Source organism: Colwellia sp. SU-HH01217, assembly GCF_057543495.1.
Genome location: NZ_BAAJLX010000017.1, coordinates 1 through 57,671, shown reverse-complemented (window position 1 = coordinate 57,671; position 57,671 = coordinate 1). Strand labels below are relative to the sequence as shown.

Genomic DNA, 57,671 nt, shown 5'->3' with positions numbered 1-57,671 from the left:
ACTCCAATGTTGACCAACATCGAGGGAGTTTAATAAGTTCTGATAAAAAGACTGTCGGTCGGCTCCAACCCCTAAGAAAGTTTGAGAAAAATCAAAGACTTCATTGGCCCAACCAAACACTTCCCGCATAGAACGATTAACTGTTACTCGACTAATTTTTTCATTAACAATTAATACCCAATCTTTGGTCTGTTTAAATGCATCGCCGTAGTATTGCGCACGCTCTTCATTCGCTTTAGATTCGGTCACATTGGTATATGAACCCGTTACCCTGATAGGTTTTCCAGACTCATCAACCTCAACAATCTTACCTAAATCTTTGTACCATAGCCATTGTCCATCTGCGGCTTTCAAGCGATAAGTGCAGGTGAAACTTTCATCTAAATTAACTTCGGTAATAAATAATTGCCAGAGTGCTAAAAAATTACTTTTATCGTCGGGATGGATTAAGGCTACATGCTCTTCAAAATGATAAAACAACACTGAGTTTTGATATCCAAGCTCCATAGAAATACGTTTGCCAAACATTAAGTCGTCTTCAGCTTGCCAATCCCAAACCTCTGAATTACTGCCTGTTAGCGCAAGCTGCAAACGTTTTTCACGAAACTTAACTTGTTCATGCACGTTAAGTAATAATTGTTGTTGCTCCTTTCGATACCGGTACCAAAACAAAAATAATACAATAACGCACAAAACATAAGCACTGTAAGCATAAGGTGAACGCCACGGTGCATAACTCACATTAAAATGCAGCGATACAGGCGAAGAAAAATCCCCCGAGTATGGTGACTTAGCGCGTATTTCTAAAGTGTGACGTCCTGAAGATAAGCTTGGGAAGGTAATATGACTTTCTGATGTTTGTGGGTAAATTAGTTGGTTTTCACCTAACAATTTAAAATCAAACACATCATCTTTATTAGCGTTGTATAACAAAGTTGAGAAATCTACTCGAACCCCAACATCATCATAATTTAAATCGATTACAGTATTATCTTCAAAAATAAAGGGTAAGTTTAACTCTCGAGAAAGCACAGTTACATCAGTAACATGAACCTTGAAGTTTTTATCATTGGTTACTTTTTTAAGTTTTAACGGGTCAAAAATGCTAATGCCTTCCATCGAACCATAAACCAGATTCTGATTAAGTTTAGCGTAAGAGCGATAGTTATATTCTGTGGCAACTAAGCCATCGCTAACAGTAAAGTGTCGAATATGCTTGGTGTTACTATTGAGCATATAAATGCCATTGTGCGATGAAAACCAAATATCGCCTTCTGCATCTGACATAACACCATAAACATTATTATCAATAATGGAATTAGCTTTATGATAAAAATACTTTTGCTCGAAAGTATCTAAAGAAAATCCTAATAGGCCTTTTTTAGGATAAGCCACCCATAAAACATTATGTTTATCGATTGCCCAACCACCAAAATAAACCCATTCGTCGGGCAAAATATTAGGGTGTGTGTATAACGAATTTAAAGTATTTTTCTCTACATCTACCTGCCATAAGGTATCGTTACTCGCAAGTAACAAAGTAGTACTTCCAGGTAAGTAATCTAAAAATCTCAGTCGCGCATATTTAGAAAATTTATCATTAATAATTGCAATGTTATCAATCGCATTAGTTTGTAAATTTACTCGAAAAACACCGTCAGCATTCGCTAACCATAAGAAATTATCAGTTTTAAAAATATCAAATTGCTTCTTTCCCAGTAATTCGTTAACACTGTCACTGAAAGGTAAAGCTTGATATTGTCCTTTGCCAATATCAAATAGTTGTACGCCTTGAGCAGTAGAAAGCAGAAGTTGCTCTGCATTTAGCTCATCCACTGAGTAGATATAACTAGAGGTAAAAATACTTTTCGCATTTTTTTGCGTCACAAATCGCTGAACAGTATGATTGTTTTTATCTATTAAATTTAGTCCATTAGATGTGCCAACCCAAAGCAAGTTATCGTTAAATTTACTCGCTAGCATTCCCCAAATTTCGTTATAACTTAAGCTGTTTGGGGCATTTTTTTTAAAACGATAGTTCTGAATTAATTCTCGATTAGGGTTCCATTGGTAAGCGCCGTTGGCGTTTGATCCTAACCAAAAACTTCCTGAAGAATCTTTTAGTAAAGATAAAATACTATTGTTATTAATATCATCTAAATAATCGCTAAAACCGAATAGAAACTCCGCAGAATTACTGCCTATAGCAACAGTAAATAAACCTTTATTAGTGGCAAAATATAACTTATCACCATCTAACAGGGCTTGTTCTGCAGCAACATTCTCAATTAATGTTTGGTACTTTGGCAATCCAGCATTTCGATGAATAAACGCTTTTATGTTGCCAACATCGAGCATAAACAAACCATCAGCAGAGCCTATATAAAGATTATTTTGGTGGGTGTACACTGTATAGACTATTTGAGCTCTTTTGGGATCATATACAGTACTCAGCGCTGTTTCATGATTAATTTTTGGTAGTTTCCGCCATTGACTGCTAGTAATATCAACAGCAAAAACCCCCATTCTTGAGCTTAAGAATAAAACGCCTTCTTGCAATGACAACTGGGTAAACCAAGTGGTGCCAACAAGTTCGCTATTAAAGTCGACTATTTGCTGATATTCACCAGTTATTTTATCAACTCGACCTAATGACTTGGCTAACAAAACCCAAATATCGTTATCATTTCCTTCAATAAAATCGATAGCCGATTGGCTTTGTGTTCCATCAATAGTAGTAGAAATTATTTGATAATCATTGGTTTGAGGGTTATAGCTAAATAGTTTTCCGTTCGCACTTATCCATATCTTCCCTTCATTGTCTTGAAATAAATGGTCAATGCTCGCATCAACAAAAGCATTATTGGGACCAGCTAACATTCGAAAGGTATGGCCATCGTAAATATTAACGCCATTTTCAGTACCAAACCACATAAAGCCAGCATTGTCTTGCATCATGCTAAACACAGTACCTTGAGACATTCCTTCTTTAACAGAAAGCTTAGTTAGCACCAAATTATTTATTTCGGCATAAACCTTCGAAAAGGTAAAAATACTGAGTATAAAACTCACTATTAATACTTGAAATAAAGATAATTTTTTTGGCATAAAACTAATTAAACGTCCGTGAATATCAATAAAAAAATTTACAAGAAAATATCATGACTTTATGAAGACTTAGTTTAATCTACTAGTAATATGCGGTTTATGTAAATAAAAATTGAATAAAACTGAGCTGTTTGTATTTTAAACACTCTTTAGATACAAATTTTTAGCAACTTGCACATTAAATTAACAATACAAAACAACTGGCTTATATAGCACACCAAATAATATGCCATTACATTGATACTTACCCTTGAATATCGACCCAATTGCTATTACATCTATACTACAATTTATTATTTAATTATTGCTTATGACTCATTCACCCGTTAAAAATTCAGCTCAGGTATTACCGCAATTCTCCAAAATATTACCTAAAGAGATCAAGCCTTCCATCGAGGAAGCTATTAATTGCTGTAAAACCGTGATTAACGAAGTACTAGAAAGCCATTCTGTATTTACATGGCAAAATTTAGTGCTACCTATTGATGAGGTAGATGATGCATTAGCTAAATTATGGTCGCCCGTATCACACATGAACTCAGTCGTGAGCAGTGATGAGTTGCGCGAAGCTTACGAGTCTTGCCTGCCATTATTATCTGAATACAGTACTTTCGTTGGTCAGCACCAAGGCCTTTATCAAGCTTACCAGCAATTAAAAGACGGTTTAGAGTATACAACCCTATCTACCGCACAAAAAAAAGTTGTTGATAACGCGCTTCGCGATTTTAAATTATCAGGTATAGCATTAAACGATAACGATAAAAAACGTTATGGTGAAATAGTAACCCGCTTATCAGAGCTTAGCTCTAGTTTTGGTAATAACGTGTTAGATGCCACCCAAGCATATACCGTTACTATTGAAACGGAAGATCAGCTTAGCGGCTTACCGCAAAGTGCTAAAGATGCGGGTTTTGCTTTAGCCAAAGCGAAAAATAAACCTGAAGGTAGCTATTTATTTACTCTTGATATGCCAAGTTATTTGCCGGTTTTAATGTATTGCGATAATCAACAATTACGTGAATCACTCTATCGCGGTTTTGTAACACGCGCTTCTGATCAAGGCCCTAACGCTAAAGAATTCGATAACAGCGCGATTATGGACGAATTACTTGCGCTGCGTCACGAGTTAGCGCAACTGTTAGGTTTTGACAACTTCGCAGTTAAATCACTAGCAACCAAAATGGCATCAACCACAGCTGAGGTGTTAGGATTTTTAGAGAATTTAGCCATAAAATCTGCACACCAAGGCGAGCAAGACTTTAAAGAATTAACCGATTTCGCCCTAAGCGAATTTAATCAAGACAACTTGCAAGCTTGGGATTTAGCGTATTACAGCGAAAAGCTCAAGCAAAGCCGATATGCGATTTCTGATGAAGAACTACGCCCTTATTTTCCTGAAGACAAAGTTGTTGCAGGTTTATTTGAAGTAGTTAATCGATTATTTGGTTTAACAATAAAACAGCGCGACAATATCGATGTTTGGCACCCAGATGTTAAGTTTTACGATGTATTCGACGCCAATAACATTCAACGCGGTAGCTTTTATTTTGACTTATATGCCCGCGATAAAAAGCGTGGTGGCGCATGGATGGACGATTGTGTGGGTCGCCGCCAATTAAGCTCTGACGAAATACAACTACCGGTTGCTTACCTAACCTGCAACTTTAATGGTCCTGTTGGTAATAATCCGGCATTATTTACCCATAACGAAGTAGTGACTTTGTTCCATGAATTTGGTCATGGTATTCACCACATGCTAACGCAAATAAACGTTGGTGGGGTTTCAGGCATAAACGGCGTTCCTTGGGATGCTGTAGAATTACCTAGCCAATTTCTTGAAAATTGGTGTTGGCAGCCAGAAGCTCTAGCCTTTATATCGGGTCACTTCGAAACAGGCGAAGCGCTACCTCAAGTGATGTTAGATAAAATGCTCGCAGCAAAAAATTTCCAATCAGCCATGCAAATGTTACGTCAAATAGAGTTCAGTATTTTTGATTTTAAAATGCATGCCAGTTATAACCCAAATAATACCGATAACAGCCAACATGTTCAGTCGGTCTTAAACGATGTTCGCCAGCAGTATGCTGTTGTAAAAGCACCAGAATTTAATCGTTTTCAACACGGGTTTGGTCATATTTTTGCTGGCGGTTATGCCGCAGGTTATTACAGCTACAAATGGGCTGAAGTATTATCTGCAGATGCTTTTTCAAAATTTGAAGAACAAGGGATTTTCAATAAAAATGTCGGTCAGCAATTTTTAACCAACATATTGGAAAAAGGTGGCAGTGAAGAACCAAGCGTATTATTTGAAAAATTTAGAGGAAGAAAGCCTGAAATTGATGCATTATTGCGTCATAGTGGCATTAATGCTTAAATTCATCTTGAACTATTAATACTAATTTTCAGAGCAAAGGATAGGTATGCGCCATTTTATTGTTTTATCATTAATCACTTATTTAATGTTAACGAGTCACCTAACTTTTGCTACTGAAAGTATTACATCAGAAAAAGATCCTAATGACCCAACTAAAGTCATTACTCGCATCGGTTTAGGTTATACCGAAGACTTAACTATTTCAGGTTCTTTGGCCATTGATCCCGCCCGTAAAATTAACGCTAAAACAAATATTGACGCCAGCGAGTGGCGTTTAGGCGGCTCTTGGCTTTTTGATTTTGGTATTGTTAATTTTAATATCAGCCGCTCTGAATACGACGAGGGAGGCTATAAAAATAATTATTCCCTAGGTACTTTTTTACCGTTAACAGCATTAGGTGTCGATACTGGAAAATGGATGGTCTTCCCTATGGCGGGTGTTAATCATACCACTGGAGAAACTTTTGCCCCTACCGAAAGTAACACCTTACAAGATAATATTGTCATGCAGCAAAATACCAGCAATGGCGGTTATCTCGGCGTTTTTGCAATACGACCAATTAATAAGCATTGGACGGCTTTAGCATTCACTGGTGGTGGTATCGGCTCTAACGATTACAGTAATGTATGGGGCGGTGGTGGCGTAAGTTATAAACTCAATGCCCATAACTCTATTAATCTTTTTGCATTTATATCCGATGATAATTTTGGTCAAGTAAAAAAGTTAGGATTTAGTTACACCTATGAATTTAAATAAACTAGAAAAATTCAACACAATTTTTGCACGCGCAGCCCAAAGAAAAGGTGGCGTACAGTCACTTGAGTATTTACTAAACGGTGATGATGTTGGCGTTCAGGTACATCAACTTGAAGACGATCGAATACTTTCAGCCTTTACCAAGAAAATTTTTCAATCGGGCTTTGTTTGGCGAGTGGTTGAAAATAAATGGGCTAATTTCGAAGACAGTTTTTTTAATTTTGACATCACCAAAGTATTAATGATGCCAGAAGAAATGATGGAACGAAAAGCATCAGATCCTAAAATTATTAGAAACTACAACAAAGTAAAAACCATTAAAGCCAACGCCCAAATGATGTTTGACGAGCAACAAAATGGCCACAGCTTTAGTCAATTTATTGCACAGTGGCCTAGCGAAGATATGATTGGTTTATGGGCGTACTTAAAAAAGCATGGTCAACGCCTTGGTGGTAATACGGGCCCTTATGCATTAAGAGCCTTAGGCAAAGATACTTTTTTGTTAACGCGCGACGTAGAAGCGTATTTTAGAGCCCATCAGATTATTGATGGCGGCATTCAAAGTAAAAAAAGTTTAATGGCAATTCAAGCTGCTTTTAACCAATGGCAACAAGAAAGCGGTCTAACCCTTAGCCAATTAAGTCAATTAGTTGCCTTTGCTACTGGCGATAACTATATACACGTTCAAGAAGCCAGTTAGCCCTGCTTACGTAGCGATTCACCGTTAGCCGAAAAAATTGGTGTAATCGTTGCTTGAGGTTTTTTCTGCTCAAGTGTTTGCTGCTTTATTAATTTTGCCTTAGCAACCGCTGCTTTAAATAAATCGGCTTCGTTATCAACAACAGACTTTGTTGGTTGTTTTAATGCTTGAGACAAGGTTAATCGTGCTTTTGCCACGGTACTGCTTTTTGATTCTATTAAGTGGCTCACCAGATTAGCGGGAAGACTATTCGCTGTGCGCTCAGTTAAGCTCTCTTGTCTACTATCCTCGTTTATGGCAACGCTATGACGAGACTCTTGCGTTAAAAACGGCAGTAAACTAATCCATACTCTTCTTAACTCAATATATTCAGCCAACGAGAATTGCTCGACAGCAAGTGCTAACTTTTCTTTATTCAAAAAAAGGGCTGACAAAGTACGCTTTGATGCACTAAAACCTTGTAAGTTTGTATCAATCTCGCCTGCTGTCCAAGTACCTTCGCATTTCATTTGCTCAACAGATACTTGTGAAGGCAAGTCAAGCGATGCCAAAATTGATAAAATATCAGCCCTGACTTGTGCAGCTTCAGTCGTGTTATATTTCTGAAATACAGAAATTAATTTAACTTCATTAACCAAACTGACAAACATAGAATTCTCCCAAAAACAGTTACAATAACCAAACTTCTACTCGTCTATTTCGCTCGCGCCCCGCAGCCGTTTCATTGCTCGCAATAGGTAGCGCTTCACCAAAACCTTCCACCGACATAACGGGTATGCCTCTGGCAATTAATTCACGCTCAACAGACATAGCACGCATAAGTGACAGTTTTTGGTTTTTCACTTTTTTACCAATACTGTCCGAGAATCCCATTAAGACTAAACGTCTATTGCTGTTGTTTTCCATGTATTTCACTAAGCGCTGTAAATCTCTTTTTCCCTTATTATCAAGTTCATTAGCACCGTAATTAAAACGGTAATTAAGGGATAAACGTTGACCTTTTTTAACAAATTCATTGTATTTTTTAGGCGCACCATACAAAGGATAAACTTTTTCACTTTTAATGTTTTGAGAGATCAACCCTGTTTCTTCTACAATTTCTTGACCTTGCTCGGCAATGGCAAATTGAGCAAAGTCTTTCACCATATTTGACGCGTTAGTCGGTGTATAAAAATATAAACGACGAGATAGCGCATAATCTTCAGTACCTATGGTAAAACGCGTTGGAAATATCGCTTTCGTGCCTACACCTTCAGAAACAGCCAATGCTTTGTTATGCGAAATATAGTTTAAGCCGATAAAGCCAATGGCAAATTCATCTTGAGACACTTTGGTTGATAATTCTGAACTTGACTCAAAGCGTTGTGCGCTGGTGGCTAACTCTCGCTGAAACTTTTTAAGCACTAAGTTTTTAAAGGTATCCCATGTCCCTGAATTAGTGTCTCTGGCGAATAAATTAATCGCTTTATCTTCGCCACCTACTTGCGACCAACGGGTTATTTCACCTGAAAAAATACGCGAGAGTGTTTTAGTTGAAAGCTGTTTGATCGGATTATTTTGATTAACAATAACCGCCAAGCCATCAAGGCCAACGATATGCTCGTTACCTACTTTATCTAATTGTCCAAAATTAGCTTTTAGTGTTGATATTTCTGTTGGTTTTATGCGGCGAGAAGCCATGCCCATATTCGCTGCACCTTTTTCTAAGTCTTTAAATGCAGTACTCGAACCATGGGCGTGTAATTCAATGGCATAAGCCTTATTATCTTTAATGTACTGTAGTGTTTTCTCAACCTTACTGCTGCCTTGCAGCCAATAAAAGTCGTTAACTCCTTGCGTTTGTAGATACCCTTTTAATAAGGCAGGTGCTAGCTTTTCACCTATGGTATTTGAGCCATGCAGTTTAAAAACGAGTTCTGCTGATTTATTAGGTAAAGTTATCGGTAACACTTTTTTAGGTAAACTGGCTTTAGCAAGTGCAGGACTTATTGTTTGAGTGCTCTGCTGAGGACTCACAACTTGCGAGGGCTGTGTTTGAGCTTGCATTAAAAAGTAATACGCATTAAATGCGATTAAGCCCATCAGGCCAATTGATAAAGCGAGTAAATATAGCTTGGGATTTTTTCGGTGATGTACTGCGGCAATATGTTGACTCGCTTGTTGTTTTTCTATGGTATTTTTTTGTTGATACTCAGCTTTTATTTGCTCAATAACAGACACAATAGCGTTATCGCCTAGTTGATATAATTCTTCTAAAACTAGCGTGCGATATTCGCTTTCTTGAAGGAATTTATTAATCGCAATATCAATACCAAAAGTTTGCTTGGCTAATAAGGCCAGCTGCTTAACTGATTGATTAATTTTATTATTTAAGCTCTTAAGGCTAGCATTTTCTTTACTATTTACTGTCATAATACTTCCATTAATACGACCGATATTTCTTGCGGCCAATTCTAATCGGCAAAAATGAAACTAATATGACAATTGATAATTTTCTGTCATTGGCGTTGAAATAGGTAGAGACGCATTCAAGCTCTCTGTTATCATCTACCAATAGATAACGCACTAGACACTACAATGCTTCAACAAACGCCTTCAAATATTGCCGTTGCTTATGTTCATTCATCAGATGCTTCACATGCAAAAAGAGTCGCCAATAAGTGGCACCTTCCTTACTTAGGCGATCGACAAGCAGCCAGTAAAAATAAAGAGCTCATTTTTTTGTTGCAAGTTAACGATCAGTGTTTAGAGCTATGCAAACTAGATGAACCCAAATTAGGGGCTATAAAAGTTGATTTTGTTGACGGAGCTGTTGCCCATCGACGTAAATTTGGTGGTGGTAGAGGCCAAGATATCGCCAAAGCAATTGGATTAAAGCACGGGTTTACTCCGCACGTACTCGATGCGACGGCAGGCCTAGGCCGAGATGGATTTTTACTTGCAGGTTTAGGTTGTAAAGTTACCTTGATGGAACGTATGCCAATCGTGGCAGCCTTGCTTGATGACGGTATTGAACGCGGTAAACTCAATAGCGAAATAGGCGAATTAATTACCAACAATTTAACATTAATTAATGCTTCATTAATTAAGCAAGCCGACTTAGCCATTCAACCTGACGTTATTTATCTTGATCCTATGTACCCACATCGTGAAAAGTCTGCTTTGGTAAAAAAAGAGATGCGTGTTTTTCAAACCCTTGTTGGTGAAGACCTTGATGCCGATGAACTACTAGCGCCTGCACTAGCTTTGGCTAAATACAGAGTGGTAGTAAAAAGACCAAGCTATGCACCACCACTGGCTGATAAAAAGCCTTCAACCAGTATAAAAATGAAGAAAAATCGTTTTGACGTTTATGTGAATCAAGCGATCCCTAAGGATAATAACTAAACCACTAAGCTCAACATTAAGTGCATTATTTATACGACTCACTGCGACAATTTACCACATTTTATTTTAATTAATTCTCTTTATAATTTCTTTCCAACTTACATCAAAAAAGGGAAGATAAGTTGAAAAAAACATTAAAAACAAGCTTGTTAATAAGTTCTTGTTTCACCATAGCAGCTGTTCAGGCGCATGTTGACATAGTTTCTGGCCCACACTTTGTTAATAAAACCAGTATTGTTGAATTGAGTATTCCTCATGGGTGCACTGATGAAATATCAGGTTCTGAAGATACTGTTCGTATAGTCGCTAAAGTACCATCAAGCATTACGTCAGTTCATGCTATTGATGCTGTATTCGGACAAGCATCAGCTGTGAGTGTTGAAGGTGAGCATGGCTATAACGAAGTTACTTGGGTGAAAACATCCGGCACTGAGCGAGATAGCGACACTCAATATTATACGGTTAGTTTTAGAGGTAAATTACCTGATGCAGCATTTAGCACAGTATTTATTCCAGTAACACAATACTGTATCAACGATAGTGACCAAGAAATTTCTGTTAGCTGGGATGTAGAAACCAGTGGTCATGATCATAGTAGTAGTGGAGAAGGTAATCCTGCCCCATCATTAATGGTCATGCCAGCGCGTGCACCAGGTTGGAATCAATATACAACAGATACAGATCAGCATTTGCATGATATGTCCATATTTAATGATGCAGAAATTGTATGGTGGAATAACGAAGCATACAGTAGCAACTCTGTAACTCAAGAGATGATTGAAGCAGAAGGCAAGTCAGTGTTAAGCGAAATTCACGATAATGCTAATTTCTGGGTGAAATATTAAGGAGCAATAATGAAAAATATTTTGCTTGTTATAGCTGTATTTACGCTAGCAGCTTGTAATTCTGATAGTAGCACTAGCTCAAACCCTAAAGCACCGGAGCAACCTGAAACAGTGCCAGAAGAACAGCCAGCAACTCAGCTAGAAACAGCTGGATTAATGCCCGAAAGTAGTTCACTAACGTTGACAGCGCCGAATACAGACAAGCTACCTAAAGCATTATTTGTACCTCAGTTAAATTAAGCGGCATTTAAACAGAAATAAAATGGCTATTCGCTTTATTGAAGTAGCCATTTTATCTATACCGTTAATGAAAATTTAGGCTGTAGCGACACTTAACCTTAAAGTAAATTAGTTAACGCAATACCGATACCAATACGCTGTTGTTTATGGTTGTAGTCTATTAAGCTCTCACCATAACCATTAAAGTATTGAGCATAACCTTGAAGTTTCCCCCACAATGGAAAAGTGACCCCTAATTCAATCGCTCCATGATGCTTGGCAAAATTATCGCGCACCTGCACAGAAAGCTCATACTTATTATTTAACTTATAAATTACGCTCAACTCAAAGTTCCCCATGTAATCATCAATATCAGGGTTGTCATTCGCAGACTCATTCACACTACTCTCTTTGTCGCCTTCAGGAACACGCCACCACGGTTTGAACGATATTGCTAAATTTTCTTTTTCAAAAAGAAAATTAGCGTAAACACGGTTCCAACTTCGAGATAATAATGCTGAACGGCCATTCGATTGATGTTCAAAGCCGACAACAAAACCCGTGTTTCCATCTAATGGATGCCAATCGAGTGGTGCCATATAAAAGCCTTCTGGCTGATAATTAGTTTCTCTAAAGGGCCTCGAAATATCATCATTATAAACTTGCCACCAAGACTCTAGTGTAAAACCAAAATACAATTTATCACCACCAATTAGTATATCCCGATGATTTAATGGGACTTTAATACTAATTTGAAACTTAGCTTCTACTGAATCTAAATTCCCTCCCCAATTTGAATAATCTTGATAGGGCTCATTATTAACATTATTTGTGTAAGTGATCGGCAAAATGTAGTTCATTTTATGAGGCGTTAAAACATAAGGATTTTCTTGTGTTTTTTGCTCTTTAATAATACGTTTTGAAATAACGCCGAGCTCTATATCACCTACTTTATCAGTGACTAATTTTTTTTCACAAAACGTTTCGAGCTCTTCTAATGTTTTCGTTTTCCCAGAAATGTTTATCTCTTCATATAAACATTCGTTGAATGGGTTCACTTCTTCTGAAAAGCTAGCCAATGGTGTAACACTAAAAATGCAGAAAACAGTAACAAGCAATTTTTTGCTTTGGTTATTTTTCATTGTATAAAAGGCACCCTACTTGAATGGTAAATCATAAATAAACCAAAATTAAACAACCAATTAATAGCCTATATGATTAAAAGCGCATTAGTTAGTTTAGCTAATTGATTGTACATAACTTTTACTTAGTTATTAAAATAAATTGCTAAATAACAACTAATCTATTTGATAATCATTATCATTTAGTTTATTATTTGTTCGTTCTTTTCTATTAGGTATTATTTTATGTACGTTTGTCTTTGCCACGGTGTTACCGATACTGCCATTGAAGCAGCCATTGATGATGGTGCGGTTAGTATGAAACAAATAACTCAGGAGCTAAATGTTGGCTCTCAATGTGGAAAATGTTGTTCATGCGCGAAACAAGTATTAAATAATAAGCTAATGCAAATTGCAGAAGCGCAGCCGGCAGTCGCGTAAATAATTAATAACAAACTCCACCTGAATTTATTATTATCCGCTAATTTTTAATTTTCTTCTTTAGTATCATTCGCTTACTTACCTATTTTTATTACAGCTTGTTCCTGCCTAAGCCATAGATAAGAATCGTTTTTATTTGCATTCTTTGTCGCTTATTTTAAAGTTATCTATCAATAAGTTAGATAGATTTATTCGTTCTTGATTGCTATTACCGCACCCTATATATTAATGCAATTATTACGCTATCCATGGAGAATAAAATGAAGGGTAACGCTATTGTATTAAGTAGCTTAAATCAAATACTCACCTTTGAGCTCACCTCAATTAACCAATACTTTCTACACGCACGTATTTATAAAAACTGGGGCTTAACGGCACTAGATAAAAAAGGCTACAAAAAATCTATTAAAGACATGAAACAAGCGGATCAATTAATTGAGCGCATTTTGTTTCTTGAAGGCTTACCTAATTTACAACAGCTAGGCAAATTACACATTGGCGAACACACCGCAGAAATGCTGCAGTGCGACCTAACCTTTGAAGCTGAACAAATTACCGCACTGAAAAAAGCTATCGCGTTATGCGAAACTGAACAAGATTACGTTAGCCGCGAAATATTAGAAGATATTTTAGCGTATGAAGAAGACCACACCGATTGGATTGAAACTCAACAACAATTAATCAGTAATGTTGGTATCGAAAACTACTTACAATCTATGATGGAGGAATAACATGCAAGGTAACCAACGGATAATCGACTTACTCAATAAGCAGCTTACCTTAGAGCTAACCTCTATGGATCAATACCTAGCCCATGCAGAACTTTATGAAGACTGGGGGATTAAAAAGCTACATGAACAACTTACCCACGAACATGAAGAAGAATTAGGCCACGCAAAATTACTAATAGAGCGTATTTTGTTTCTAGAAGGTAAAGCAGACACGGCTTCTCGCGAGCCTATTAAAGTAGGTAGCAACGTAAAAGAAATGCTTGAGTTTGACCTTGCCGCCGAGCATATAGTGGCAAAAAGCTTACGAGAAATAATTACTGTTTGCGAACAAGAGAAAGACTACGTTACTCGCGGCATATTAGAAGAATTATTAGTAGATACAGAAACCGACCACATTTATTGGCTTGAACAACATCTTGGTTTAATTGATAAAGTCGGCTTACAAAATTATATTCAATCACAAATGTAAGTAACATTAATGTTAGGCGTTAAATTTTAACGCCTTCATCAACTTGCCAATTAAACGTCATAACTTTAGCGAAACTTGATACAGCAACTTAACCTAAAATCAATGCAATTGTTGTGAAATTAGGTTAAATTGAATCGAAATGGCGATAAGTCGTGCTATAAATTGCCAACAGCCATTCTAATTTATTCTATACTTTTACCAATTTCATTCATTAAGTGATCTGTTTATACGCAGTAATTGGTTATCTTAACCACTAAAAATAATCACATAATTAATGAGAGTGAAATTGGTATTATTGTTAAGTATTCTTTGAGTTGATACGTTATGCTGCCTTATCGCTACTACTATTTTTATTATGTACTGCTTTTGTTAACTGCCCCACTAAGCAGTGCTACGGCTAAAAAGCCAGTGAATATGACCAATATTCACAGTGTATGTATTAAATCACCCACTGAATGCTTATCAGACGTTGACCAAGCACTATTAGCAACGACAGTTCGCAGTCGTGTTTGGTTTGATTTAATGCAATACAAACTTGATTCTCTCTTTTCTTTACAAAAAATAACGGAATTACACACCGCGGTTAAGCCTTGGGTGAATGACGAATCCTTGCCTACTCCATTTAAAATTACTTTATATATTTATTATGCAAAAAGTTTAAGTGCCGCCAACATCAGTGACAAATCATCGCTTACTGAACAGCGTAAAATTTACATCAAAAAGGCAGAAGAACAGCTAGCATTAATGCATAGTGCCTACCCTAACCTCATGCTATTACTTCAACTGGCTAATTTAAAAATGTATGTTGGCGAAGATAACAAAGAAAACTACCAGTCCTTACAAAAATTGGCCGTAAAATATGAACGCCTCCAAGACCCTGTATTTAAGTTAGAACTGTACGGCAACTTAGCCCATTTAGCGGTTCGATTAGGCTACAAACAACAAGCAATTAATTATTGGCTTGAAACTATAACTTGGGCTAAAAAATATGGTAATTATCAACAAATCGCGACGGTGTATTATAATTTAGCCCGTAACCAAGTGATCGCAAATCAACTTGACTCAGCTAAAAAACATTATTTACTTGCTTTAGAATATACAGCACTAGCCAACGATCAAGTGTTAAAAGAGCTCATTCAATATTACTTTGCTAAGTTGTTATTCAAACAAGGTTTGCATGAGCAAGCCAAAGAGATAGTACGAACTATCAACACATCAAGATATACACCAGAACTCATTACAGCATTGGATCAACTTAAGAGTCTCTTAGCTCAAGAACCAAGCAACTTACCTTAAACACTTGAAAATAACACCCTAACAAGGCAAAATTCGCCTGTAATAAATGTACTTCCCCCCTATTCACTCACGAGGCTTCTCATGCTTAAAGCAGAAATGGTTATTGAACTTAACCAACAAATAAATTTAGAATTTTACTCTTCAAACTTATACCTTCAAATGAGCGCTTGGTGTGAAGAAAAAGGCTTCGAAGGCGCAGCTGAATTTATGCGTAAACATGCGGCTGAAGAAATGGATCACATGACACGTTTATTTACTTACGTGAGTGAAACTGGCGCTTTACCAGTGTTAGGTTCAATTGATGCTCCTCCACACGAGTTTAAATCGTTGGCTGACGTTTTTGAGAAAACCTATGAGCATGAATGCTTGATCACAGAAAAAATTAACTCATTAGCGCATCGCGCATTTAGCAACCAAGACTACTCAACCTTCAACTTTTTACAGTGGTATGTTGCTGAGCAGCACGAAGAAGAAACATTGTTTAAAAGTGTTCTAGATAAAATTAACCTTGTAGGCCATGACGGCCATGCACTATTTTTTGTCGATAAAGATCTAGCAGAAATGGCAAGAAAAGGCACAACTAGCATAATGACAGAGCCAAACGCATAACTCGTGACTATTGAAACTTCAGACGTATTAATTATTGGCGCCGGCGCTGCAGGGTTAATGTGTGCCGCCAGCGCAGGCTATCGTGGCCGTAATGTTACGGTAATCGATATGGGCAAAAAGCCCGGACGAAAAATACTAATTAGTGGTGGTGGTCGTTGTAATTTCACTAACGAAAATGCTGAACCCGACAATTATCTTTGCCAGAACCCTCACTTTGTTAAATCGGCACTAAGTCGTTATAGCTCGCAAGACTTTATCGACTTAGTTGATCGCCACGGCCTTGCTTATCATCACAAAACCTTAGGGCAATTATTTTGTGACAACAGCGCACAAGACATCGTTGACATATTGATGACCGAGTGCGAATGGGCAGGTGTCACGGTAAAATTAAGAAATGAAGTTGTTAGCATCACAAAAAATGAAACGGGTTACTTAGTAAACACCACCGAAACAAGTTATCAATGCAGCTCGTTGGTTGTCGCCTCTGGCGGTTTAACCATGCCAAAGTTGGGTGCTAGCCCCATTGGCTATAAAATTGCTGAGCAACTAGGTTTAAACGTATTGCCAACTACAGCAGCACTTGTACCTTTTACCTTACATGATCATGACAAAACTCGATTTGAGGGTTTATCAGGCATCAGCATAGCCACAGAAGTCAGCAGCGAAAACGGCACACGCTTTAAAGAAAACATCCTTTTTACCCATCGCGGTTTATCAGGCCCTGCCATTTTACAAATATCTTCATTTTGGCGTGCAGGACAGGCAGTAACCATTAACCTACTGCCTGAAGAAAATCTAACAGAGCTCATTGCTACGTGGCGTGAAAGCCATGGTCAAAAGTCATTAAAAAACCAATTGTCCACCGTACTGCCTAAACGCTTTATTGAAGCCTTGATTAAAAGTGGCGATATTCCAGATAAAAACCTCAACCAACTCAGCCATGCAGAAATAGAAACACTGCATAACTATATTCACCAATGGCAAATAAAACCAAACGGAACAGAGGGTTACAGAACGGCCGAAGTAACACTTGGCGGCGTTGATACCGACGAATTATCGTCAAAAACTTTTGAAGCTAAAAAAGCCAAAGGCTTGTATTTTATCGGTGAAGTAATCGATGTTACCGGCTGGTTGGGAGGCTATAATTTTCAATTTTCTTGGGCCAGCGGCTGGGCTTGTGGGCAAGATGTTTAGTAATATAAATTAAATAAAGCGAATATAGAGTTACCTTTATATTCGCTTCAATTTACATTCAAAATCTGCTTGCACAATCTTTATTACACGCTCTTATCTAACAGTATATTTACTGCTGATTTGTTACGTCAATACTCATACCACTTGCTTCTTGTACATCAACAGTCATATATAACCAACCACCAGTTGGTGTTTCTATAATAATACTTTCATTATTACTATTAAAATTTGTTGAATGTTGATCAAGTGAGTCCGCATTAAGCCAAGTACTACCAGTATATATACTTAAATCACCCGTACCATGCGCTGTGCTAACAGTAATACTTTGTATTCCTTCATCAATATACTTAGGCATTGTGCAACACAAACACTTTCACCTACTTCAGGATCCGCTTCTCCAAAAGCACTATCGGGTGTACGAATACCGCCTGACGGTAATTTTTCAACGCGAGAATCCCAAAAAAGTCCTTGTGTCCAAACCCAAGCATTTAAGACTGATGGTGTATTAAGCGGATTATTAAAAATATGATAAATCAACGTTATTAAAGTTAATGCTAGGGTTGAGAGATCCAACAAAGGTTGAGATTTTAATTGATAATATTCCATTAATACAATTTGGTGTTTCTAACTTTAGAGATCAGGTCGGTGTAATCATGCAAGAAGATCAAGTGTTTAGTGGTACAATTTCTGATAATATTGCTTTATTTGATTTCAATAAATCTGAGGAAAGAGTTATTGAGGTCGCTAAACTTATTCAAAAAAAATACTAAAGGGATTTTAATGTTTAATATATTTAAACAAAGTACTGTGCTGCTTGCTATTTTACTTATAACAAACGCATTCATGATAACAAGCACCATCGCCAATGATGAAGTAATCAAAAGTCAGTACGATGATAAAAACTACCTCCCATTCACTTTAGCCAATCAGTTAGAAGTGTTAGTTATTTCAGAACCCAACAGCGATGTTGCAGCCGCTTCTTTAGTGGTTTCTGTAGGATATCGTAATGCGCCAGAGAATTACCTTGGCTTACCGCACTTACTAGAGCATGCCGTTTTTTTAGGTAGTAAAAATTTTCCTGAGATCAACGAGTTTGATGCTTTTATAAAAAGCCATCGTGGCTGGTCAAATGGATCAACATCAAGTGATGGTACGCGTTATCATTTTCAAATAGCTGCTCAAGCTCTTAACGAAGGTTTACAACGTCTCGCTGACTTTATTACCTCTCCTTTACTTGAAGAGCAGATAATTGCTAAGTCACGCACAGCCGTTGATAACGAGTTTACAGGCAGAGTTAGCGACTGGCTAAAAATTTCTGCAATCCTACAACAAGAAAGTAATCCAGCACATCCGTCGACTAAGTTTGGTATTGGCAATGCTACGACACTTGGCGGTGATTTAACTGAAGTTAAAAGCGCTTTAAATAACTTTCATCAGCAATATTATGGCGCACAAAACATGACTTTGGTTGTCTATGGTACCGCCCCTGTAGCAGATCTTAAAAGCATGGTAACTCAGCATTTTAACCAAATACCCATAAGTAATCTGTCTGATAAAAAATCAACCCAGCCGCTACACTTACCTGAACAATTAGCCCGTCAAATTGAGCTTAGCACCCAATCGGGTATCACTAGCTTAGACATCCGTTTTGAAGTGCCTGCTAGTAATAATAACTTTCCTGAAAACACACAATTACTAGTGACTGATTTACTTAGCCATGAAGCGGAAGGTTCATTATATGCTTACCTAAAGGAGCAGGGGTTAATTAGTCGATTACAGGCCAGTATAGATGGGAACCGTTATTACGGAATATTAGCGCTGTATATTCAACTAACAGAAAAAGGCTTAGCCAATACCGACAAAGTTATTGAAAGTATATTTGCCTATATTAACTTGTTAAAAACTCAACCTTTACCTAGCTGGATTAGACAAGACAGCCAAATTGAAGCGCAAAGAGAGTTTGACTTCCCAACAGAACAAGAGCCTGGCGATTGGATAAGCGACATTAGTTTTGATATGCCCCTTTACCCAAAAGCCAACTGGCTTAATCACAATACTTTACTTGCAGCTAATAATTTTTCTGACTATTTAACCTCATTAACCCCTGAAAATATGCAGCTTGTAATTAACCGAAATAATATAAAGGCGAATAAATTAGAAACTTTATACAACACCCCATACCGTGTCACTGCCTTTAGCAAAGCACAGTTATCGCTGTGGAAACAAGCTAAAGCCGACAAAACCATGCATTACCCAGTAAAAAACCCATACTTTGTCGCAATACAAGGCAACTTTAATAACAACATATCCCCCGTGTTACCTGCTAATTCAGCAAGAAAATTGTTAATCCAGCAACCTAAGTTAGTTATAAATAAAAAAGGCATTAGCCTATGGTCACAATACAAAACAGACATTAGTGATAATAAAATCAGTACCAAACTGCGTATTTATGATCAACTAAATAAAACGGACGCACTGATAAGAAAAGTGCGCAGTAAAGTTTTACAAGATCACCTATCAAACACAAATTACTTCGCTTATTTAGCAGGCTTTACTTTCAATATTGACAGTTTTTCGTCTGGTTATACTATTGAAATAAATGGCTATAGCCAAAACTACTTTGAATTTATGCAGCAAGTGACAGATCTGTTTTTTCAATTTGAAACTTCTGAACCAGCCTTTAATTTAGCCAAAAACGAACTACTAATGGATATAGATTTTAGAAAGAGTGATTATCCTCACTGGCAAGTAGAGCGCGCTATATACCAAGAACTCGTTGATGAAGAATATGATAGTGCTGTCGCAAAAAAATTAAGAGAATTAACTTATCAAGATTATCTATCGAGAATATCATCTGATAACAAAGTTCAACTCACAGGACTTATAGTTGGTGATATTTTTAATGACCAACTATTAGCCTTTATTGATAAATTACGTTCGAAGCATAAAAAGCGACTTAGCGTTGGCTTAACGCAACGCCCTAAAATAAAACAATTACCAATTCCTCAACAGGTAAAAAAACTGTACATAGACCACAGTGATGCCAGTATAGCTTTTGCCATTCAAGCTCATGATGAAAGTATTGATAATCAGGCAAAATTCTTTTTAGCCAATACCATATTACAGCGAAAATACTTTCATAGTATACGTACAGACCAATCCCTCGCCTACTTTGTACATATGAGCCAACTTCCTACATACAATAGCGCTAATATCGTTATGGTAGCCCAATCTGGCAATAGTTCTGTTGAACAATTAAACCAAGCGAGTAATGATTTTTTAACGGAATATGCCAAAACGCTTAACGCCATGTCTAAGGTAGAGTTTCAACAACAAATCAACTTAGCCATTAGCACGCTGAATGATCCTTCTTTCCGCCTGAATAGTTATACGAATGATCTAGAGCAAGAATTATATGCCGCTAAACTTCCTACAATTGATTTAAAAGAGAAATCTGCTCTAGAAAGCATAACGCCGTTTAATAAAAAACCACAGCTTATAAACGCACTTAACTCACTAACAAAAATTAATTTTGAACGTTTCTATCACCAGCAAATTATTGGTGAAAATAGTAAACGTTTATTATTGTATTCTTCTAGAGAAAAGTAATTTGAAACAAGAATACCTAAGTTATAATAACGTTATTAATGATACAAACCATTGAATGTAAACTTAAAAAGATACAATTAGCTCAATGGTGTGGCAACAATACAAAGATTAGGGAATGAGCAACTGTAGTGAATTACCTATCAAAAAATTGGACTAGATTTCAAGACTGACTTCAACCTTGCAAAAGTATTCATCTGCTCGTTAGCCAACATATCTGGATAATCTGGGTTATTGGCTACAAGCGAGTATTGTCCGTTGGCTGTTTTTTTCACTACACGCAATAAATATTGATCATCACCCGTTAAATCTTGTGTCTCAATCGCTATTGTTAAACCAGAAATAGAGCCTGCATTGTTAGCCGTTATTTTTTCCAGCAACAGTAAATCGCCATCTTCTATCGCGTTTTTGCCACCGTTCATAGAATTACCCGATGCCGTGGCGATAAAGTGTATTTCAGGGTTCAGGGTTCCGAAACTGTGCGAACTGTCAGGCACAAAAATATTTTCAACTTCATCGTGCTGGCTTGTTTTAAAATGACCACAAGCTATTTTAAGACTTGAATAAAATGGTAAATCAAGTCCTGATTCTTCTAGTTGATTATTAACAGCAGTTGCTCGACTGGCTGCAATATCTGAAATGTTATTATTCTCGTGTTGGCCAGTTAATACATTAAAGTTTTTACGCGTTAATTCCAGATTACACTTTTGAAAATATTGAATACCATCATCAATCATTTGTTCGGTGATCTTAACTAAATCAGTATTATCTAGCTTTTCCCAAAGAACTGAATCAAAGGAAATAACATTTAAGTCTTTGCATTGATAAAAGAAACGCTTACGTTCAAATTTTTCAAATGGGTTTTCTCTAATACTCTTTTTTAAATAATTAACATTATTGAGGTTTTTTTTACTATTTAATGGATTGTTGGTTTTTTCTACTGAACCGAATTGTTTTAATAATGCTAAGTAAAAATTTTGATACTGTTCAGCTAGATCATCAAGTGATAGTTCACCTCGATCATTACAATGATTAACCATGGCTAATAAAAATATAATTTTATAGGAAAATGTATAATCTCTTTTGTCTAAAAACTCATAAAAATCTAATTTTCGACTATCTTCTGTTCTGTCTTTTATTTGATGATTTTTTTTAATTATTTCAACTTGTTGCTCGGTGAAGTAATTAAGCGTTTTATTGCCAAAAGGTAACGTTTTATGTGCGGTGATACTTCCTTTTTTTAACCAAGACTTGATAGTACTTGTCGACAAGAAAAGCTCTCTAGCAAGTTGTTCTTCATTTAACAAATCTCCAAATTCTTGCTCAAAGTTGAAAATATTTATCGGCTCTAAACGCCGTTCAGTTTCCCATAAACCATCGAGTACAATCAGCTCTTTGTTAGGGGTGCCCTCTACATCATTCACTAAATCTGCAAAGGGTTGATACATACCAAAATTAAATAAACTATGTACTGACCAAGGCTGCAAAGCAGCGCTGTAGCTGTCGACAACATCAATAACATAAAGCGCTTCTTTGTCAGGGTGGTTTCGCGTTCCTCTTCCAAGCTGTTGTGTGTATAACACCTTAGACATTGTTGGTCTTGCCATGACAATGACAGAAGTTTGTGGCGCATCCCAACCTTCATTCAATAAATCACAGGCGCATAAAAATTGAATAGCGCCAGATTGATACTGTGCTAAACCTGCTCTATCTGTGCCATGAACAGCGGCAGCTTTAACACCATGTTTATTTAATAATGCTGACATTCGCTTAGCATGTTTGATATCAACACAAAAAATTACCCCTTGCTTGTTTACAATAAGGTTATTAGGCGAAGTGGTACTATTATTTTTTGTGAAGTATTTTACTAATAAATCAACCACTAGCTGATCCCGAGAAGGAACTTGTACTGTTTTTTGTAAATCGCTTTTAACAAACTCTTTACCGTTAAACCGAACATTTGAAAGATCAATATTGGAAAGTAAGCGAAAAGCTCTAATTTGTGGGATTAATTTCTTCTTGATCGCCTCTTCCAAAGACAGATTAATTTGATAACTACCAAAAATATCTTCTAACTTTTGCTGATCTAGACGCTGATCGGTAGCGGTTAAACCAAGTAAGCTTTGTGGATTGAAATATTCAAGGACATTCCTCAATCCATGCGCTGCGGCACGATGCGCTTCATCTATTAAAATATAATGAAAATACTCAGAAGTTAGATTTCTAAAATGACGCAAAACATAAGCACTTGTTTGAACAATAAGATCTAAAGACTGATCATAAAAATTGTCACCAACACGAATATCGGGCAATTGTGACGTTACCCGTTGAATCAATTGCTTCTTCAACTCTGTGCTCGGTACTATCGACAGGGCCCTTTCAATATTACCTTTAGCAAACTCTACTCTAAAGTCTTCAATAAAAACTTCTGTTTTGCCCATACCTGTAGGTAATACAATTAAAAAGGTGTGTTCACCTTTCGCTCTTTTTTCTTGCAGCGAAGCTATAGCTTTTTCTTGATGTTCATAAAGTGAAAAATCAATATTACGGCTAGCACGATATAACGGTGCTGATCTGAAATGTTGGTTATCACCAAAATATTCTTTAATTTGATCTTCAAATTTAAACTCGTCTTGCATCCCCCGATTTGACCAACGAAAAACGCGATAGCCATCATTTACTAAAGAATTTTGTTTAAATAATTGTGAACGGTACTTTTTTTCAGACACTCTTGCAGAAAGAGGATGGTGATATTGCTCACCATTTAATTCAATTGCAATAGGTTGTAAATTTCGATGAAGTACATAATCGATATATCGCCTGTGGCCTTGGCGATCAACATAAGGCGCTTCAGCTTGTAAAGCATGAAGATTTTTTGCGCCAAAAACTTGTTCAAAGATAAGAGCAAAATTATACTCAGGTGGGGTTGGGTCAATATGCGAATTACTTCGATCAGCTCCATAAATTTTCAGATCAAGTTCTTCAACACTGTTTGAAATAAATAAATCAAGCTCGGCTTTTAACAACATAATATCCGTTGCTAAAAAGCGATAAACCCCATTAAATTGATACATGAGTTTATTTTGATAGCTCGTATAATCAACATACTGAAAGTGTTCAATCGATAAATTGTAAAGAGACGAATCAATTAAAATGGCCGGTTTGTCTTTACACATATAAAGCCGACCTACAGAAACTATGCTTATTAATGAATAGTTATAAGTTGCTAATAATCTATCAATTTTATCAAAAGTCATGTGTAGGCTATAATTTACGCAAAATAGCATTAAACCACTGCTCATTCTGACGTTCGGGTCGAACATCGCCAGTAATCCAGGTGGAATCAATCACCAAACCTGTATTTGCAATAAATACTTTTAAACGCGCTTCATCTGCATTAGTGAAGTTACGCCCATTTCTTCTTGTGTCATTACTGCCGAGCTTAAAAGAACAATAAAAAACACCCTCTTTTTTTAGTTGTGCTGATAGGTTAACGAACGACATTTTTATTTCACTGCTTGGTACATGAAGTAATGAAGCACAAGCCCAAATTGCATCAAATAAGAAATATGGTTTTTCATTTTGAAAAGTTTCAAAGGTAGATACCGTTACATCAATTCCAGTATACTCTCTTGCTTTTAAAACAAGCGCTTCACTGGCATCAAAGGCCGTAACCTGAAAACCGTGTTTGAGGAAAAAGTAAGTATCACGACCAGATCCACACCCCGCATCAAGTATATGCCCACAGTTTTTAAGTAATGGTAAAAACTTTTGATAAATATATGACATATCTGCATTTACAGTATCGTTAAAGAAACCATCAGCGTTTTCATTATAAAAATTACAAGTCATTAAAATATCTGCTTATTTTGAAACAGTTTACATAGGTTTATAAGATAGTTTTCTATTATCAAGCAACCATTAAATTAAATAAATGATTAATTACTTCAAATTTCTACTACAAAATATTCACCTTATCGTCTTTACTATTTGAAAACCTCAAAAGCTAAACAAGTAATTGAGGTTCAATCAAGCTACTAGCTTACGTCTTTTTTATCGAAGCCGAGCGCCATAAATAAAACAATGTGGGCAGCACAAGCAACGTTAAAATAACCGCACTTAACATGCCGCCAACCATAGGTGCAGCAATTCTGCTCATTACTTCTGAGCCTGTGCCTGTGCCGTATAAAATAGGTAGTAAGCCAACAATCACCGTTCCTGCTGTCATCATTACCGGGCGAACTCGCATTCCGGCACCATGCAGAACCGCCTGAATTAGATCGGCTTTGGTGGTAGGCGTATTTTTTACTTGATGCTCACTTAGCATGGCTTGGTAAGACTGGTTTAAATACACCAGCATAATGACACCAATTTCTACGGCAACGCCTGCTAAAGCGATAAATCCTACGCCAACGGCTATCGAGAAATTAAAGCCTTGAAGATACATTAACCAAACACTGCCCACCATGGCTAACGGTAAGGTGCCCATGATCATTGCTACTTCAATTACATTTCTAAAATTAAAATAAAGCAAAACAATGATGATAAATAAGGTTAACGGTACAACATAAGCCAATTTCGCTTTTGCGCGTTGCATATATTCGTACTGGCCAGCCCATGTAATAGAGTAACCAGCGGGCAGCTGTAAATTGTCTGCCACAACTTTTTGTGCAGCAACAACATAACTGCCAACATCAACACCGTCAATATCGACAAATGCCCAACCATTCAAGCGCGCATTTTCAGATTTAATACCCGAAGGACCATCTTCTACGATAATATTAGCGACATCACCCAAGGATATTCGCTGGCCGTTGGGCGTTACTACAGGTAGTAACGATAATTGCTCAGGAGAATCTCGATAGTCTTGTGGATAGCGCAAGCTCACAGGATAGCGCTCTAATCCTTCAACAGTTTGAGTAACATTCATACCGCCAATAGCTGTAGCTACTACTTGTTGAATTTCAGCGATATTTAATCCATATCGAGCGGCTTTGGCTCGTTGAATATCAACTTTAATATACCGACCTCCTGCTACACGCTCTGAATACACTGATGCAGTACCGGGGACATCTTTTAAAATGCTTTCAAGTTGTTTACCAATATCTTGTATAACCGAAAGCTTAGGTCCAGCAACTTTTATTCCTACAGGCGTTTTTATCCCAGTCGCTAACATGTCTATTCGGGTTTTAATTGGCATTACCCAAGCGTTAGTTACCCCAGGTAATTTTACTAACGCGTCTAACTCTTTTTTCAAACTTTCTGTGGTTACGCCTTCACGCCATTGGTCGTGTGGTTTTAATTGAATAAAGGTTTCGATCATGGTGAGCGGCGCAGGATCGGTAGCTGTTTCTGCACGACCTACTTTACCGAACACCGTAGCGACTTCAGGAACGCTTTTAATCAGTTTGTCTGTTTGCTGTAGCAATTGCCGAGCTTGACCAATGGAGATACCTGGGTAAGTGGTTGGCATATACATTAAGTCGCCTTCATCAAGCGGCGGAATAAATTCGCTGCCAATTTTATCCAACGGATAAATACCAATCGCCAAAACAGCTAAGGCTGCTATTAAGGTTATTCTAGGAAAACGTAAGGCGATTTTTAATGATGGTAAATACACAAAAGTTAATAGCCTATTAACGGGATTTTTATGCTCGGGTAATACTTTGCCTCGAATGAAAAAACCCATTAAGACAGGCACTAGAGTTATCGCCAATGCCGCCGAAGCCGCCATTGCATAAGTTTTGGTAAAAGCTAATGGCGCAAACATACGTCCTTCTTGAGCTTCTAAGGTAAATACAGGGATAAAGCTGACAGTAATAATTAATAAACTAAAAAATAATGCGGGCCCTACTTCACTGGCAGATTCTGCAACTATTTGCCAACGATTTTCTTTAGTGAGTGGCGTTTTTTCCATATGTTTGTGCATGTTTTCGATCATGACAATCGCGCCATCAATCATGGCACCGATGGCAATAGCGATACCACCTAGCGACATAATATTCGCGTTCAAACCTTGCATATGCATAATAATAAAGGCGGTTAAAATTCCTACAGGTAAGCTAATAATGGCAACTAAAGAAGACCGCACATGGAATAAGAAAACAATACATACTAGAGCGACCACTGCTAATTCTTCTAATAGCTTATCTGTTAGGTTATCCACCGCTCGTTCAATCAAAGTAGATCGATCGTAAACAGGTACTATTTCAACGCCTGCGGGTAGCCCTTTTTTAAGCTGATCGAGCTTGGCTTTTACGCTTTTTATTACCTGCTGTGCATTTTCGCCAAAGCGCATAACGACTATGCCACCTACCGTTTCACCTTCACCATTGAGCTCTGCGATACCGCGCCTCATTTGTGGACCTGTACCAATATCGGCAACATCTTTTAATAACAATGGCGTACCGTTTTCATTCACACCCAAGGGAATATTTTCTAGATCTTCAACGCTTTTAATGTAACCGGTAGCCCTGACCATATATTCAGCTTCGGCCATTTCAACAACTGACGCGCCAATTTCCTGATTACTCTGTTTAATTGCTGTTTGAATAAGGGATAGCGGAAGGCCAAAGGCGCGTAATTTATCGGGATCAATTCGCACTTGATATTGCTTAACCATACCGCCAAGTGCAGACACCTCTGAGACGCCCGGCACCGTTTGTAATTCATATTTTAAAAACCAATCTTGTAAACTGCGTAATTGGCTTAAGTCGTGCTGTCCTGTTGGATCGGTTAGCGCATACAAATAAACCCAACCCACACCTGTAGCATCTGGGCCTAGCTGAGGTTTGGCATCGTTAGGTAAGTTCGGCGCAACTTGGCTTAAATACTCAAGCACTCTTGAACGTGCCCAGTAAAGATCGGTGTCTTCGTCAAAAATAACGTAAACATACGAGTCACCAAAAAATGAATAGCCCCGCACAGTTACCGCTCCCGGCACAGACAACATTGCGGTGGTAATAGGATAGGTAACCTGATCTTCAACCACTTGTGGTGCTTGCCCTGGATAACTTGTTTTGATAATTACTTGCACATCAGACAAATCTGGCAGTGCATCAATAGGTGTTTTACTTACTGAATAAAGCCCTGCGCTAACCAGTAACAATGTCGCCAGCAGTACAAAAAAACGATTACTGACAGACCAACGAATAATAGCGGTGATCATTATTATTCTCCTTTAGGCGAAGGCATTGCCATTGCACTAACAATGATAAAATTGCCTTCTCTAATTTCAAAGGTGAACATGACATAAGCATTCGGTGAGAATAAGGTCATATCAACCCTATCTTCAACAATAAAATCAACTCTGTCGGCTTCTCGTCCCCATTTTTCAATCGCTTCTCGGTCGATGGTCACCATTCGGTGATTAGCCATTGCTGATACAACTGTGCCGTTTACTGTGGCTGAAGAAACAGTGTTGGTCGTTGTATGATCATGATGGTTTGCACCACCCATGTTCATTTCGGCGTTGTCATTTTCATCAGCCTCATAATGCATACGTTTAAAATCGGATGATTTACTTGATTCAGAGTCCAGTAAAAACTGTGCCGAACTAACAACGGCTTCTCCTGCACTAAGCCCTTTAAGTATTTCAACATGTTCGCTGTCATAGCGCCCAACAGACACTTCAACCGACTTGAAACTTCCTTCGCCAAGTGCCAAAACGACTCGGTCTTGATTACCTGTTCTGATCAATGCTTCTTTTGGAATAAGCAATGCTTGATCATCGCCTGTGGTATGAATAGCAATTTGCGCAAACATATTCGGTTTAAAATCACCTTCGTCATTTTTAAAACGTAGTCTAACTTTAACCGTACGTGTTTTAGCATCGAGCGTAGGATAGATATAATTGACCTGACCTTGCCAAGTTTTTCCGGGTAAGTAATCTAATGTCATCGTTACTGGAGTCCCTGATTTAACTTGGCCTGCTTGTCTTTCAAACACTTCAGCTTCTACCCACACTTCTGATAAATCGCCAATCGACATTAAAGTTGACCCGGGTTTTACAAAAAAGCCTTCGCGTATTTTAAGATTTTCAACAACCCCATTTTGCGGTGCATAAAAAGTAATTTTTTGCTGTACTTTTCTGTTCTTTTTAAGCTGAGCAATCGCTGAGTGCGGTAACTGTAATGCCGATAATCGGTTTTCTGCCGCAGTAATTAATCGGTTGTTTTTTCGATCTAACGCTAATAATAATTCTTCTTGGGCATTAACTAGCTCAGGTGAGTATATATCGTACAAGGCTTGACCTTTTTTTACCGGGTCGCCAATCGCTTTTACATATAACTTTTCAATCCAACCTTGCACCCTAGGATGAATATGAACCAGTAAGTCCTCATTGTAAGTTACATACCCTACCGTGCTAATTTGGGTGTGCAATGCTTGATATTTTGCTTTTGTAACGCGTACGCCTAAGTTATTAACTACATCTGGAGAAATACGAATTGTGCCGGGACCTTCATCAGGACCTTTGCCGTCGTCGCCATATACCGGCACTAAATCCATGCCCATGGGAGATTTTCCAGGTTTGTCGCGCCTATAGTTGGCATCCATGGGGGCAACCCAATACATCGGCTGCTTTTCTTCTTTGTCACTATCAATAATTTGTTCGCTTGTCGATGGTGCTAATAAATCAATCGCGCCGAATGTGATAATTGCACCAAGGCTAATGCCAACAAAGAATAGTGAAACTGGCGACTTCATGAAATTATGACTCATTATTTTTCTCCAAAACTAGCAAAGTTATTCCCGAGAGACGCTAAATTTAGCTGATTGTTTTCTGTAGTATTTTCAATAGTGCCAATAAATAGATAGTTCAGTTCGAGTCGTATTTTTTGTTCGTCAACATTCAAATTTAACTCGTCAATTTCGGCATTTAAAACGGCAATGCGTGCACGTACCACTTCTGAAAAATCACCATCATCATTGGTATAAGCAGTTAATGAGGCTTCTGCTTGATCGTGAATTTGTGGCAATAATTTTAATCGATATAACTTTTGTCTTTCTTTGAGACGCAGCAATCGACCTTTCGCGCTTGAGTAGTTACCAAGTAATTGTTTAAGTAATAAGAGCTTTTCTGTTTTTACCGCTTCTGTTTGGTGTATCGCAGATTGCACTTCGTTATCTTGTCGTTTTTCGGTAAATAGTGGCAAATCAAAGGTTACGCCAACAGAGAGTAAGTCCGCTCGACTTCTCCCCATAGGATCGTCAGCACGATAACCATAACTTGCATTAACGCCCCACTCAGGCTGATACTTTTGTTTAGCCAGTGCAATACCCGTTTTGGTGGCACTCACTTTCTTTTCAATGGCAAGAACAGCAGGATGTGTTGAAAAGTATTGCACTAATGCAGCTTGTGAGAGCCAACGGCCCTTAGTCATCACCGCTTGATTGATTAACACTATTTGCGGCAATTCAGCATTCAAAAAAACATTGGTTGGCCTGTCATTATTTTCAGAAAAACTGTATTGAGAAAACTCGCTGTTAAAGTATGCCTCTTCTTCTGAGCGACTTAACTCAGAGGGTTGTTCAATATCCAGTTGAGTTAACCACTGTGCAAGCATGCCTTGGTATCGATGTTTTTGCTGTTCATATTGACTGAGTCTATCCTCTAAGCGTGTTAATTCTAATTGAGCACGAACAATGTCTTGTTGGCGTGTTTTACCTATTGCTGACGAATAACTTGCTTCAGAAACATCAACTAGCTGTTCAAAAAGAGAACGGTTCTTCTCAATTAGCGCAATACTTTGCTGCACACGATAAGCCTCTAACCACAAACTACCCACTGTAACCGCGACTTTTGATTCTCTATCTTTTCTTTGAAAAGGATATGCTTGGCTTTGTATTTTTAGTTGTCGCCCCTTAATTTCTACTGTATCTCCCCGAGGAAACATTTGTGAAATACCGACTTTGGCTTGAGTCATGTTTTCTTGGGAAAAATCAAAACCGTCGGTTGGTAAATTGGCTAAGCCAATTGATACTTTGGGATCGGGCAATGTACTTACGGCATTGCTCATTGCTTCTATCGCACGCTGTTTATTTACATTACCAGTTAACCAAGGGTCGTTAATTTGCGCTGTCTTAATCGCTTTATTGAAAGACAAAGGCTTTGAATTATGAGTGATTGGTGTGTTTTCTGCTTTAACAGAAAAAATTGCACACGCTACAATCGCGGCACTGTACTTCATACAGTTTCTACCGCGCTGGATGAATTTGTTCATTAAAATTGTTCCTATAAAGTTGAAGCTTATAATCAACTTCTATTTCCACCCTTTTAAAATGAGGCTAGAAAATAATTGTAAGATATTCCTTCAGGCTATCTTTGGTGAATAAACAATATTGTTAAGTTTCGAGATCAAAAAGTCGCAGTCAAAGTGTTATTTGGCCTAAACGAACCAAATTTTAGACACACTTAGGCTGTATTTAACTCGATATAGGTGGACGGTATAATGATTTAGATTGTTGACTTAATGCCAAACTAGAGGAGAAAAGTATTTTCGCGGATAAATCTATCGTGGGTTGATGGCTAATAATATTTTTAAGTAGCGCAGCAACATTTGAACAACTGCCAGTGTAACAATCACAGGCCGAAGCGCAGCAATCTTGTGTAGACTGTTCAGTAGTTTCACTGTTCATTTTATGATGACTGTGATCCATCATTGCCATATTTTGAGCTTGCGCTTGCTCGTTCATTTCCATCATACTTATCATTTGATAAGGCATAACAACAGACGCCATAGCCTGACCAATAAAGGCCATGCATATTAGCGATATCATTAATGCTTTAGAGAAATTAGTAGCCACAGGCAACCTAAAATATTTAATACTGAGTTTAAATGGTGGCATAAGCTAGTGTGTTTTTCAATGATAAAGGGCTTTACTTTCGTGAGAGCGCATTGGTTTTAACCATATAAAGTGCACTCGTACCTTCTATATTTTCAGCACTTTAGGGCGATATAACGCCCCTAAAACGCCACCAAATAAATGCCGATACATCGCCCCGATTTCTGCTTTATTTATTTCTCCGTTTAGGATCAACATTTCAAGCCTTTCTTCTGGCTCTTTAACAATATAACCAGAAGAAGTGAAACCGTTTTTTTCATAAAAAGCTTTTCGTTTTACTCTTTGTGGGTAGTTTTTTTGTTGTTCGTCGAGCTCTTCAATATTTAACACTATTCTTTTATCAGTATACAGTTCTCTTATTGCGCTGATTACTTTGCTGCCGTAGCCTTGCGAACGACTAGGCTTTGATATAGCAAAAAAATGCACGAATATAAGATCTTTATACTCTGTAACATAAAGTAAGCCAATCCAGACATTGTTATCGTAAAGCACACTAAAGCCAGGCTTTCCTTTTCTCATCATAAAACGAAGTAGCCATGACGGAACACGGCGTACAGTGGTGAAGGCTTCTTTATAAAGTTCGATAACATTGGAAAAGTTATTGTCTTCTCGGGATAACGGAGTGAATTTTATGCTCATGTATAATACTCTCTAGCCTCTCGATATAAGTTAAAGTAAATTGATCATAACGTAATTAGAAAGTGCGATACTACAAAACATGTTGTTAAATCTTACATACATTATAAATAAGCTACACTTATGAGCACTATTCTGTGTTTTGGTGATTCAAATACTTGGGGCACTATGCCACAAACGCCTGCACACCCCAATGGTCGTTACGATAGTCATCAACGTTGGCCAATGCTATTACAAAAAGCGTTGGGCAGTAGTTATCATATTATTGAAGAAGGACAACCTAGCCGAACCGTTGTACATAATGCGCCATTTGATATTAACAAAAGCGGCCTGCGCAGCTTGCATCAAGCTTTAGTGCAATATTCGCCAGCGTTAGTATTGATTTTGCTAGGCACTAACGATTTAAAAGCAAAGTTTCAATTAACCGCCCAAGATATTGGCAATGGTATTGAAAAACTCATCAAGCAAACCCTCGAATTTACTTTACCTGCCAACCATAGCACCACAAAAGTATTGCTGTTATCACCCCCTTTCATTAAGGAAGTGGGGCTATATGCGAACATCTATTTAGGCGGAGCTAAAAAATCTCAACAATTACCTGATATTTATCAGCAGTGTGCACGTCAATTATCTTGTGATTACTTTGATGTAAGTGCTATTGTTCAATCAAGCCAAGAAGATGGCATCCATTGGCACCTTAAGCAACATCAATTACTCGCTAATGCCTTATTGCCTAAAGTAAAATCAATATTAAGCGACAAGTAAAATAACTCGTAAAGGAAAGCAGATGTTAAATAAAATTAAATGGTTTTTCATTATTGTCATCACCCTACTCGTACTCATTTTCATCTTAAGATTCGTTTTTAAAGATGAAGTCGGTAATGTCAGTTTAGGCATGTTTACCACCAACGACATAAAACTGAATATGATGGTCGATCCCATTATTACCGGAGTAACTTGCCATGTCGCCAGTATTGAGGCCGACTTAAGTTTTTCAGACCCTTCCGATTCTGCGATATCTTGTCGACAAACGGGAGAAATAACCCCTGACATGCTGAGTAAAATTGATAAGTCGAAATCAGGAGAAGTGGTATTTAAAAAATCTAAAAGTATATTTTTCAAAAATATGAAAATACGTAGAATTTTTGACGCTGAGAATCAAACACTTATGTATATTTCTTATTCTACCAAAGAAACTTCCGGCAGTTATAAACACAGCTTGTCTACCGTACCGCTTTGGGGTTCAAAAGCTTACCAAAACAGATCTGTACCAGTTAGCACTCATTAAAAGGAATACAATCTCATGTTATTAAAACCAATAGGTTTAGCCGTTACTTTATTCAGCTTGCTCTTACCAAGCTTGTATTTATCGGCAGAAAATATTGATAACCAAACCTCAACATCGTTACCAGCTCAACAAGGAGAATTAATTTGGGCTGATTTATACAGTGCTGATATAAGTTCGTCGATCGATTTTTATACTAAAACCTTTAACTGGACTGTAAAAAAGTTAGGAAAGCCGTCTAGTGCTTACCATATTTTTTATCAAAACGACCAAGCTGTCGCAGGATTACTAGAGCGCTCAGCTAAACGGAATAAAACCGACAAAGCCGTTTGGATTGGTAGTATTTATACCCAAAATGTTGAAAAAGTGGTTAATGATGCACAAAAGAAAGGCGCAACCATTATTTTAAAACCACATGAGTTTGATTTATTTGGTACACGCGCAGTAATGGCAGATCCACAAGGTGGTATTGTCGCCATGCTTGATGTTGAAAGCAAAAATAAACCACGTAAAAAGCAAAGTGCTAATCATTGGAGTTGGGCGCAACTGTTCAGTGTAAATACCCAAGAGGCTGCTAATTTTTACGCTAAAGCCTTTGACTATACCATTGAAGATATTACAGGTAGAGAACATGCCTATTATTTATCTACGCAAGGCCAAGTACAGGCAAGCGTTATAAAAATGCCGAGCGACTTTCCACAACGCGACCGCTGGGTTAACTTTTTTGAAGTGGTAGGTGTTGAAGGGCATGTTGCTAAAGCCGTTAAAAATGGCGCTCAAGTAATATATGCCTCTACAGAACAACAGCTTGCCATTATTGCCGATCCTAATGGTGCTTTTATTGGCTTAACCGAACAACCAGATGCGTTAGCTTTGGAGAATAAATAATGAGATTAGTTAAAATATTTTTAAGCGCGTTGTGTATTCTTGTTACCGGTTTAATTACCACCTCTTGCGCTAATTCTCATGTCAGTGGCTCTGTTAGTTATTCTATGGGTGTTGGTTATGGCTACCCAATGTATTATGGCGCAAGGCCATATTACCGAAGTAATGTTGTGGTGGTAAGACCGCCTCACCAACGCCCAAGACCTGTGCGCAGAAGATAGTTATTCTGATTAAATAAAACTCGCTTCTACACCTTTAAAAATGGCTAATTAATTATCAATTATTAGCCATTTTTTGTAATTACTGTTGTAGCACCTCATTGTTATTGACCATTTTTTGATACCAAAACGAAGCCGCTAAAATAAACACACCAATGCCCATAAACAACACCACCTTTTGCCACAGCAAAGCGTTTGCTGCATCGATTAACGCCAGCTTAATAATGCCTAACAAAATTAATGCGAAGCTATATTTAACAGTGGTCAATCGCTTGTCTTTAAGAAATAAAATTAGCGCTCCATGTACAGCTAATGCCGGAGCAATGAGTAAGTCTAAGCGATAATAAGTTAATGACATGAATAATAATGTATAAGTAATTGCACCAAAGCTGTGTAGTAATAGATCACTGTTAGCGCCTATTTTTTTCGCTAAAATGCCTTGCTTAAATCGCTGATCTTTTTGGTAAATAGCGGCCAATAAAATTAAACACGGCATAACAGCATAATTGGCACTCTCAAGCGTCATTAACCAACCCACGACTAACAAGCTCAAATTAGTTATCGTAATAAAAAGCTCATTGTTTTTAAAGTGACGTGATAGCTCAATGGTATTAAATAATATAGCCCAATATAAAGTCATCAAGCCTACTATTATAAAAATACTATTCGCTTCTACGCCAATATAAATAGGTAGTGCAAACCCTGTTGCAATTAACCCCCAACTACAAACAAACGTGTAAATACTGTTTGTTCCTATTATTTTATCTTGAAAGTAAGCGACTAGGTATAACGCTAAAAAGCCCACTATTGCACTTATTGCAATAGCTAAACTGAGCTGACTAATGACACCAATAAAGCACAAACTTGCTAAAACTGTCAGTAGCTTTGCTTCTTTACGTAACAATGGATGCTGTTTTTTTTGTGCTAAAAAGAGTGCTATCGCAGGTGATAACCAAAGAATCATTAAAGCGTTTTCATCAAATCGACGAATAACAGAAGATAGCCAAAATATCGGCAGTAGCATATAAAAGGCTATTCTTACGTACTCGGCAATATATTTAACCGACGAATCGGGTTGATATCGCCGGTAAAATTGTGACCACAACCAAAGCTGTATAAATGCAGAAGCTATTGCTATTTTTGCATAAGAAGGCAACATCATAAATCGAAAACTTCCCACTGATTCTGCGCCCAAATACACATAAAATAACGGTACACTAATCAGTAATGCAGCAAGTATTTCAATACTTACTTGCTGACAGTATCTTGCTCTAAATAGTAACGCGAATTGCCAAAGTATAATGACTGCACCTGTCCAACTGCCAAGCCAAATGGTGGCACTAGCAATTAAAAGTATTGATAACCATAGACACTCTATTAATTGTAATAGTGGTTTAATTTTATTTATTGTTAACTTATCAAATGCTTGTGTTGTATTTATCAGTCTTTGCCACAAAGCAATAACCCCGACAACCACTAAAGATAATAACCAACCATCAACAGACTTGAGTGCCGGTAACGGAAAATAAAGCATCAGTGCCGACCAAGAATAAAGCACAGCGATACCCGTTAATACTTGTCCTTGATATATAACCGAAGGGATAAGATAAGTACGACCAATATACAGTAAAAGCAAGCCTTCAACGGCCCATGCAATCCCCCAGTAAGCACTGCTTATCGCACTAACAATAGCTAATACTGTCCATATCGCTGTTAGCAACACTACAATGTAAGTAAACTGATGTTTAACCTTATAAAAAAGTACACTAGCAACGCCAGCAAGTACCGCATTAAAGACAAAACTAGTACTCATTTGTCCTGAAAATAAGTCACTGGCCTGAAAAAACAGTAAAACAGTGGAACCAATAACAGCGCTTAACAATAGTAATGTATTCTTATTATCCTCTCGCTCATTAAACAGGGTAAAAACAAGGTAGACAAAAAACAGTAAATAAAACAGATCGACTATCCAAGCAGAAATAGCAACGCCATTAATATTGATGACCCATTCAATGGCAATTATCACGAAAGCTAAACAAATACTCGCTAACCATTGCCCAAGGTGACGATAAGCTAATATCAATGTACTTATGCTAACAAATGCCAACGATAACAAGTAAGACAATGCGTCGATACTGACAGTATTCGACAATATAGGCATGGTAGCAATGCCAACAATACCGAGAGCAGCCACCACCTTAGTATCTAACTTTAATGCTAGCGCATGGCACATTAATGAAATAAATAAATAGCCAAACAACACCGCACTATTAGGGATTAGGCCATAAATACTTCCTGTGAAATACACCGTACTGTAAGCCAATAAAATGCCTAAGGTAACTATCGCTGTAGCAAACTCACTAAAGCGAGTTTTTATTTTCAGGGTAATTCCTCCACCAATAACCAATATTGCAGCAACGGTCATTAATAACGATTTAGCCCCTGCTGCCATTTGATCAATAAGCAACTGCATTAAATAGCCAAAACCAGCCAGAGTTAACGCAATTCCGATAATCGTCAACGTAAAAATCCCTAGCATCCCTCGTTCTTTGTACGATTGATAAATTTTGGTCACTGGTGAAAACCAGTCAAATAGTGAAGATAAAATCGATTGAATTAATATGAAAATAAAAGATGATTTTACTTGTTGAATTGTTTTATTGCGTGCTGTTAATGCCGAGTGCTGAGGGGTTGTAATAGACGGTTCTGTTGTTAAATTGGCATGTTGTGCTTTTTCATTAGGTGCCGTTTTATCAGCAGTATTGGTCAAATCAAGATCATGTAAAGCAATGTATTCACTGCTAGGATCAACGTCGCAATTAGCTTGATGTTGCGCAGTTATTTCATCAGAAGAAGTTAATGCTGTTAAACGCTCTTCAACCTCTCTAACACGCTCACTAAACTGCAACTTAACAAGTGCAAGTTCGGATTTTAGTGCGTTAATTTCTTTATTCATTCTGCTGTCCTAACGAGCAAAAACCAAGCGCATGCGTGAGTTACTGCTTTTAAATACAATCCCTGATAATGTTTTGAATTACAGCACAATATAACTACCTGTTCAATCTAATAAAAAGTATCTCATTCGATACACAGTATTTATCAAGCCTCAATGTTATCACTTGGCTGATATCCAATTATTTATTCATAATAACCATTTTAAACTACCATTAGCATTTAAATGGAAACAATATTTATCCATTTACCTAATTAATCATCAATAACGTTTCTATTAAACTGAACTTCTCGTTACAAGGAGCCCTCAATGAAAAATACACAAAGTAATTACGGATGGCTAACGATTATCCTACATTGGTTAGCTGCTGTCTTAATATTAGGGCTGTTCAGTTTAGGTTATTGGATGGTGGAATTGGGGTATTACGATCCTTGGTACAAACAAGGACCGGAGCTTCATAAAAGTTTTGGTTTTATTTTATTTGCGCTTATGGTCGTTAGATTATGGTGGAAATTAAAACAAACGCAGCCGCTGCCACTTAATAGCCATACCAAGTTTGAACGCACAGCAAGTGCAATAACACATAAGGCTTTATATTTTTTAGTTTTCCTAATTATTTTTAGCGGTTATTTAATATCTACCGCAGACGGTCGAGCAATTGAAGTATTTCAATTATTCAATATTGCCAGTATGGGAGAGCTATTTACTAACCAAGAAGACACTGCCGGACTTATTCATCAATATGGCGCGTATACACTAATAGCATTGGTCATCGTTCATGCATTAGCGGCAATTAAACATCATGTTATTGATAAAGATTCAACCCTAATAAGAATGTTAGGTAAACATAAATAAACCAAGCTAACCACTATAAGGAACACGTACATTATGAAATTTAACAAGTCATTACTAGCAACAGCATTTGCTGCAACTCTATTAACACCATTTGCTAATGCAGCAGACTATATAGTTGATCACAAAGGTGCACATGCTTCAATAAATTTTAAAATTAAACACTTAGGCTATAGTTGGTTAACAGGCCGATTTGATAACTTTTCGGGTAATTTTAACTACGATGCTAAAGATATAGCTGCCTCTAAAATATCGATTAAAATTGATACTGGGAGTATTAACTCAAACCACGGAGAGCGCGATAAGCATTTACGCAGTGGTGACTTTCTTGATGTGAGCAAGTTTACTGAAGCAACATTTGTTAGCTCTTCAATAAATGATTTAGGTAACGATAAGCTTGAAGTAAAAGGATTATTTACATTTCATGGTGTAAGTAAGGAAATCGTCATTGACGCTACAAAAATAGGAGAAGGTAGTGATCCATGGGGCGGATATCGCGCTGGTTTTAGTGGTACAACTAAAATAGGTTTAAAAGAATTTGGTATTAAAACAGATTTAGGTCCAGCATCAACTCATGTTGAATTAGAACTACATATTGAAGGTGTTAGACAATAACCACATAAGGCGGAAATAGCTTGTTAATTTTCCGCCTCTTTTCAATTATCTGTATTACTGTTTATCGCAGACATATAACCGAATGACACAAGCCGAAACCATTAGTGCTGTTCCTGCCTGTAAGAGCGTTATCGCTTCATAATTAAACACATGAAACAATCCCATTAATCGAGCCCCACCTGCTAGTGCGCATAAAACAAAGCCCAAAATGGCAAATATTGCACCTAGTTTTACCACTAAACTTTTCATGGTATTACCTTTTTCTCTTTTATATGACTCAATAACATTAAAGCTTAGTACAGACTGAATAATTTACATGTTAATTCTTGGTAAAAATCAGTACAATGCTGCAAAAATAGTCACATTGAGTGGTGACTATAGAGAGAAACTTACAAGGTGTAAAAATATGAAAGGCTGGTTTGCTAAACTTATTGTCGTGCTAAGTATACTTTTAATTGGTGTATATAGCTTAATTTGGATCTTCACTCCTACAGCAACTCGCTTCTACTCCAGTGAATTACTCAAATTAACTTTAAATCAAAACCACCTTGTTTTATCTGACGCTTCTTCGATTAGATACAACCCTTTTTTATCACATTTAACAATTTCTGACTTAACGTTAACCAAAGAAACTCCTTCAGGTGAAGCGGTTTTATCTATTGAAGAGCTCAGTTTAAAAGTCAGTTTATATAAGCTTATTATTGATGAGTTTGAAATAACCGAGTTTGAAATTGACGGATTATTTTTAAATATTGATATTAACGGTGATCAAATAGAAGTTGCTGGCATACCGCTTAGTAATGAAGCGTCTACTTCACAAGAGATTCAAAACTCTCAAGAATTACAAGATGAAGCCTCTGCACTAATAGTAAAAATGGCACAATTTCACCTGTACGATGCAAAAATCAACATCAACCTTGATGGTGTAAAGCATAATGTTGAAGTCTCTTCTTTGGGCATTGAGCGTGTTCATGCTTCACAAAAAGATCAACGTGTTGGAGTAATTGCTGATGCAACCGTTGACGGCGCACCGTTAACAATGAGTTTAACCGCACAGTTATTTGACGGTGAAGGCACTATTACCTCTTATGTTACGTTATCTGAGCTAGAACTATCACATTTTGATGCATTTTTACCTGAAACTATCAGCTCGCTAGACGGCCAAGTAAGCTTTAAAAGTGAACAAACTGTCACTATCGCTAATGAATCTACTACGGTAAATATGAGACAAGTTGAATTTAAAGTTGAGCAATTAGACCTTAATCAAGAAGATATTCACGTTAAATTTGACAAACATATTGTGACCAGTGATGACATTCAAGTTAGCTTGTCGAAAAATAACGCTCCGGTAATCATAGCTAAAACAGCCATGCAAATGGACGATTTTTCAATGAATTACCTAAATGAAGAGCAAGTTCTAGCCCAATTTAAAAAGTTAGCAATTGCCGATATGGTGTTTAATGCTGAAAACCATCAACACACCTTAAACGTTGACAACATCGATATATTTAATGCGCTATTTAGTGATAACACCAGTGATAGCACATTACCTTTAATGCAATTTAATCAATTTGCTATTAACAAGCTCAATGCCTCTGATCACGGTTTAGCCATTGAAAAGGCAACATTAGCAGGCTTTTCTGTCGATGCTCAACTTGATGAAAACAAAGCCTTAAAAAACTTAATTGCCTTACCTCAAACGGAACAAAATCAAGCCGAATTACCTCCTATCGTCAATGATGAGCCAACACAAACTCCTGCACCTACACCTGATGAGGTTGCCGAGTATGCTATAAATATTGGCGAATTTAGTTTTAGTGATCATGGTCATATTAACTTTACTGATCATAGCGTTTTACCTATTTATGAGCGCCATTTAGCGATTACTAAATTCGTTGTTGGCCCTATTGATAACCAAGAACTTGAAACTAAAACTGAATTTGAAATTGCAGGGGAAAGTGAAGATTACATCAATTTTGATTTTTCAGGTTACAGCCAACCTTTTTCATCGGTACCGGTTCATCATATTGAAGGTGCTTTTAAAGAAATTAGCTTACCGGCTGTTTCAACTTACATGAAAGAAGCACTGCAATATGTTTTTGATTCTGGACAGCTCGACTTAACAATTAATACCACAGTGACGGGTGAAGAAATTGACGGAAACGTGGCTATATTAATGCGTGGTTTAGAGTTAACAGCAGCCGAAGACGATGAAATTAATACCCTTAATGATCATAGCGCCATCCCCTTTTCAGTTGCTTTAGGTATGTTAAAAGATCGCGATGGTAATGTTGAATTAGATATTCCATTGTCAGGGAGTACTAACGATCCATCATTTGGCTTTAGCGGATTTGTTACCTTGCTTATTAAGCGAGCAACGATGAGCGCTGCTCAAGACTACTTACTCACCACATTTGTTCCTTATGCTAATGTGGTGAGTGTTGCCATGACAGCAGGAGACTTTTTACTGAAAATCCGCTTTAACGATTTAGAATTTCCTGCCACGCAAACAGCGCTTCAACCTAGTCACAAAGGGTTTATCTCAGAGTTTACAGCGTTATTAGAAGATAAGCCTGATGAGCACATTACTTTATGTGCCATTGGTACCGCCGCAGATATTAATAAGCCTGCAGGAAGTGCCTTAAATAAAGAAGATATTGCTAAGCTTAAGATCATTTCAATGGCGCGCATGAAAGCCTTTAAAACACATATGGTTAATGTTCAAAATTTAGCTTCATCAAGATTATTAATGTGTACACCTCAAGTGGATACAGACTTAGCAGCTAAACCTAGAATTACCTTTACCAATTAAATAATCTTTTAGGACTACACATTTTGTCTAATGCAAATAGCCTTGTTATTCTCGATTTCGAAACAACAGGGCTATCTCCTAATCAAGGGGATCGAGCAATAGAAATTGGCGCTATTCGCCTTGAAAACGGGGTAGTCACCGAACAATTTCAGCAGTTAATGAATCCTGGACGTCGAGTAAGCAATTTTATTGAAAATTATACTGGCATTACCAACAGCATGCTTGAAGATGCAGCACCATGTGCTGAAGTAATGGATAAATTCGTCGATTTTATTGGTAGCGATAACCTTATTGCTCATAACGCCTCATTCGACCAACGATTTTTAGATGCTGAACTGACTCATATCGCCAAACGTTATACTGGGAGCTTTAGTTGCTCGGTATTGTTATCCCGTCGAATTTTTCAGGATGCACCTAGTTACAGCCTTGGAAATTTAAGTCGTTATCTTGGTATCAGAACTGATGGAGGCTTTCACAGAGCCTTATTTGATGCCGAGGTTACTGGTAAACTTTGGTGCTTACTCATTGATGAAATTCAACAGCAAACACAAATAGAAGTTGTACCTTTTACCCTCATTCAAAAAATAGTAAAAACCCCTAAAAAGTTAGTACCTGCATTATTGGCGAGTTATTCAAATTAAATAGATTTGACATTACACTGTTAAGTAACAAATACAGAGTGTAAGTTAACGGCCTCTTCTTACATGTTTATTGTTTGAGTTTCTTTTATTTTTACTGGTGCTCTTATTTCCTAATGCTTTATTTCTCGCTCTTTTTTTATTTTCGCTTTTACGAGCATTTTTCGGTTGTTTAGTTAAATCAGGTTCATAACCTGGCACCCATTGTTGCAATAGCTTGTTGCCTAGCACTTCTTCAACGGCTTCTAAAAGCCACTCTTCCCCTGCGCTCAATAAAGAGACAGCTAAGCCTTTGTTGCCTGCCCGACCTGTACGACCAATTCGGTGAATGTAGTCTTCAGCAATATAGGGTAATTCGTAATTAATGACATATTGTAAGTCAATAATGTCAATGCCTCTTGCTGCTACATCTGTTGCAACTAAAGCGCGTGTTTTACCTTCTTTAAACTCTGCTAATGCTTTATCGCGTGCACCTTGTGATTTATCACCATGTATCGACTGAGTTTTAATACCATCTTTGCACATCTCTTTTGCTAGGGCGTCTGCACCTTGCTTTGTTCGCGTAAAAATAAGGACTTGACGCCAATTTTTTGCACCAATTAAATGTGACGTTAACTCTCGTTTTCGGTCTTCGTCTAAAGTGTACACAATTTGTTCAACTTCTGCGGCAGCTGTATTACGCTCACTTACTTCTATTAATTCAGGGTTATTAAGTAACGTTTTACTTAGCGTAAAAATAGATGCATCAAAGGTTGCTGAAAATAACAAAGTTTGACGGTTCGGCGGCACGCGTTTAAGAATGTTATCAATTTCATCTTTAAAACCCATATCAAGCATTCTGTCAGCTTCGTCAAATACTAAAATTTGTAAAGATTCTAGTGTAATAGAGCCATTAATTAGATGATCTAACAATCGTCCTGGCGTTGCCACTAAAATATCAACGCCTGCTTTTATAGCTTCAATTTGTGGGTTAATGCTAACGCCGCCATAAACCAAGGTTGAATTGATGTCACTATTTTGTGCGTAACTTTCTATGCTTTTATGTACTTGCTGTGCTAATTCTCGTGTAGGAGTTAATACAAGTGCTTTAATCCCTTTACTTGGATTAGGTGCTGTACTAAGTAGTTGTAGAATAGGTAAGGTAAAGGCCGCTGTTTTGCCTGTCCCTGTTTGTGCGCCAGCCATTACGTCTTTTTGCGCTAAAATGGCAGGAATAGCTTGTTGTTGAATAGGTGTCGGGGTTTCGTATCCCTGTTCACTAATTGATTTCAGTAAATTTTTATTTAACGCTAAAGAAGAAAAGTCCATTAAAACACCTAATTACTTACCCTAAAACAGCGGTAACTCTATTGTATCGGCGCATTTTAACAGACTTTTATCGACTTGCTTATTTTTTAAAAGGTAACATTCGCGTTAGCGTATTATCTTTTTGAATATAATGATGAAATAACGCAGCCATTGCATGTAAACCTATCAGATAATATCCTAACTCTCCAATACTTTTATGAAGATCTTCTAGTTCATGGGCTAAATCCTTATCTGTTGCGATAAGTTGAGGCACTTCAAGCCCAAAGAATAAAATGTCTTTGCCTGCAGCACTTACTGTTAGCCACCCTAGAATAGGTAATATAATCATTAACGCATAAAGTGCAATATGCATCCCTTTTGCTAACCATTCCTGTATTGGCGAGAGAGCAGGAGTAATGTTAGGTGTGATTTGAACAAACCTGAATCCTAATCGAATCCATACTAAAATAAAGACTAATAAACCTAACATGAAGTGTAATGCTTTTATTGATTCTCTTGCCTCAGTACCTTTAGGGTACATACTACGTAATTCAATAGATGCAAAAACAGCAATCAATAATATCAACATCAGCCAATGAAAGGCCATCGATAGTTTCCCGTAATGGCTTGCACTATTTTTCCACGTCATAGCTTCCTCACTTTCTTCAATTTGTTAAACCGCTAATTACGTATATAATTATACCTTAAACTATAATTAATTCTGTAATTTAGTGCGAGCTAGCTCGATTAACCTTATAAAGAAATGGATTTTTATGGCCTTTGTCAATTATAGCGACAAGCGCTTTTTGATTGTTGATAATATTAAGCCTTCAAGAGACGCACTTAAGCAATTTTCGCTTAGCTTAAATGCCAATAAAATAGACTCTACTCTGTATCCAACAGATGTGGTTACTATGTGCCAAAATGTTGATTACGATGTGATTTTCTTAGGGTACGATCTTGGTGAAAAACAAAAAAATGGCCAGCAACTACTCGAAGAACTTAGAACACATAATGCCATTTCTCGACAATGTATTGTTATCATTATTACCGCAGAAAGCTCTCAAGAAATGGTACTGGCAGCATTAGAACACGAACCAGATGATTATCTTACTAAACCTTATACTGTAAATGAATTAACTAAACGCTTGGATAGGTGCATACAAAAAAAGTCGGCATTTAAAGAAATCTATACCGCTTTAGATAATAACAATCATAAAAAAGTTATTCGACTGTGCAATGACGCATTAACTCAAAATACTCCCTATCGACTGGAATGTTTAGGCATAATTTCACGTCAGTACTTTGAATTAGAACAATATAAATTAGCCGAAAAAATATATTTGAGTAACCAAGATAAACCTAATTGTCCTTGGGCGAATCTTGGCTTAGGTAAAATTGCATTATCAGAAAATAAAATCCCGTCTGCTATCAACTTATTTAATCAAGTAAAGCAACATTATCCCTGCTATCTCGATACTTACGATTGGCTATCAGAAGCATATCTTGCACTAGAAGAGTTTCAAAAGGCGGAAGATATTCTTGAGCAAGCTTTATTTATATCGCCAAGATCTGTCGCTCGATTAAAATGTTATGCTGAGTTATGTTTAACTAACGAACATTATGAAAAAGCCACAGAAGCTTTTAAACAAACCAACGATTTAGCCTATAACTCGATCCATCATCACCCAGATAATGCTTTAAAATTTGCTCGCTCGTTGGCTGAGTACTCTCATGAGATATCCGTTCACCTAGCTAAAAGACTCAATAATAAAGCGTTTAAAGCATTAGCATCGATGACCAAAGAGTTTAATCAAGTAGAATTTAAAATACAGTCCAATTTGCTTTCTGCGTGTTTATTTAAAAATATTAATGAATCAAGATCTGCAAGTGAAATGTTCGCTAATGCCAAGACTCTTTTAGATAAATCTCAAGATTCACTCTCTCCTGCGAGTTTAATTGAAGTGTATAAAAGTTTAATCAAACTAGGAGAGCTTCAAGCGGCGCAACAATTAGTCACCTCATTGATTGAAAGGTGCAGTGATGATCTTGAAATAATGACTCAGGTGGATAAGTTGTCTGACAGTTCGTTAGATGAAACCGATAAATTAAAAGCACAGCAAGCACTTAATGGTGCAGCAAGTTTATATAAAAATAGAGACTATTTAACCGCTATTGAAAAACTTCGCAAAGCATTATCACTTTACCCTCAACACTTGGGAATAAAGCTTAATCTTATTCAAGCTTTATTGGTCGCCTATGAAGCCGCCCCAAACGATACGCACAATTTACGGCAAGCTAGTTTAATCATCTCAGCTCTCGCTCCTTGCGCTAGAACGAAGAATATCGATTTAAGATATAACAAATTAAAAGACAAGTTCACACAACTTAAAGCCGGTTAAAGCACATTAACAAACCTTGAATAAATGATGCAGACTTTCAATTAGTTGAAAAGTTCGCATCTCCCACGAAACTTTAATTCGTTGAAAAAAATGAGTAACTCGGTACGATAGGCTTTTATTCAAATATCCCATAAAGCGATTTTTTAAGATTTGCAAGAATGGCGACTCACAATAAGATAGAAACGTATCAATAAAGTTATCAAACAAAAAACCCGCCAGTTGATCAACTCTAAGCATATGCTTAGTGGTTTAACGGTAGCGTCTTTTTTAGAATCCATTATCGTTCCCATACCTTTAGAAGCAGTATTGGTTCCTTTAATGCAATCGCGTCGTGATAAAATTTGGATTATTGCGCTAATGGCAACTCTTGGTTGTATTATCGGCGCTTTGTTTGGATATGCGCTTGGTTACTTTTTATTTGATGCCGTCGGTGATTGGGTTATTAATACCTTTTCCAACCCAGATCAATTTGAACAAATTAAACAGAACATGCAGGATCAAGGCTTTTGGTTTGTTCTCACGCTAGGCATTGTGCCTGTACCATTCCAAATAGCTATGTTTGCTGCAGGGGCAACTAAGTACTCCCTTACTTTATTTCTTATAGCCTCCACTATTGCAAGGTCTATACGTTATTTTGGTTTAGCCATTGTTGTGTACTATGCAGGTAATAAGGCAGAACAATTAATACGCAAACATAAAACTAAAACAATAATAGCTTTAACAGTGTTAATACTGTGCGCATGGGGAATAAGCACAGTTGTTTGATAAAGCTATTAATTTATAGAACTAATCAAGCTTATAATAAAGACCTAATCACATACTGAAGAATACCGCCATGGCGGAAGTATTCAAATTCGTTAGGCGTATCTATCCGAATATCAGCCTCAAAGCTTAAACTATCACCATCAGATTTTAACACATTCACTTTCACCTGCTTTTGGCCGGCTTCTATCGCCTCAATTGAAAACTGCTCAGTGCCGTCTAAATGATAAGTCTCAGCGTCTTCATCTTGTTTAAATTGTAAGGGCAAAATACCCATTCCTATAAGATTAGAACGGTGAATTCGCTCGTAACTTTGTGCAATAACAGCTTTTATCCCCAAGAGTAATGGACCTTTAGCTGCCCAATCACGAGAGCTACCTGTGCCGTATTCTTTACCTGCAATAACAACTGTTGGTATGCCTTCTGTCATATATTGTTGTGCAGCTTTAAATACTGACATTGGTTCTCCACTGGGTTGCTTACGCGTAAAGCCTCCTTCGGTACCAGGGGCCAATTGATTTTTCAATCGAACATTGGCGAAAGTACCACGCATCATAACTTCATGATTACCACGCCTTGAACCATAAGAATTAAAGTCTTTTTGCTTAATTTGTTTATCAGATAAGTAATTGGCTGCAGGTGTATCTTTACCAATAGCGCCGGCTGGAGAGATGTGATCAGTAGTAACACTGTCAGACAGTTTCAGTAAGCAACGAGCATTGTTAATTGCCTTAGTTGACTCTGGCTCTGCTGGCATATCTGCAAAAAACGTCGGTTTTTTTACATACGTACTTTCAGGCCAGTTGTAAAGATCTGCATCAACTGTAGTTAAGTTTTCCCAACTTTCACCGCCATCATAAACGGCACCATATTTTTGAGAAAACATCGAAGTGTCAACTACTTGAGTAACAATATCTTGTATGGCTTGCTGGCTCGGCCATATGTCTTGCAAATAAACAGGTTTACCTTCGTTACTGATGCCAAGTGGCTCTTTGGTAATATCTATTTTCATATTTCCCGCTAAAGCATATGCTACCACTAGCGGTGGTGATGCTAAATAATTCGCTTTTACATCAGAATGTATTCTACCTTCAAAATTCCGATTGCCAGACAGTACTGACGCCACCGATAAATCGCCTGCTCTAATAGCCTCAGAAATAGCTTCGGGTAGTGGGCCCGAATTGCCAATACACGTTGTACAACCATAGCCTACTAAGTTAAACCCCATTTCATCTAACGCTGTTGATAATCCTGCTTTGTCTAGATACTCAGTAACAACTTGTGAACCGGGAGCAAAGCTTGTTTTAACCCAAGGTTTTACGGTTAATCCTAGTTCATTGGCTTTTTGGGCTAAGAGTGCGGCTGCAACCAGTACTGATGGATTTGAGGTATTAGTACAACTTGTAATTGCCGCAATGACCACTGCGCCTTCATGTAGTTCAAAATCTTGTTCATTATGACGATAAGAAACAGAAGTTTTAGAACCTATATGCTCTACACCCCCTTCACTATCAAACCGTGCTTTTTGTTTATCATCTGAAACAATAGCTAATTCTCGTTGTTCAGTTAACCAGTCGTGAAATGCTGTCGAGGCTTGATCCAGATTAATTCTATCTTGTGGTCGTTTAGGTCCAGCAATTGCGGGCACAATGGTATCTAAATTCAATTTTAATTTTGCGTGATACTCAACCTGCTCTTGCGCTTCCCTGCCCCACATACCTTGTGCTTTAGAGTATGCCTCAATAGTGTCGATTTGTTGCTGACTACGACCTGTTAATGCGAGGTATTTAGTCGTTTGCTCATCGATTGGAAACAAGCCGCAGGTTGCTCCATATTCAGGCGACATGTTGGCAAGTGTTGCACGATCTGCCACGGTAAGATGTTGTACGCCAGCACCAAAAAACTCAACAAATTTACCGACAACACCAAAAGCGCGCAGTTGTTGCGTTACAGCTAACACTAAATCAGTTGCGGTAGTCCCTGCAGGTAGTTTCCCCGTTAACTCCATTCCCACTACTTCGGGAATGAGCATGGTCACCGGTTGGCCTAACATTGCAGCTTCTGCTTCTATGCCTCCCACTCCCCAACCTAATACACCTAAACCATTTATCATGGTTGTATGTGAATCAGTGCCAACTAAAGTGTCTGGATAAAGCAGTGGCGTATCTTGTTGCTCATCAACAAATGTTACTCGCGCTAAATATTCTAAATTAACTTGATGTACGATACCTTTACCTGGAGGGACGACTTTAAAGTTATCAAAAGCACTCTGCCCCCATTTTAAAAATTGATATCGCTCTTTGTTACGTGCCACTTCAATTTCAGTATTACGAGCAAACGAATCCTTATTACCAAATTCGTCAACCATTATTGAATGGTCAATCACTAAATCGACAGGTTTAAGGGGATTAATTTTATTAGGGTCGCCGCCTAAATCTAACATGGCATCACGCATAGCGGCTAAATCGACAACTGCAGGGACGCCAGTAAAGTCTTGCAGTATGACTCTGGAAGGAACAAATGCTATTTCAGTGTCAGCGAGCGATGTTATATCCCATTTAGCTAAGGTTTGAATATCCTCTGCTTGAACATACTGCTTGTCGCTGTGTCGTAGCAGGTTTTCTAATAAAATTTTGACTGTAAGTGGTAATCGATTAATATCAGCATTTACTGTGGATAAGTCGAAATATTCATACTCCTTACCTTGCACTGTTAGGGTCGATTTATGTTGACCTTGTGATGTCATTTTACTCTCCTGTTAGTCTTTAATAAGCCTCTTTTGGGGTAAACTACTATTATTGATAATAAATTTCTCTAATCGCTATTCAGCCGTTTGTTTTTTCTTAATAACATAATAGACCACGAATAAGATAACAGCGGCAACAATAGATGTAACCGCCAAACCAGATGGCTCTTTCATCAGCTCTAAAGCACCTTTGCCAAAGAAAACAGCACTTAGGCCTAATGGCATAATGCCGAGGATTGAAGCTAGCGTATATTCAACAGCATTAACCTTAAATGAGCCCGCTAAAATACTAGTAATAGTAAAAGGTGGAGTCGGAGCTAGTCTCAAGGCAAGAATAGCCCAAGCACCTTTATCGTCCATTTTAGATTTTATGGTATCTGTATGTTTTTTTGCCTTGGAACCAAGAAAGTCAGCACCGAGTGCTCGACCAATTCCATAGCCGCTTAAACTCGCCAAAAGAAAGCCAAATATACAAATCAGTACACTGATCCATATATTGAAAACCAAGCTAACGGAAAATGCGATTAAGGGTATTGGCAGGAGCATTGCACCACCAACAAGAAAAATTCCCAAGAATATTAACGCGGTTAGTATATTGTCTGGAACATCACTTGCTAATTCAGTAATAGTCTCTATTTCAAGGTAATGATTAAGAGGCGTCAGAAAATATAAGGCAATAACACCTAATATTAAACCAACGAATATACTCGATTTTATAATATTTTTTTGCTTCATTATTTTGCCTCCCCAACTAACCAGCTAAAAATTTTTCGGTGTGCTTTCATATAAAATAAATACTCTGGATGCCACTGCACTCCAAGCAATCTATCATTGTTTTTACTTTCGATAACTTGGTTAATACCCGCCTTTTCTTTAGCGGTAACTTTTAATTCATCAGCTGGTTCTGCTACAGCCTGAGAATGAATAGCATTCACTTTCAGCGGATCATCCCCTGTAATTTTTGAGATTAACGAATCATCAGTAATGTAATACACCGTTTTTCTAGGGAAAGGACTCCGGATCCTTGCGTCTTTTTTTAAGAGCGGTAAAGTCGACTCATACATTGAACCACCTAGTTCAGCATTTAATAGCTGGTGCCCTCTGCAAATGCCTAAAATAGGAAGATTATTATCTAACGCATAATGAATAAATTTAATTTCCATATCATCACGTTCTTTATCGTGTCCTGATGAACTAAAATGATTTAATAACTCCATCGGATACAATAAACACTCTTTTAGTTTTACCCACAATGTGCGCTTTACAGGCGAAACCTCTGCTTTTATATAGTGTTCTGGATGAATATCTGACCCACCGCCAATAATAACGCCGTCATAGTCAAGTACACCGTCAAAGGTATCAGGTGTGACTCTAACTGGTTTTCCACCAGCAATACGTACATTAATAGCAGTAAACAACCAAGCAATCGTCCCCGATTGATTAGGCCCTGTAATAGCGATTTTAGGTGTTGATTTGTTAGTCAAAAATACTCCTTGGCATGAATAATTGCGCTAAATTGACAAGCTGAATGCGGATAAACACAGATAAAAATAAAAACCGCGCCCAAATAGGCGCGGAATTAATGTATGAGTAAAGTTTAGTTTCGTGCGACTAAGTCTCTTACTTCCAACTTGTTAATAACACGTGTTACATCATCAGTGTTTTTAGCAATAGTTACGGCAAGATCTCGCTCAGAATCTGATCCTACTTTACCTTCTAGCGTTACCACGCCATTTTCAACATCAACCTCGATGTCTAATCCACTGACTTGCGACTCTATCAACAACCTTGTTTTCACTACGGTTTCAACTTTTGAGTCTTTGAGACCTTGCATCATTTCACTGTCTTCATCTTGTGGTTTCTCATCAACAACTGTCAGCATATTGTCCACTTTACTTACACCATCAAGCGAAGCTACAAGCTCACCAGCCAAGGCTTTGTCGACAGAATTATTTACCTTACCCGTTAGAATAACCGTACCGTTTTTTACATCGGTATTGATATCGAAAGAGTTTAAATTTTTATTAAAAAGAAGTGTTGATTCAGCTTTTCCATCAATCCACGCATCTTTAGCACTATCTTTCCATGTGTTTTCTGCATTTGCAGTTAAAGAAGCTGTACTAATAGCAGTTGCGATAATAATTGAAAGCGTTGTGTGTTTCATAAATTTTCTCCTGTTAAAAGTTCACAGTGTTTAATGCTAATACAATGCCAAAACTTAAGTGATTATAAAATAAGGAGTTTATGAAAATTTCATGGTAACTATAGAAAATATTATGTAACAAATGCCTATCAATAGGTAATTTTTACACGTGGTTGTTTTAGGATTGAATTTAGTAACTATTTGTCTAAATTTTGAAAAATTAAGGCGATTCTATCGTTAATTTCTTTTAAATCGCCCTCTGCTATCGCTTGACTGCTTTGGTGTGCTTCTATCATTTTAGTTTGACTAATCACGAACTGTTTTTGTGCGTCGTTTTTAGCAAATAACATTAAGTTATTTAAGGACTCAAGTAGCCTAATTGTTACAGCTATATCATCACTTGCATGCTGTCTAATTTTTTCAAATGCTGCTTTAGCAATATCAGTAAAACTTAAAACCTTGCAAACTAACCTTAATACATCATCTTTGTCATACCGTAAATTTTCTGGAAATGTTCTAGAAGTTAACTCACACAAAACTGAGTTGAGTTTATCAACACAAGTTATTGCCGTATAAGGGTCGTTAATTCCGGGGGAAAGGGCTCGTAAAGCAACTTCAACAAGTTGATGAATAGCAAACTCTGGATCTTGAACAGGGGTCCTATACGAACCCAAGACAATTTTATTGGCTACATGTTTAACGACACTTTCATCTACTGCCTGATCACTGTGAATATGTGCTATTACTGAGTTTTTAACCACAAAATTCCCTGGTATGAATTTACATTCAATTAAAATATTTTTTTCAATTGCTAGGGCTAGCAATAGCTTGTGATCTGTCGTTTGAATATAACCGCTACAATGTGCAAGCACTTTTACCGGAGCTATTTTACCTTTCAAATCAGTCTCTTTATCATCTGACTTATTTGCTTGCTCTGATTCCTCTTTAGTGAGAGGAAATAAATTCGCGATACTTTTTTGAAGTTCTTGGTATACATCGTTTATCACCACATCTGCTTGAATAGATTTAGAAACATGATGAATAAAATAAATTAAAACGCCAACGCTACAACAGGTCATTAATAATGCAATAACGACCGTTAGCCCTGGTTTAAAAGCATAAGGCTCTTGAAAGCTAAGCGCACAAAAGACAAGAATACAAAATAAAAAATTAGAAATGAAAAAACCAAGAACAACTTGCGTTCCTTTATCCATCATAAAGTTGCGTAGCAAACGTGGGCCAAACTGTGATGAAGCTAGAGTTAAAGCAACAATTGTCATAGAGAAAGCAATACTAGTAACCGTAATCATCGCCCCTGCTATGGTTCCTAGCAAAGATCTTGTTGAACTAATATCCATACTATAAATAAGAGGAATTGATAGCTGAGCACTGTCTATAAAAACGGCGTCAATATAAACAGAAAACACCGCTAGCACTATTGACGACAACACCATAAAGCTAGGTAAAAACCAAAAACTAGTACGCGCTTTTTCTATTATCGGCGCATATTTTAAAATATTAATTCGCACTCTGTAGCCTCTTTAACACGTAACTTAATCACTTAACTCTACAACAAAAAGGACAGTTAAGGTTCAATTTAACAATATAGTGTAAAGCTGAAACTTAAAAGAGCTTAAATAACATCGAAGTTAGCGTTGAGGTTGACGATAAAGGCTTAGTCGAGGACATACCGCTTAAAGCTCCTAATGAAAACATAGTGACTAAACCCATTGGCGAAGAGATCAGTTTCTCACTTTTTATTTTTGCATTGTTAAACTGCCTATTCGTGTACTTTTTGGCCAATTCAGCATTAATACTTGCTTGTTTTAGTTTTAACTTATCTTTTCTCAAAGGATCAAACATAGGTCCTCCTTATATTTATGACTGTTCAGTATCAGGATCAGAATTAAATATGAGATCTGCCGATGTTTTCATACCGATCGATTGAATTGCTGATACGAATATTTTTTTGCAGATTATCAGCGCAGTAAAATTAAGGCCGAGTACGATTAAAATACACCATACCCAGCTTAGTCCTAATGACATTAAACCGTATGTTAGGCCAATTAATAGAGTCACCCATATAATTCCTCCCAAACACACTAAAGCCATAATGCAAAATAGTGTCACTACTATAGCCTTAAAGGAAAGACGTAGATCTGTTGAGATTACCGACGTTTGACTTCTAAATCTTGCTTTCAAACCACGGAATAAGTTATCCCAAGCAGAAAGGACCTCAGAGAGACTAATATCATCGTTAGGGGAATTTAATTCTTCCTCACGTGTGTTTGACTGCGCTGATGTATCCATAGTAATTATTTTCTACGAATCAAAGATGTAAGCAGCACTCCAGCAACAAAAGCGATACCAGCAGTTGCAACAGGATTTTCTTTGGTATATTTACCTACAGTTGATTCTTGCCAATACTGCTTAGCAAGTTCTTGCTTCTCTGTCATTGCTTCTGATGAACTTGTCGCTGTTTCACGTATCCTTTCTTCAGCTGATGCAGCATGATCGCCTAGTTTATCAACTGACTGATGAAGTGATTCAGTCACATTATCTGCTATCGGTGTCTTTGAAATTGAAGTTACACTTTTTTTGCTTTTCGTTTTACTCTTTGTTGTTGGCGTATCTGTTGAAGTTGTCATTTTACTCTCCTATCTTTTGGGTGTTGTATATGGCTGAGAAATAATCAATAACTTAAGATTAAAACATCTACAGTTGTTGCATTTCTTTATTATACTCGTCAGCCAATTCTCCTTTTTGTTTGCTGCTCAATACTTTATTAGCGTCTTCAAAAAATTCATTTTCTTCTTCTGCTAAATGATGCAGTACACGATCTTGCAGTGTTTTCATGAAATGTAACCAAGCCGGGGAGCTCATTTCTGTCTCTTCTAGTTTTTCAACAAGTTCTTCAATTTCATGATGTTCGGCAATACCATGTCTCGAGTCGCCTATCGTTTTATCTGACTTCATCAAAGGCGCATAAAAATATCTTTCTTCTGCTACTGCGTGTTGATCTAGCTGTGCCTTTAATTCTGAAAAATTTCTCCTACGACTTTTAGTATCGCCAGAAGTTTCAGTCAATGTTTCCATTAAAGCTCTCTGTTTTTCATGATCTTTTCGAATTGCTTCAAAGATCTCCATACATACTCCTTTTATTGAATGTTTAAAAATATCAGCATTACTGATAGCAGCTTGCTATTTGAGACTTGTTAACTATTTTTTTCTTAATACACTGGTCAGTAACATACCGGCTACAAACGCAATACCTGCTGTTGCCGCTGGATTTTCACTAGTGTATTTTCCGACAGCAGAGCGATCCCAATATTCTTTAGCTTGACGTTGTTTCTCAAGCACTTTTTTCACTGATGTTTGAGCCGTTTGACGCAACTGCTCTTCGGTTACTGATGTACTTTGGGTTAAGTTATCTACCGATTGATGTAGCCTCTTATTGGCCTTTTCTGAAATAGGTGAATCAGAGTAATTGGTGTCAACGTTTGAATTGGTAACTTTTTTTGCTGAGGTTGTCATATTGCTCTCCCACTTTATTAATGCAGTACATTCCGCATGAGTAAAGTTAAAAGAGCAACCTGTATGCCACTTTAAAAAATACAAATTTAAAGATAATTATATCAGTATGTTATAATTAAAAATTGATAATTTCACTTATCTCCTTAACTCTAATCTATGTAAATAATTCCCACTTATTTGCAAAAGTTACCCTAAACAAAGTGATAACTAGTTTTGTAAACCCGCTATGGTTTACTAACTCTAATTGCTTTTGTTTGCCATTGAAATACTGACAATGTTCTATGTAAAAAATACACATTACAGATAATTTTCCAATGCAAACGCTAATTAACCCACTAAATATCAACAACTTAAAACTTGGCGTGAATATTGGATTAATCTACCTAAACTATTCTAATAGCCTGTAAATGATTCCTAATATATTAAGAATACTTCTGTTAATACTATATATCTTGAGTTAACAGGTCTCAGAAGCTAAAAAAGAATAAAAACTAAATAAATAATAGGACTTGTATGACACTTATAGAACTTATGAATATTGAAAAAGTTTGGGATATCATTCGCGAAAAATTAGCGACATGGTTAGAAGCTAGCATAATGCATCTGCCAAATTTTGTAGTTGCAATTATCATTGCTATAACCTTTTCCATCATTGCTAAAGTGTTAGGTAAAATGATGAAAAGCTTTTTATCAAAAACACTCGACTCTAAACAAATTGCTAATCTTTTAGCCTCCATTTTTAAAATGTGTATTTTAGTCACTGGTATTTTCATAGCGCTAGATTTCCTTGGATTATCAGGAACGGTTACTTCTTTACTAGCAGGTGCCGGTATTATTGGATTAGCGATAGGTTTTGCATTTCAAGATATGACTGAAAACCTTATTGCTGGTATTGCCATGGGTATACGGAAGCCCTTTCAAATTGGTGATGTTATAGAAGCAGATAAAGTCTTCGGAACTGTTCAAACCATTAACCTTAGAAATACCTTAGTTGAAACATTTTTTGGCCAATTAGAAGTCATACCCAATAAAATTTTATTTAGAAATGTATTAACAAACTATTCGAGCATAGGAATAAGACGTGTAGAAATCCCTGTAGGGATATCCTACGCCGACGACCCTGAACTAGCTTCAAAAGTAATTGTTGAGCATATTAATGAATTAGACTTTGTTATTAAAAAAGATGAAACAGATGTTTATGCTTCAGAGTTTTCGGATAGCTCAATTAACCTGTTATTGTGGTTTTGGATAAAATACCCAGGCGATACTAATTTTATGCAAGCTAGACATAAAGCAATTATAGGCGTTAAAAAAGCACTTGAAGGCGCTGATATCTTAATACCTTTCCCAATTCGTACCTTAGACTTCGGTGCGAAAGGAGGCGAGAAGTTAAATACAATGCTAAAACAAGAAAAGCCAGCCACAGGACAAAACGATCCCGAGCAATAATGCAATGTAGTTAAAAAATACAACCCGATATATTTATGTCGGGTTTTTACGTACAACCATGCACGAACATCAGCACTACCACTCATTCATACAGTTATCAGAAGAAACTACCGATTGAGCTCAACGTTTAATAATTAAAGTAACAGAAGGCAAAAATCCCGTCACTTTCGTAACGGGCTTCTCTAAAAGGAAATCTAGCAATGTGCTATCCTCACATGGGCTTACCTGCAACATGAGTCACACTACCACTGTTACCTATTAGCTCTATCACATTAAACGATATAGCTAGTTAAGCTTCCGATTAAGCTCAACGTTTAATAACTAAAGCAACAGAAAGCAAAAAGCCCGTCACTTTCGTAACGGGCTTTTCTAAAAAGAAGTCTAGCAATGTCCTACTCTCACATGGGCTTACCTGCAACATGCGTCACACTACCATTGCTACCTATTAGCCCTATCACATTAAACGATATAGCCAGTTAAGCTTCCGATTCAGCTCAACGTTTAATAACTAAAGCAACAGAAAGCAAAAAGCTCGTCACTTTCGTAACGGGCTTTTCTAAAAGGAAGTCTAGCAATGTCTTAATCTCACATGGGCTTACCTGCAACATGAGTCACACTACCACTGTTACCATTACTACCTATTAGCCCTATCACATTAAACTGATTTAACCAGTTAAGCTTCCGATTCAGCTAAACATTTAAAAACTAAAGTGATAGAAAGCAAAAAGCCCGTCACTTACGTAACGGGCTTT

General features: G+C 37.3%; 50 protein-coding genes and 1 pseudogene (1 of these 51 running past the window's edge). 25 read left to right on the top strand and 26 right to left on the bottom strand.

Annotated elements, in window-relative coordinates:
• Positions 1 to 3,108, bottom strand: partial view of an EAL domain-containing protein gene (locus AC27G3_RS16505; RefSeq protein WP_487123454.1) — the 5' portion only. The gene continues 1,497 nt to the left of window position 1, outside the view; 3,108 of the gene's 4,605 nt are visible here — the first part of the coding sequence; it begins with the start codon at positions 3,106 to 3,108; its stop codon lies beyond the left edge, outside the window.
• A gap of 310 nt (positions 3,109 to 3,418) precedes the next feature.
• Between AC27G3_RS16505 and prlC the strand changes: the two genes are divergently transcribed.
• Genes prlC through AC27G3_RS16490 form a run of 3 tightly spaced genes read left to right on the top strand, consistent with a single transcriptional unit; the run spans position 3,419 to position 6,939 of the window.
• On the top strand, positions 3,419 to 5,482 hold the full coding sequence (gene prlC / locus AC27G3_RS16500) for an oligopeptidase A (protein WP_487123452.1): 2,064 nt from the start codon (positions 3,419 to 3,421) through the stop codon (positions 5,480 to 5,482).
• Between the two features lie 46 nt (positions 5,483 to 5,528).
• Complete coding sequence (locus AC27G3_RS16495; RefSeq protein WP_487123450.1) at positions 5,529 to 6,239, top strand: hypothetical protein; 711 nt, start codon at positions 5,529 to 5,531, stop codon at positions 6,237 to 6,239.
• Positions 6,226 to 6,939 carry a DNA-3-methyladenine glycosylase I gene (locus AC27G3_RS16490; RefSeq protein WP_487123448.1) on the top strand — a complete coding sequence of 238 codons (714 nt, stop codon included), beginning with the start codon at positions 6,226 to 6,228 and terminating at the stop codon, positions 6,937 to 6,939. The genes AC27G3_RS16495 and AC27G3_RS16490 overlap by 14 nt, the downstream gene beginning before the upstream one ends.
• Here the strand turns inward: AC27G3_RS16490 and AC27G3_RS16485 are convergent.
• Positions 6,936 to 7,589: a hypothetical protein gene (locus AC27G3_RS16485; protein ID WP_487123446.1), complete on the bottom strand. Its 654-nt coding sequence runs from the start codon at positions 7,587 to 7,589 to the stop codon at positions 6,936 to 6,938. The two genes, AC27G3_RS16490 and AC27G3_RS16485, sit on opposite strands and share 4 nt — an antisense overlap.
• A 19-nt stretch (positions 7,590 to 7,608) precedes the next feature.
• Complete coding sequence (locus AC27G3_RS16480; protein WP_487123444.1) at positions 7,609 to 9,351, bottom strand: substrate-binding domain-containing protein; 1,743 nt, start codon at positions 9,349 to 9,351, stop codon at positions 7,609 to 7,611.
• A 165-nt stretch (positions 9,352 to 9,516) separates the two neighbouring features.
• On the opposite strand from AC27G3_RS16480, the gene AC27G3_RS16475 reads away from it, so the two are divergent.
• The 3 genes from AC27G3_RS16475 to AC27G3_RS16465 all read left to right on the top strand — a co-directional run bounded on the left by AC27G3_RS16475 (position 9,517) and on the right by AC27G3_RS16465 (position 11,411).
• On the top strand, positions 9,517 to 10,326 hold the full coding sequence (locus AC27G3_RS16475; protein ID WP_487123442.1) for a class I SAM-dependent methyltransferase: 810 nt from the start codon (positions 9,517 to 9,519) through the stop codon (positions 10,324 to 10,326).
• A gap of 122 nt (positions 10,327 to 10,448) precedes the next feature.
• Positions 10,449 to 11,171, top strand: coding sequence for a DUF1775 domain-containing protein (locus tag AC27G3_RS16470; RefSeq protein WP_487123440.1), 723 nt, complete (start codon positions 10,449 to 10,451; stop codon positions 11,169 to 11,171).
• A gap of 9 nt (positions 11,172 to 11,180) precedes the next feature.
• Positions 11,181 to 11,411 carry a hypothetical protein gene (locus AC27G3_RS16465; protein WP_487123438.1) on the top strand — a complete coding sequence of 77 codons (231 nt, stop codon included), beginning with the start codon at positions 11,181 to 11,183 and terminating at the stop codon, positions 11,409 to 11,411.
• A gap of 98 nt (positions 11,412 to 11,509) precedes the next feature.
• Here AC27G3_RS16465 and AC27G3_RS16460 read toward each other — a convergent pair whose 3' ends face one another.
• Positions 11,510 to 12,532, bottom strand: coding sequence for a phospholipase A (locus tag AC27G3_RS16460; RefSeq protein WP_487123436.1), 1,023 nt, complete (start codon positions 12,530 to 12,532; stop codon positions 11,510 to 11,512).
• A gap of 225 nt (positions 12,533 to 12,757) precedes the next feature.
• Here AC27G3_RS16460 and AC27G3_RS16455 point away from each other — a divergent pair, with 225 nt between their 5' ends.
• From AC27G3_RS16455 to AC27G3_RS16430, 6 genes are all read left to right on the top strand, one after another.
• On the top strand, positions 12,758 to 12,952 hold the full coding sequence (locus tag AC27G3_RS16455; RefSeq protein ID WP_487123434.1) for a (2Fe-2S)-binding protein: 195 nt from the start codon (positions 12,758 to 12,760) through the stop codon (positions 12,950 to 12,952).
• A gap of 260 nt (positions 12,953 to 13,212) precedes the next feature.
• Positions 13,213 to 13,683: a bacterioferritin gene (bfr, locus tag AC27G3_RS16450; protein WP_487123432.1), complete on the top strand. Its 471-nt coding sequence runs from the start codon at positions 13,213 to 13,215 to the stop codon at positions 13,681 to 13,683.
• A gap of 1 nt (position 13,684) precedes the next feature.
• Entirely contained in the window at positions 13,685 to 14,152 is a 468-nt protein-coding gene (bfr, locus tag AC27G3_RS16445; RefSeq protein WP_487123430.1) for a bacterioferritin, read from the top strand.
• A gap of 414 nt (positions 14,153 to 14,566) precedes the next feature.
• Positions 14,567 to 15,448 carry a hypothetical protein gene (locus AC27G3_RS16440; protein WP_487123428.1) on the top strand — a complete coding sequence of 294 codons (882 nt, stop codon included), beginning with the start codon at positions 14,567 to 14,569 and terminating at the stop codon, positions 15,446 to 15,448.
• 81 nt (positions 15,449 to 15,529) lie between these two features.
• Positions 15,530 to 16,057, top strand: coding sequence for a non-heme ferritin (ftnA, locus tag AC27G3_RS16435; protein ID WP_487123426.1), 528 nt, complete (start codon positions 15,530 to 15,532; stop codon positions 16,055 to 16,057).
• 9 nt (positions 16,058 to 16,066) lie between these two features.
• Positions 16,067 to 17,251, top strand: a complete 1,185-nt coding sequence (locus tag AC27G3_RS16430; RefSeq protein WP_487123502.1) for a BaiN/RdsA family NAD(P)/FAD-dependent oxidoreductase — start codon at positions 16,067 to 16,069, stop codon at positions 17,249 to 17,251.
• Positions 17,252 to 17,360: 109 nt separating this feature from the next.
• Here the strand turns inward: AC27G3_RS16430 and AC27G3_RS16425 are convergent, their stop codons facing one another.
• Entirely contained in the window at positions 17,361 to 17,606 is a 246-nt protein-coding gene (locus tag AC27G3_RS16425) for a hypothetical protein (protein WP_487123424.1), read from the bottom strand.
• Between the two features lie 187 nt (positions 17,607 to 17,793).
• Here AC27G3_RS16425 and AC27G3_RS16420 point away from each other — a divergent pair.
• Positions 17,794 to 18,021: pseudogene (locus AC27G3_RS16420) on the top strand (hypothetical protein); the annotation flags it as partial.
• A gap of 10 nt (positions 18,022 to 18,031) precedes the next feature.
• A complete protein-coding gene (locus tag AC27G3_RS16415; RefSeq protein ID WP_487123422.1) occupies positions 18,032 to 20,860 on the top strand; it encodes an insulinase family protein in 2,829 nt (942 codons plus the stop codon).
• 140 nt (positions 20,861 to 21,000) lie between these two features.
• Here AC27G3_RS16415 and AC27G3_RS16410 read toward each other — a convergent pair whose 3' ends face one another.
• From AC27G3_RS16410 to AC27G3_RS16380, 7 genes are all read right to left on the bottom strand, one after another.
• Positions 21,001 to 24,114 (bottom strand): DEAD/DEAH box helicase family protein, encoded by a 3,114-nt coding sequence (locus AC27G3_RS16410; protein ID WP_487123420.1) that lies wholly within the window; start codon positions 24,112 to 24,114, stop codon positions 21,001 to 21,003.
• Positions 24,115 to 24,121: 7 nt separating this feature from the next.
• Positions 24,122 to 24,709, bottom strand: a complete 588-nt coding sequence (locus tag AC27G3_RS16405) for a class I SAM-dependent methyltransferase (RefSeq protein ID WP_487123418.1) — start codon at positions 24,707 to 24,709, stop codon at positions 24,122 to 24,124.
• 190 nt (positions 24,710 to 24,899) lie between these two features.
• Positions 24,900 to 28,025 carry an efflux RND transporter permease subunit gene (locus AC27G3_RS16400; RefSeq protein WP_487123416.1) on the bottom strand — a complete coding sequence of 1,042 codons (3,126 nt, stop codon included), beginning with the start codon at positions 28,023 to 28,025 and terminating at the stop codon, positions 24,900 to 24,902.
• Between the two features lie 2 nt (positions 28,026 to 28,027).
• A complete protein-coding gene (locus tag AC27G3_RS16395; protein WP_487123500.1) occupies positions 28,028 to 29,563 on the bottom strand; it encodes an efflux RND transporter periplasmic adaptor subunit in 1,536 nt (511 codons plus the stop codon).
• A 14-nt stretch (positions 29,564 to 29,577) separates the two neighbouring features.
• Positions 29,578 to 31,080, bottom strand: coding sequence for a TolC family protein (locus AC27G3_RS16390; RefSeq protein WP_487123414.1), 1,503 nt, complete (start codon positions 31,078 to 31,080; stop codon positions 29,578 to 29,580).
• 202 nt (positions 31,081 to 31,282) lie between these two features.
• Entirely contained in the window at positions 31,283 to 31,663 is a 381-nt protein-coding gene (locus AC27G3_RS16385; protein ID WP_487123412.1) for a hypothetical protein, read from the bottom strand.
• A 126-nt stretch (positions 31,664 to 31,789) separates the two neighbouring features.
• A complete protein-coding gene (locus tag AC27G3_RS16380) occupies positions 31,790 to 32,341 on the bottom strand; it encodes a GNAT family N-acetyltransferase (protein ID WP_487123410.1) in 552 nt (183 codons plus the stop codon).
• Positions 32,342 to 32,461: 120 nt separating this feature from the next.
• On the opposite strand from AC27G3_RS16380, the gene AC27G3_RS16375 reads away from it, so the two are divergent.
• Genes AC27G3_RS16375 through AC27G3_RS16360 form a run of 4 tightly spaced genes read left to right on the top strand, consistent with a single transcriptional unit; the run spans position 32,462 to position 34,729 of the window.
• Positions 32,462 to 33,103: an SGNH/GDSL hydrolase family protein gene (locus AC27G3_RS16375; RefSeq protein WP_487123408.1), complete on the top strand. Its 642-nt coding sequence runs from the start codon at positions 32,462 to 32,464 to the stop codon at positions 33,101 to 33,103.
• Between the two features lie 22 nt (positions 33,104 to 33,125).
• Complete coding sequence (locus AC27G3_RS16370; RefSeq protein WP_487123406.1) at positions 33,126 to 33,626, top strand: CreA family protein; 501 nt, start codon at positions 33,126 to 33,128, stop codon at positions 33,624 to 33,626.
• 15 nt (positions 33,627 to 33,641) lie between these two features.
• The gene (locus AC27G3_RS16365) at positions 33,642 to 34,511 is read left to right on the top strand and encodes a VOC family protein (protein WP_487123404.1); all 870 of its coding nucleotides are present in this window, start codon (positions 33,642 to 33,644) and stop codon (positions 34,509 to 34,511) included.
• Complete coding sequence (locus tag AC27G3_RS16360; RefSeq protein ID WP_487123402.1) at positions 34,511 to 34,729, top strand: hypothetical protein; 219 nt, start codon at positions 34,511 to 34,513, stop codon at positions 34,727 to 34,729. Before AC27G3_RS16365 ends, AC27G3_RS16360 begins: the two co-directional genes overlap by 1 nt.
• 79 nt (positions 34,730 to 34,808) lie before the next feature.
• On the opposite strand, the gene AC27G3_RS16355 is transcribed toward AC27G3_RS16360, so the two are convergent.
• Positions 34,809 to 37,682, bottom strand: a complete 2,874-nt coding sequence (locus tag AC27G3_RS16355) for a DUF2339 domain-containing protein (RefSeq protein WP_487123400.1) — start codon at positions 37,680 to 37,682, stop codon at positions 34,809 to 34,811.
• Between the two features lie 306 nt (positions 37,683 to 37,988).
• Between AC27G3_RS16355 and AC27G3_RS16350 the strand changes: the two genes are divergently transcribed.
• Together AC27G3_RS16350 and AC27G3_RS16345 are read left to right on the top strand one after the other, a co-directional pair.
• A complete protein-coding gene (locus tag AC27G3_RS16350; protein WP_487123398.1) occupies positions 37,989 to 38,534 on the top strand; it encodes a cytochrome b in 546 nt (181 codons plus the stop codon).
• Between the two features lie 33 nt (positions 38,535 to 38,567).
• Positions 38,568 to 39,146, top strand: coding sequence for a YceI family protein (locus AC27G3_RS16345; protein WP_487123396.1), 579 nt, complete (start codon positions 38,568 to 38,570; stop codon positions 39,144 to 39,146).
• 54 nt (positions 39,147 to 39,200) lie between these two features.
• On the opposite strand, the gene AC27G3_RS16340 is transcribed toward AC27G3_RS16345, so the two are convergent.
• Entirely contained in the window at positions 39,201 to 39,395 is a 195-nt protein-coding gene (locus tag AC27G3_RS16340) for a hypothetical protein (protein ID WP_487123394.1), read from the bottom strand.
• 157 nt (positions 39,396 to 39,552) lie between these two features.
• On the opposite strand from AC27G3_RS16340, the gene AC27G3_RS16335 reads away from it, so the two are divergent.
• Together AC27G3_RS16335 and AC27G3_RS16330 are read left to right on the top strand one after the other, a co-directional pair.
• The gene (locus AC27G3_RS16335; protein ID WP_487123392.1) at positions 39,553 to 41,958 is read left to right on the top strand and encodes a DUF748 domain-containing protein; all 2,406 of its coding nucleotides are present in this window, start codon (positions 39,553 to 39,555) and stop codon (positions 41,956 to 41,958) included.
• Positions 41,959 to 41,978: 20 nt separating this feature from the next.
• The gene (locus tag AC27G3_RS16330; protein WP_487123498.1) at positions 41,979 to 42,599 is read left to right on the top strand and encodes a 3'-5' exonuclease; all 621 of its coding nucleotides are present in this window, start codon (positions 41,979 to 41,981) and stop codon (positions 42,597 to 42,599) included.
• Positions 42,600 to 42,644: 45 nt separating this feature from the next.
• Here AC27G3_RS16330 and AC27G3_RS16325 read toward each other — a convergent pair whose 3' ends face one another.
• The gene (locus AC27G3_RS16325) at positions 42,645 to 43,904 is read right to left on the bottom strand and encodes a DEAD/DEAH box helicase (protein ID WP_487123390.1); all 1,260 of its coding nucleotides are present in this window, start codon (positions 43,902 to 43,904) and stop codon (positions 42,645 to 42,647) included.
• 79 nt (positions 43,905 to 43,983) lie between these two features.
• On the bottom strand, positions 43,984 to 44,532 hold the full coding sequence (locus AC27G3_RS16320) for a cytochrome b (RefSeq protein WP_487123388.1): 549 nt from the start codon (positions 44,530 to 44,532) through the stop codon (positions 43,984 to 43,986).
• A gap of 124 nt (positions 44,533 to 44,656) precedes the next feature.
• Here AC27G3_RS16320 and AC27G3_RS16315 point away from each other — a divergent pair, with 124 nt between their 5' ends.
• Both AC27G3_RS16315 and AC27G3_RS16310 read left to right on the top strand, forming a co-directional pair.
• On the top strand, positions 44,657 to 46,285 hold the full coding sequence (locus AC27G3_RS16315) for a response regulator (protein ID WP_487123386.1): 1,629 nt from the start codon (positions 44,657 to 44,659) through the stop codon (positions 46,283 to 46,285).
• Between the two features lie 237 nt (positions 46,286 to 46,522).
• On the top strand, positions 46,523 to 47,050 hold the full coding sequence (locus AC27G3_RS16310; protein ID WP_487123496.1) for a YqaA family protein: 528 nt from the start codon (positions 46,523 to 46,525) through the stop codon (positions 47,048 to 47,050).
• Between the two features lie 31 nt (positions 47,051 to 47,081).
• Here the strand turns inward: AC27G3_RS16310 and acnA are convergent, their stop codons facing one another.
• From acnA to AC27G3_RS16260, 10 genes are all read right to left on the bottom strand, one after another.
• Positions 47,082 to 49,793, bottom strand: coding sequence for an aconitate hydratase AcnA (gene acnA / locus AC27G3_RS16305; RefSeq protein ID WP_487123384.1), 2,712 nt, complete (start codon positions 49,791 to 49,793; stop codon positions 47,082 to 47,084).
• 75 nt (positions 49,794 to 49,868) lie between these two features.
• A complete protein-coding gene (locus tag AC27G3_RS16300) occupies positions 49,869 to 50,528 on the bottom strand; it encodes a TVP38/TMEM64 family protein (RefSeq protein ID WP_487123382.1) in 660 nt (219 codons plus the stop codon).
• A complete protein-coding gene (locus tag AC27G3_RS16295) occupies positions 50,528 to 51,277 on the bottom strand; it encodes a gamma-glutamyl-gamma-aminobutyrate hydrolase family protein (protein ID WP_487123380.1) in 750 nt (249 codons plus the stop codon). Before AC27G3_RS16295 ends, AC27G3_RS16300 begins: the two co-directional genes overlap by 1 nt.
• Positions 51,278 to 51,390: 113 nt before the next feature.
• On the bottom strand, positions 51,391 to 51,957 hold the full coding sequence (locus AC27G3_RS16290) for a BON domain-containing protein (RefSeq protein ID WP_487123378.1): 567 nt from the start codon (positions 51,955 to 51,957) through the stop codon (positions 51,391 to 51,393).
• 176 nt (positions 51,958 to 52,133) lie between these two features.
• Complete coding sequence (locus tag AC27G3_RS16285) at positions 52,134 to 53,465, bottom strand: DUF2254 domain-containing protein (RefSeq protein ID WP_487123376.1); 1,332 nt, start codon at positions 53,463 to 53,465, stop codon at positions 52,134 to 52,136.
• A 94-nt stretch (positions 53,466 to 53,559) separates the two neighbouring features.
• On the bottom strand, positions 53,560 to 53,799 hold the full coding sequence (locus AC27G3_RS16280; RefSeq protein WP_487123375.1) for a hypothetical protein: 240 nt from the start codon (positions 53,797 to 53,799) through the stop codon (positions 53,560 to 53,562).
• Between the two features lie 15 nt (positions 53,800 to 53,814).
• Positions 53,815 to 54,246, bottom strand: coding sequence for a hypothetical protein (locus AC27G3_RS16275; protein WP_487123373.1), 432 nt, complete (start codon positions 54,244 to 54,246; stop codon positions 53,815 to 53,817).
• Between the two features lie 5 nt (positions 54,247 to 54,251).
• Complete coding sequence (locus tag AC27G3_RS16270; protein ID WP_487123371.1) at positions 54,252 to 54,584, bottom strand: DUF883 domain-containing protein; 333 nt, start codon at positions 54,582 to 54,584, stop codon at positions 54,252 to 54,254.
• A 67-nt stretch (positions 54,585 to 54,651) separates the two neighbouring features.
• The gene (locus AC27G3_RS16265) at positions 54,652 to 55,083 is read right to left on the bottom strand and encodes a hemerythrin domain-containing protein (RefSeq protein WP_487123370.1); all 432 of its coding nucleotides are present in this window, start codon (positions 55,081 to 55,083) and stop codon (positions 54,652 to 54,654) included.
• 72 nt (positions 55,084 to 55,155) lie between these two features.
• Entirely contained in the window at positions 55,156 to 55,470 is a 315-nt protein-coding gene (locus tag AC27G3_RS16260) for a DUF883 domain-containing protein (RefSeq protein ID WP_487123368.1), read from the bottom strand.
• Between the two features lie 513 nt (positions 55,471 to 55,983).
• Between AC27G3_RS16260 and AC27G3_RS16255 the strand changes: the two genes are divergently transcribed.
• Complete coding sequence (locus AC27G3_RS16255; protein WP_487123366.1) at positions 55,984 to 56,919, top strand: mechanosensitive ion channel family protein; 936 nt, start codon at positions 55,984 to 55,986, stop codon at positions 56,917 to 56,919.
• The last annotated feature ends 752 nt before the right edge of the window (positions 56,920 to 57,671 follow it).

What these genes read in the sequence shown, in the direction of transcription:
- prlC (WP_487123452.1), top strand. Translation starts at nt 3,419, where the DNA reads ATGACTCATTCACCCGTTAAAAATTCAGCTCAGGTATTACCGCAATTC.
- AC27G3_RS16495 (WP_487123450.1), top strand. Translation starts at nt 5,529, where the DNA reads ATGCGCCATTTTATTGTTTTATCATTAATCACTTATTTAATGTTAACG.
- AC27G3_RS16490 (WP_487123448.1), top strand. Translation starts at nt 6,226, where the DNA reads ATGAATTTAAATAAACTAGAAAAATTCAACACAATTTTTGCACGCGCA.
- AC27G3_RS16485 (WP_487123446.1), bottom strand. Translation starts at nt 7,589, where the DNA reads ATGTTTGTCAGTTTGGTTAATGAAGTTAAATTAATTTCTGTATTTCAG.
- AC27G3_RS16480 (WP_487123444.1), bottom strand. Translation starts at nt 9,351, where the DNA reads ATGACAGTAAATAGTAAAGAAAATGCTAGCCTTAAGAGCTTAAATAAT.
- AC27G3_RS16475 (WP_487123442.1), top strand. Translation starts at nt 9,517, where the DNA reads ATGCTTCAACAAACGCCTTCAAATATTGCCGTTGCTTATGTTCATTCA.
- AC27G3_RS16465 (WP_487123438.1), top strand. Translation starts at nt 11,181, where the DNA reads ATGAAAAATATTTTGCTTGTTATAGCTGTATTTACGCTAGCAGCTTGT.
- AC27G3_RS16460 (WP_487123436.1), bottom strand. Translation starts at nt 12,532, where the DNA reads ATGAAAAATAACCAAAGCAAAAAATTGCTTGTTACTGTTTTCTGCATT.
- AC27G3_RS16455 (WP_487123434.1), top strand. Translation starts at nt 12,758, where the DNA reads ATGTACGTTTGTCTTTGCCACGGTGTTACCGATACTGCCATTGAAGCA.
- bfr (WP_487123432.1), top strand. Translation starts at nt 13,213, where the DNA reads ATGAAGGGTAACGCTATTGTATTAAGTAGCTTAAATCAAATACTCACC.
- bfr (WP_487123430.1), top strand. Translation starts at nt 13,685, where the DNA reads ATGCAAGGTAACCAACGGATAATCGACTTACTCAATAAGCAGCTTACC.
- AC27G3_RS16440 (WP_487123428.1), top strand. Translation starts at nt 14,567, where the DNA reads ATGACCAATATTCACAGTGTATGTATTAAATCACCCACTGAATGCTTA.
- ftnA (WP_487123426.1), top strand. Translation starts at nt 15,530, where the DNA reads ATGCTTAAAGCAGAAATGGTTATTGAACTTAACCAACAAATAAATTTA.
- AC27G3_RS16425 (WP_487123424.1), bottom strand. Translation starts at nt 17,606, where the DNA reads ATGCCTAAGTATATTGATGAAGGAATACAAAGTATTACTGTTAGCACA.
- AC27G3_RS16415 (WP_487123422.1), top strand. Translation starts at nt 18,032, where the DNA reads ATGTTTAATATATTTAAACAAAGTACTGTGCTGCTTGCTATTTTACTT.
- AC27G3_RS16410 (WP_487123420.1), bottom strand. Translation starts at nt 24,114, where the DNA reads ATGACTTTTGATAAAATTGATAGATTATTAGCAACTTATAACTATTCA.
- AC27G3_RS16405 (WP_487123418.1), bottom strand. Translation starts at nt 24,709, where the DNA reads ATGACTTGTAATTTTTATAATGAAAACGCTGATGGTTTCTTTAACGAT.
- AC27G3_RS16400 (WP_487123416.1), bottom strand. Translation starts at nt 28,025, where the DNA reads ATGATCACCGCTATTATTCGTTGGTCTGTCAGTAATCGTTTTTTTGTA.
- AC27G3_RS16395 (WP_487123500.1), bottom strand. Translation starts at nt 29,563, where the DNA reads ATGAAGTCGCCAGTTTCACTATTCTTTGTTGGCATTAGCCTTGGTGCA.
- AC27G3_RS16390 (WP_487123414.1), bottom strand. Translation starts at nt 31,080, where the DNA reads ATGAACAAATTCATCCAGCGCGGTAGAAACTGTATGAAGTACAGTGCC.
- AC27G3_RS16380 (WP_487123410.1), bottom strand. Translation starts at nt 32,341, where the DNA reads ATGAGCATAAAATTCACTCCGTTATCCCGAGAAGACAATAACTTTTCC.
- AC27G3_RS16375 (WP_487123408.1), top strand. Translation starts at nt 32,462, where the DNA reads ATGAGCACTATTCTGTGTTTTGGTGATTCAAATACTTGGGGCACTATG.
- AC27G3_RS16370 (WP_487123406.1), top strand. Translation starts at nt 33,126, where the DNA reads ATGTTAAATAAAATTAAATGGTTTTTCATTATTGTCATCACCCTACTC.
- AC27G3_RS16365 (WP_487123404.1), top strand. Translation starts at nt 33,642, where the DNA reads ATGTTATTAAAACCAATAGGTTTAGCCGTTACTTTATTCAGCTTGCTC.
- AC27G3_RS16360 (WP_487123402.1), top strand. Translation starts at nt 34,511, where the DNA reads ATGAGATTAGTTAAAATATTTTTAAGCGCGTTGTGTATTCTTGTTACC.
- AC27G3_RS16355 (WP_487123400.1), bottom strand. Translation starts at nt 37,682, where the DNA reads ATGAATAAAGAAATTAACGCACTAAAATCCGAACTTGCACTTGTTAAG.
- AC27G3_RS16350 (WP_487123398.1), top strand. Translation starts at nt 37,989, where the DNA reads ATGAAAAATACACAAAGTAATTACGGATGGCTAACGATTATCCTACAT.
- AC27G3_RS16345 (WP_487123396.1), top strand. Translation starts at nt 38,568, where the DNA reads ATGAAATTTAACAAGTCATTACTAGCAACAGCATTTGCTGCAACTCTA.
- AC27G3_RS16340 (WP_487123394.1), bottom strand. Translation starts at nt 39,395, where the DNA reads ATGAAAAGTTTAGTGGTAAAACTAGGTGCAATATTTGCCATTTTGGGC.
- AC27G3_RS16335 (WP_487123392.1), top strand. Translation starts at nt 39,553, where the DNA reads ATGAAAGGCTGGTTTGCTAAACTTATTGTCGTGCTAAGTATACTTTTA.
- AC27G3_RS16325 (WP_487123390.1), bottom strand. Translation starts at nt 43,904, where the DNA reads ATGGACTTTTCTTCTTTAGCGTTAAATAAAAATTTACTGAAATCAATT.
- AC27G3_RS16320 (WP_487123388.1), bottom strand. Translation starts at nt 44,532, where the DNA reads ATGACGTGGAAAAATAGTGCAAGCCATTACGGGAAACTATCGATGGCC.
- AC27G3_RS16315 (WP_487123386.1), top strand. Translation starts at nt 44,657, where the DNA reads ATGGCCTTTGTCAATTATAGCGACAAGCGCTTTTTGATTGTTGATAAT.
- AC27G3_RS16310 (WP_487123496.1), top strand. Translation starts at nt 46,523, where the DNA reads ATGCTTAGTGGTTTAACGGTAGCGTCTTTTTTAGAATCCATTATCGTT.
- acnA (WP_487123384.1), bottom strand. Translation starts at nt 49,793, where the DNA reads ATGACATCACAAGGTCAACATAAATCGACCCTAACAGTGCAAGGTAAG.
- AC27G3_RS16300 (WP_487123382.1), bottom strand. Translation starts at nt 50,528, where the DNA reads ATGAAGCAAAAAAATATTATAAAATCGAGTATATTCGTTGGTTTAATA.
- AC27G3_RS16290 (WP_487123378.1), bottom strand. Translation starts at nt 51,957, where the DNA reads ATGAAACACACAACGCTTTCAATTATTATCGCAACTGCTATTAGTACA.
- AC27G3_RS16280 (WP_487123375.1), bottom strand. Translation starts at nt 53,799, where the DNA reads ATGTTTGATCCTTTGAGAAAAGATAAGTTAAAACTAAAACAAGCAAGT.
- AC27G3_RS16275 (WP_487123373.1), bottom strand. Translation starts at nt 54,246, where the DNA reads ATGGATACATCAGCGCAGTCAAACACACGTGAGGAAGAATTAAATTCC.
- AC27G3_RS16270 (WP_487123371.1), bottom strand. Translation starts at nt 54,584, where the DNA reads ATGACAACTTCAACAGATACGCCAACAACAAAGAGTAAAACGAAAAGC.
- AC27G3_RS16265 (WP_487123370.1), bottom strand. Translation starts at nt 55,083, where the DNA reads ATGGAGATCTTTGAAGCAATTCGAAAAGATCATGAAAAACAGAGAGCT.
- AC27G3_RS16260 (WP_487123368.1), bottom strand. Translation starts at nt 55,470, where the DNA reads ATGACAACCTCAGCAAAAAAAGTTACCAATTCAAACGTTGACACCAAT.
- AC27G3_RS16255 (WP_487123366.1), top strand. Translation starts at nt 55,984, where the DNA reads ATGACACTTATAGAACTTATGAATATTGAAAAAGTTTGGGATATCATT.